A 57,671-nucleotide genomic window follows, 5' to 3' on the forward strand; every position below is an offset into this window, starting at 1 on the left:
TCTTTTTCTTCATCTATATAGCTATAGCAACTGATGAATAATAACCCACCTCAAAGGGATTCTCTTTTTCTCTTGCAAATCCCATATCTAATTCCATGTTTTTTTCTATGTATAAATGCGAATACTCTTTATACAATTTAAGTGACATTGGCTCTATTTCCTTCTCCATACATTGAATGTTCTCTTTTAACTCCAACGTAAACTCCTGTTCTGTATATTTCATTTTCGCCTCCTTAAACATAGAAAAAGAGAATACAATAATATATTCTCTTTCCTCAAATATATTTCATTATCTCACAGCCCGTCCTTTTCACAAATAACCATTTTGTTCGCACCATTTATGAAATTGTCCTACGTCTACTCCAACTAACACGATATCCTTTAGCTCTACATCAATAATTTGTTCTCCAATTACAATAGCAAAATGCGATGCTAATTTTGTCTCGTTTTTCTTTACAATTCCAATTCGGTTCCGATGCGGTCCATCTTTTATATATGCTTTTTGTCCTACAATATCAAAGTTCAAGATTTTCACCTCTTTTACTGCGCTCAAATTGGAAATACGATCTCCAACTCGGAAAATTTCCTTTCATTGCACTATTTCTCTATATATATGACGAAACAATAAAAGAGTCCTTCCTTCTTTACAATTATTTTTTCTTTGTTTCATTTTTGTGATTGAAACGTAAAGTTTATAATAAAATACACTTGGAAGCGCTTTCTATGTAATTTTTTATGGTATAATGTATAAGTAGAACTTCGTAAAGAGGGTTAAAAAAATGAATACAAAAATGATAAAAAAAGTAATTGAAGCATTAAAAGTATATGGCTTTCAGGATGTATCATTCTGTGACAAAACGAAGCAATTTTTATTTCATAACGAAACCGATATTATGAGCGGCTATGCAGAAATAACATATAGTAGTCAATTTGAAAAATTCAACGTACAAATTCATCCGATTGAAACACATCACCAAGCAGAGTTACAAGAGGTTGAAAGACATATACAAGCCTGTATAAGAAAAGTGGAATATTTAAACGCACTTCTTAGCGGACAAACAAAACTAGATGACAAAATTATTATAATGTAAAAAAAGAACGTGATCCAATCACGTTCTTTTTTCATTATACGTTCATCTTTTCCTTTAGTTGTAATCCTGTAACAGATTCTAATACATCCATAGATTCTCCAAATGTCATATCAAAAATTGTCTTGTCCTCTATGTATGGAAACTGGCTGAAACGCTTTTCTAACACCTTCACAGCATCTGATGTAAAGTTTGCACTATCAATTCCAAATTCTGTTTCAAGAAGAACGATCCAATCTAATACATGAAAACCTAATCCATTGACGAATGAAATAAGTTTTTCTTCTGGGTTTGAAGATAAGAATACTTGTCGTTCCATCTCACTAAAAAGTTCTTCTCCTAAAATTTCAGCTAACTCATCATCATGTTCGCGTTCAACAAGCTCTTCGTAGCCGTAATCATCCACAAGCTCTTCTACTTCTTCACTATCCTGACAAAGCAATTGACTAAGAAGTGCCTCTTTCTTAAATTCACTATTTTGTACGACTTCTAAAAAGCTCGTTTCCCATCCATTTTCTAATTTCATATTATGTACTCCTTTATATACGTTTCTTATCATCACTGTACCCAAAAGATCACTTTTATAACCTTTTAGGTAGTTACTATTATTTCACATGATTCATAACATAAGATGCAAACTCAGCTACATCTCCTTCAAAAATATTTATTTCTGGCAAGTGATAGAACGTTGTTTGGAGCGGATTTCCTGCATGATATACATATATAGTTTTCTCTAGCGCAATCGCCATTCCAAACTCTGTATGGCTCCCGTTTCCGCCATCTAATATAAGTAAAAACACATCCGCTTCTTTTACAGCATTTTTTTCTGCCTGACCAATTTCTCTTAATTGTTCTTGATTCACTGCTCTTTCGTTTTTGGCCCAATCATATGTATGGTGCCATCCTGCATGTTTCAGTTCATTTGCTACGGAACATACAAGATGTTTATTTTGGAAACCTGAGGCGATATAAAAATTCATTTATATACACTCCTTCATTATGTATGGGGAAACTCCTTTTTAGCGTTATTTGTTATAGCTATAATAAATAACAACTTCAAAAAAAATCCCCATCTTTAAAACTTATTTGCGTTTAAATGATGGGATGCTTCATGGTCTTCTTTTATTTTTTGTTTTTTATAACTTTCATCAGCTAACATTTCTAGTTCAGCTGTTATCTCTGACTTTTCAAGCTCTCTTTCTTGCGAAAATTTCCTTGAAATATAAACAATAACACTACCAACGTACAACACAAAGCATATAATAAGTGCAGTATTTTCATAGAGACTTAGCTCCAACACAGTCACTCCTAATCCATTCGTATTTTCACGCCTCATTAATTGGAATTTCTCTATTAACCCAGTTGTTATCCCGCTATTTGAGGGCAGTAAGACTCCCTCCTCAAATTTCAGTAAAAGTAAAGAAGTTAGATGTGGGATGCACCCAACTGATTAAAGTTTCACTTTATTGTAACATAAAAATATCAATTCTTGGAATCTTTCACCCTACTAAAAGAGGCATGATTGTTTCATCATGCCTCTGAAATATTTTGAATGATTGTTTGAATTGCTTCTTTTCCATTATATTTTTTTAGTGCTGTTTTATACTTCTCATTATTTTGATTCAATTCTTCGACATACTTTATCAGAGATTTTACAGTTACATCTTCTTCATATAATACGGAGGCATACCCTTGCCTTTCAAAGGACTCTGCATTTAATATTTGATCTCCACGGCTTGCAAATTTCGATAATGGAATTAAAACCATCGGCTTTTGTAATGTTAAAAATTCAAAAATTGCGTTGGAGCCCGCGCGTGAAATAACAAAATCTGTTACCGCTAATATATCCGGCAGTTCTCCATGTACATATTCAAATTGTCTATATCCTTCTTTATTTTGTAAACTTTCATCAAGGTTACCTTTTCCGCAAAGGTGAACAATTTGATACTTTTTAAGAAGTTCTGGTAATGCTTCTCGAGCCGTATCATTAATTTTCTTCGCGCCCAAGCTGCCTCCCATAATCGTAATAACTGGCTTTTTACGTGAAAAACCTAAAAATGCTAAACCTGTTTCAGGATTTCCCTTCAGCACTTCTTCACGTACAGGAGATCCCGTATATATTACTTTTTCTTTCGGTAAATGCTTCGCTGCTTCTTCAAATGTAACAAATATTTTCGAAGCAAAACGAAGCGCAATTTTATTTGCTAGTCCTGGCGTCATATCAGATTCATGTAATAAAACTGGTACTCTATTTAGCCATCCTCCAATTACGACTGGTACAGATACGAAACCGCCTTTTGAAAAAATCACATCTGGTTTTAGTTTTCGAATCCTTACATACGCATCCATAACACCCTTCATTACAAGAAAAGGATCTTTTATATTTTTCAAATCAAAATAACGACGTAGCTTTCCACTCGAAATACTATAGTAGGGAATGCCTTCCTTTTCTATAATCGTTTTCTCAATACCTTGATGAGAACCAATATAAGAGATATCCCAGTTGTCTTCCTGTAAATGTGGGATAATGGCTAAATTAGGTGTTACATGTCCTGCCGAACCGCCACCTGTAAAGACTATTTTCTTCATACGTCTCCCCCTTCTAGACTATAATACACTAAAATATCTTGCCTCAGGGTGAGAAAATACCATAGCCGTTACGGACGCTTCTGGCTCCATCATGAATCCTTCTGTTAATGAAATACCTATTTCCTCTGGATGAATTAAGCGAAATAGCTTTTCTTGATCTGCAAGTTCTGGACACGCCGGATAACCAAATGACACGCGTATTCCTCTATATTTCGTACGGAAACGTTCTTCCATCGTCAGTTCAGGTGAGTCTGGAATGCCCCAGCGGTCACGAATGAGCATATGTGTTTTTTCAGCAAGTCCTTCTGCTAATTCAAGCGCTAACGATTGAATGGCATGACTACGTAAGTAATCACCTTTCGCCTTCCACTCTTCAGCAATGTCCCGAACTCCTTCCCCAACCGTAACAGATAAGAAAGCAACATAGTCCATCTCATCTCCAATTGGGCGCAAATAATCGCCTAAAGTACGATAGGGGGCCTTTCCTTGTCTAGGGAACGTGAAACGCTCTATAACACGCGTATGATCTTCTGGATCATATATTACAATGTTTTGTCCATCGCTTTGCGCTGGGAAAAATTGATACACTGCTTTTGGCTTTAACCAAGATTGTCCTTCTTGCAATAATTCATCTATTAAATCATTTAATTCATGCGCTCTCTTATCTCCCTTTTTCAAAAGCTTCTTCACATTTCCTTTTAATCCAAGGTGATGCCCAAGTAGCATTTGTCTATTTAAAAATGGAGCGAGATGAAGGGCGGGAATATCGCGTAATACAATTCGTTTTGTTGAATCAGGCACGATAACCTCAGCCTTTGGTAATGGCTCAATTACTGCTGGAATTTCTACTTTCTTCTCCTCTTTTTTTACGATATGAAGATGCCGTTCTTTCTTATCCTGTTTCATCTTCTCACGCTCTTCTTCTTTTTGAAGCTTATTAATAATATCGAGCCCCGTCATCGCATCACTCGCATAACAAACGAGCCCTTTATATGATGGTGAAATCCGATTATCTGTAAACTTTCTCGTTAACGCTGCACCACCTACAACAATGGGAACATCAATATTTGCTGCTTTTAAATCTTCAGCAGTCGTTACCATTTGTTGCGCTGATTTTACTAATAAACCTGAAAGTCCTATAATGTCCGGATTCTTTTCTTGTACTTCTTGAACAATTCGATCTGAACGTACATTAATTCCTAAATTAATAATCTCATATCCGTTATTCGCTAAAATAATTTCAACGAGATTTTTCCCAATATCATGCACGTCACCTTTTACAGTTGCTAATAATACTTTCCCTTTTTTCGCACTATCACTAGATTCCATATATGGCTCTAAATAACTTACAGCAGCTTTCATACTTTCGGCACTTTGCAATACTTCAGCAACAATAAGTTCATTATTATTAAATAGTCGTCCTACCTCGTCCATCCCTGTCATAAGCGGACCGTTAATAATATCAAGAGGTTTTCTTCCTTCTTCAAGTGCAAGACTTAAATCCTCGTGTAATCCTTGTTTCGTACCTTCTACAATATAATTTGCTAGTCTTTCATTAAGCGTTAACGTTTCTTGCACAACGACATCTTTCTTTTTAGCGACTCGGTAAAAGTTTGTAAATTCTTCTAACGTCTCTTTAGTCGTTTCAAACAGTAATGCATCTGCAAGGTGTTTTTCTTCCTCTGGAATCGACGCATAGCGTTCTAATTTTTCCGTATTAACAATCGCGTAATCTAATCCAGCCTTCGTAGCATGATATAAAAAGACGGAATTCAATACTTCACGTCCAGCTGGTGGTAAACCAAATGATATGTTACTTACACCTAAAATCGTTAAACACTCTGGTAACGCTTCTTTAATAAGACGAATTCCTTCTATAGTCGCTGCCGCTGAACCAATATATTCTTCATCACCTGTCCCTACTGGAAACACAAGTGCATCAAAAATAATATCTGACGGACGTATTCCATATTTCGTCGTTAATAATTCGTAACTTCTTTTTGCAATTTCTAATTTTCTTTCAGCACTTACTGCCATACCATCTTCATCGATTGTACCAACTACAATTGCAGCACCATACTTACGAAGAAGCGGTGTTACCTTTTCAAAACGCTCTTCTCCATCTTCTAAATTAATAGAGTTGATAACAGCTTTTCCTTGAATATAAGTAAGTGCTCTTGCCATAACATTTTCATCCGTTGAATCAATCATAATCGGTACTTTTAACACTTTCGTAACTTCTGTCAAAAATTTCTCCATATCTTCTATTTCATCACGATCAGGATCTGCCATACAAATATCAATAATATGAGCATTTTTCTTCACTTGCGCCCTTGCCACTTCAGCAGCCTCTTCAAATTTCCCTTCTGCTACTAATCGTTTAAATTTACGTGATCCAATAACATTCGTTCTTTCACCTACAAATAACGGTCTCATAGACTCATCGTATTGCAGTGCCTCCAATCCACTAATTCCATGTCCTTCTCTCTCATGATGGTCACGAGGCTTAAGAGATGCTAGCGCGGATTTCATTGCTTTTATATGTTCTGGTGTCGTGCCACAACAACCACCGATAATATTAACCCATCCTTCTTCAGCAAATCGCTTCACCTTTTCAGCAAGAGAAGATGGAGATTCATGGTAATGTCCATCTTCATCAGGAAGACCTGCATTTGGATAACAAGAAATGTAACACTCCGATAAATCAGATAGTGAACGAATATGGTCCCTCATAAACTCCGGACCAGTCGCACAGTTTAATCCAACAGATAATGGTTTCATATGTTCTACTGATAAATAAAAAGCTTCAATTGTTTGCCCAGCCAGAGTCGTTCCCATTGGCTCAATCGTTCCTGAAATCATAATAGGAACCGTTTTTTTCATTTCTTCAAAAGCAGCTTGAATTCCAATATAAGCTGCTTTCACGTTACGCATATCTTGACTCGTCTCAACGAGTAATACATCAACTTCTCCTTTTAACAATCCTCGTGCCTGCCTTGTATAAGCCTCAATCAATTCTTCAAAAGTCACACCACCTGTAACACTAATTGCTTTCGTTGTTGGTCCCATTGCTCCCGCAACATATACTTCCTTCCCGCTTTCTTTAACAGCTTGCTTCGCCAAAAGTGCTGCCTTTTCATTTAGTTCTTCATCTAAATGAGACAGCTCATAATCACTTAGTACAATATTCGTTGCCCCAAATGTATTTGTTTCAATAATATCCGCTCCAGCTTCAATATAAGCTTTATGAATTTTTAAAATAACGTCTGGTCTTGTTTCTACTAAATATTCATTACAGCCCTCGTACTCTTCTCCTCCGAAATCTTCAGCAGTTAAATCCTCTTGCTGAATCATTGTCCCCATTGCCCCATCTAATATTAAAATGCTATTCTGTAATTTTTCTTCTATACACTTCATCAATTAATACCTTCTTTCACTTCTTGCTTTTCTCTTACATATTTAACAAGATGTTCTGTAATTTCATACTTTAAAAATGGTGTAATAAGATAAATACCATTAAAATATTTCATCGCTATGTCGATTAATTCTTGCGAAATGCGAATCCCTTCCTCAATTGCTGCCTCTTTCGTTTCGTGTCCATCCATTCTCTCTCTTATTTCTTCAGGAAGAGTAATACCCGGCACCTCAAAATGAAGAAAATCTGCATTCCGCTTACTTACTAACGGCATAATTCCAATAAAAATAGGTTGTTCCAAATGCTTTGTCGCTTCATACACTTCTTCAATTAGCGCGATATCGTAAATTGGCTGAGTTAAAAAATACTCCGCTCCAGCATCTATTTTTCGTTCCATTCGCTTAACCGCTGCTTTTAAGTGCCTCACGTGAGGATTAAATGCGCCGCCTACAGAAAACCTTGTCGCCGGTCCAATTGATTTCCCTAAAATTGAACGTCCATCGTTCATTTCTTTAATCATTTTAATGAGCTCAATAGAGGATAAATCATATACAGAAGTTGCACCGGGAAAATCACCAACGCGCGCTGGATCACCAGTTAAAGCTAGCACTTCTTCCATCCCTAACGCCGATAAACCTAACAAATGAGATTGTAGTCCAATGACGTTATGATCTCTACACGTTAAATGTGTCAATACTGGGATATCATGCTTGGTTAATAACGCACCCATTGCCATATTCGAGATGCGAGGCGATGCTAATGAATTATCTGCTAGAGTAATAGCATCTGCTCCCGCTCTTTTTAACGCTCTTGCCCCTTCAAAAAAACGCTGTGTATCTAACGTTTTCGGTGGATCTAATTCCACTACAACTGTCGTTTGTTTTTTCGCTTTCTCTGCTAGAGTGACGTGAGCCTTCGAACGTTTCTCATGCGTATGAACGACTTTCGGCCTTTGAATCGTGTCTTTTTCTATTACAGGGGTAATATTCGCAACAGCGCGCTTCATACTTTGAATATGTTCTGGAGTCGTACCACAACAACCACCCAATAATCGAATACCTTGCTCAATAAATCTCGGTGTCATCGCTTCAAAATAAGCTGGGCTTCCCTCATATACATAACGTCCCTCCACATAATTCGGGAGACCTGCATTTGGGTATGCTGATAAATAGCCATTTTGCGGAATCGATATCATTTTGAAAGCTTCCGTCATATGAAGCGGCCCTAGTTGACAATTCAATCCAACAACATTTGCACCGCAATCTATAAGTTGCTTTAATATTTCATTGACATCATTTCCATTTTGAGTCGTACCTGCTTCATGTAACGCTAATTGAGCAACAATTGGAATATTCGTTTGCTTACGCAATACTTTAACGGCATGAAGTAATTCAAATTCATCGTAAAAAGTTTCTAATAGTAATCCATCAACCTGTTCTTCTAGTAAAGCCCCTGCCTGTTCAAGTAGCATAAACTCCCTTTCCATATCAGTCGTTGTAACGGCTCCGATGTGTTTCATACCACCAATTGTTCCTAAAATTGCATTTCTGTCTGTAACAGATGCTTTCGCCAGTTTTACTGCCGCTCTATTAATTTCTGTAACTTGATTTTCTAAACCATACATACGTAATTTCGTCTCATTTGCCCCATACGTATTCGTTTGAATTACATCTGCTCCAGCAGCTACATATTGTTTATGAATCGATATAATTAAGTCTGGATCAGATACATTCAATTCTTCAAAGCTACTTTGCAAACCATGTGAATGCAATAACGTCCCAACCGCACCATCACCTATTACAATTCCTTTTGATAATAAATCTAGTAATTTCACGAATCTCCCTCATTTCTATCAATATAAAAACCCCCTCTTCACTTTGAAGAGGGGGACATAATCGTTCCTCCTCTTATTATGCAAAACATTCGTTTTGCAGGTATTAGCACCGTTTCAAACATTTCGTTTGAAGGTTGCCGGGTTTCACAGGGCCTTTCCCTCCACCGCTCTCAATAAGAGTTGTCTTTATTATTTTATTTATGTAGCTAAAAGGAAATGCGTTCCCCTTTTAACAATGTTTGTTAATTTTTTAATAAATTTAGCATGCACAAAAGTAAAAGTCAATGATACTTGCGGAAAAATAAAAATTATTTAAAATAAACTTGCAATTCAATTATCTTTTGTTGTAAAGTTAAAAACATAATAAAAATTTCATACGAACATTCTTATCTAGAGAGGTAGAGGGACTGGCCCTATGACGCCTCAGCAACCATTAACAGTTTGTTAATAAGGTGCTAATTCCAGCAAATTGTGAAAGATTTGACAGATGAGAAGAAGACTCTATTCAAACCGAAAGCCTTCTTCTTAGAAGGCTTTTTTTATTTTATATTCACTTAATGTTTCAATTTAAAAAGGAGGAATTTTCACATGTCAACAATCGAAACGAAACTAGCACAAATCGGAAATCGCAGTGAAACTACAACAGGAACGGTTAATCCACCGGTTTATTTCTCAACCGCTTATCGTCACGAAGGAATTGGTAAATCTACTGGCTTTGACTATTCACGAACTGGCAATCCAACTCGCGGTCTTTTAGAACAGGCGATCGCAGACTTAGAATATGGCGAACAAGGTTATGCCTGTAGTTCAGGGATGGCGGCTGTTCTCCTCGTCCTTTCTCTATTCCGCTCTGGAGACGAACTTATTGTATCTGAAGATTTATACGGAGGAACGTATCGATTATTTTCTGAGCACGAAAAAAAGTGGAATGTTCGATGTAGATACGTAAATACACAATCTATTAAACAAATTGAGCAAGCTATCACAACTGAAACGAAGGCTATTTTCATAGAAACTCCAACTAATCCATTAATGCAAGTTACTGATATTGCTGCTGTCGCAACTGTAGCGAAAAGGCACGGACTACTTCTTATTGTAGACAACACATTCTACACACCTTATATACAGCAACCATTAACAGAAGGTGCTGACATTGTACTCCATAGCGCAACGAAATATTTAGGGGGACATAACGATGTACTAAGCGGACTTGTCGTTGCAAAAGGAATGGAACTTTGCGAGGAAATCGCTCATTATCATAATGCATCAGGCGCGGTTTTAAGCCCATTTGACTCATGGTTATTAATTCGCGGTATGAAAACGTTAGCGCTTCGCATGAGACAACATGAAGAAAATGCGAAAGCAGTTGTTGCATATTTAAATGATGAAAACGGGGTGACAGATGTATTTTATCCAGGAAGAGGCGGCATGATTTCATTCCGCCTTAAAGATGAAGCTTGGATTAATCCATTCTTACAATCTTTATCCTTAATTACATTTGCAGAAAGTCTTGGTGGTGTAGAAAGTTTAATGACTTATCCAGCAACGCAAACACATGCTGATATTCCTGAAGATATTAGAACAGCAAACGGTGTATGCAATCGTCTTCTTCGATTCTCCGTTGGCATTGAAAATAGTAACGATTTAATTCAAGACTTAAAGCAAGCCATTAAACTCGTAAAAGAAGGTGTAAAAATATGAGCTATTCTATAGATACACTCTTACTACACAACCAATATAAACATGACTCACAAACGGGCGCTGTGAACGTTCCCATTTATAACACATCAACTTTTCACCAGTTTGATGTAGATACGTTCGGAAAATATGACTATAGCAGGTCAGGAAATCCAACTCGTGAAGCTCTTGAAGATATCATTGCTTTATTAGAAGGTGGAACAAAGGGATTCGCCTTTGCATCAGGCATTGCAGCGATTTCCACTGCATTCCTCCTTCTTTCACAAGGTGATCACGTACTCATTTCAGAAGATGTATACGGAGGCACTTACAGAGTGATAACTGAGGTACTCTCCCGTTACGGTGTTTCACATACATTTGTTGATATGACCAATTTAGAAGAAATAAAACAAAACATTAAACCAAATACAAAGCTCTTTTATGTAGAAACACCTTCTAACCCACTTTTAAAAGTGACAGATATCCGCGAAGTTTCTAAACTTGCAAAATCTATTGGCGCTCTTACTTTTGTTGATAATACTTTTTTGACACCACTATTCCAGAAACCACTTGAACTTGGAGCTGATGTCGTTCTTCATAGTGCTACAAAATTTATTGCTGGTCATAGTGATGTTACTGCCGGATTAGCAGTAGTAAAAGATGCAGAACTCGCTCAAAAGCTTGGATTTTTACAAAATGCATTCGGTGCTATTTTAGGGCCTCAAGATTGTTCTCTCGTACTTCGTGGCCTAAAAACATTGCATGTACGCCTCGAGCATTCAGCTAAAAATGCCAATAAAATTGCACATTATTTACAAGAGCACGCTAAAGTACAAAATGTCTATTATCCTGGATTACAAACGCATCTCGGATTTGATATTCAACAATCTCAAGCAACATCAGCTGGAGCGGTCTTATCGTTTACTTTGCAGTCAGAAGATGCACTCCGCCAATTTTTGTCAAAAGTAAAATTACCCGTTTTTGCAGTTAGTTTAGGAGCGGTAGAGTCAATTCTTTCTTACCCAGCAAAAATGTCACATGCAGCACTGTCGCAAGAAGCTCGTGATGAAAGAGGGATCTCTAATTCATTACTTCGGTTATCAGTTGGCCTTGAAAATGTTGACGATTTAATATCCGATTTTGAAAATGCCCTTTCTTATGTAGAAGAACCTGTAAATGTATAGAATGAATAGAAGATATGAAATTAAGTTTTCATATCTTTTTTTATGCTGTCTACCATACTCGTTTTAGTGCTTTTCTGTCTATATAGTTCATTAAAAAATAAAATTTTTATCTATTTCCAAGTAATGGATTAATTGATATATTAAGAAATAAAAAGGAGCAAAAATAATGGATACTTGTACAGATATTTTAATCGTTATCGATTTACAAAATGGAGTATGTTATAGCGGAGAGCATCTATTTGATTTACAGAACTTACTAACAAAAGTAAATCAAAGAATTTCTTCATACAGAAAATTAAATAAACCAATCCTTTTTGTTCAACATTGTGATGATGATTTAGTACCCGAGAAAGAAAATTGGGCTATTCATACCGATCTAGATGTTCAAGAACAAGATTTTTTTGTAAGAAAAACACATGCAAATTCATTTTATAAAACAAACTTAAAAGAAATTTTAGATCAATTATCTGTAAAGCGCATTGAATTTTGTGGTGCCCAAACAGAGTACTGTATGGATGCTACGATTAAGTTTGCCCACGGACTGGGATACGAAAACTTTATGGCACAGAAAACAACCTCTACGTTGAAGAATCCTTTTATGTCCGCAAAAGAGACGATTGATTTTTACGAGAACATATGGAATCACAGGTTTTTAACGTTGCTAAAAGATGAATTTTAGAATAAATGACTAATGACTTGATTATCCTAAGATTTATCAGCTGTAATCAAATATTTCGTTATCATCATAAAGAAGCGAATTACATTCAGCTTCTTTTCTTTTAAACTGTTTTATATTCTATATATATCATTACAATTCCTTTGTCATATTATTTTAAAAATTTTGTATATTCATTTGAAAGAATAAGAAAATCATGATAAAATTGTGTTACAAATATATCTATATCTTTCAATTTTTAAAACGCATCGAAATTTTCACCCAAAAATTTTATTTTACAAAAACGTGCTAATTTACCTATTTTATTTACATCAGGGTCTCTTTTCTTACAATTTCTTTACTTTAGGACTTTTTTTCTGCAACAACTATTTTCTTTTCTTTAAATTTTTGGTATGTATAGTATGGTATAATAGCTCACACGGAGGTGGAAAAGAACATGTTAGAAACCTTTCAAAAAGAATTAGAACTATATGAAAGTAATGCAGAATTATTAAAAGTACTAGCTCATCCTGTTCGTTTATGTATCGTAAAAGGATTAATTGAGCGCGGTCCAAGCAACGTTTCTACAATGTATACTGGCTTAAACATGCCACAATCTACAATTTCACAGCATTTAGCAAAATTAAAAAGCGCTAAAATCGTTTCTAGTGAAAGAAAAGGATTGGAAATTTATTACAAAGTAGAGAACGAAACAATAATTCAACTCGTTCGCGTATTATTAGGTTAGGGACTAATAATCGAAGAAAAAGAACGTATTCTATATTTTTCATCTCATATCTTTAATATAAATATATATCATGAGAGGAAATATATAATACTACATAAGTCGTATTAAAAAACAAGACACAGTATATACTGTGTCTTGTTTTTTTATATTGTTACATACTGCTCCAAATGCAAATGTTGCATATCTTTTGTATGTATAACAACATCAAACGCACTCCCTACTCCTCCATTCAAAATCATAGAACGAACTGCTCGATTTTTTTTTTGCGTTTCAGAAAAAGGATTCGTATCTTGATGGCTCGTAAGCTGTTCTAATATTCCTGCAGCTAACAAGAACTCAGATTGTTTCTTATGCCATACTGCACTCATTCCCTGCAGACTAAACATCTCAGTTAGCTCGTCCCAATGAATATGAGTAGTAAGATCCATTTCACCTGGATACGCTAGTGGGTTTCGTATTAGCTTATGCTGATAATACCCTCGCAAACTTCCTTCACGGTGTGCTGGATGCATCCATTCTTCTTTTGTGTATCCGTAATCAACTGTAATACATATACCTTTTTGAAACCATTTCGCAATTTCTTTTATATACTCCTCCATCACAATTGGTACTTCAAAACGTTGCCCTTCAGCAATATGAATATTATATTTCAATAAATATCGACCAATTCTTTTATCTAACGGCCTACATACTTCTGAAAGGTTTCCTTCCTCTGTATATGTAATACGTACTTCATACAACATACCATTTCTTTTCTCAATTATTTCAACAGGAAATGCATCAAACAACTCATTCGAAAAAAGAATTCCCTCGAAAGAATCTCCCATTTCACTATAGGAGGTATAGTACGATACATTAGAAAATGAGCCAAGTTGCTCCTGCTGTAATTTCCTATGAAAAGGGCTCACTTCAATCATTGAATAGTTTAAATCAATAAAGGTTTTTGGAGATAATTGCTTCCATTCTTGTAAAACATCATAGGCAAACTTTCCAGTTCCCCCACCAACCTCACAAATATTCGAAGCAACTTCACCATTTTCAACAAGACGAATAAAAAGTTTAGCAAAAGTTTTTGCAAAAACAGAGGATACATTGCTACTTGTAAAAAAATCCCCTTTTCTTCCAATCTTTTCACGTTCTTTCATATAATATCCATGACCTTCTGTATACAATACAAGGTTCATATACGTACTATATGAAATTGAATAATCCTTTTCTTTCCCCATCCATTCTCTTAAAATGAGCTCCATTCCCATAATGACTCCTTATTGTAAAAACGGATTATTTTCTTTTTCAAAGCCAATGCTTGTTTCTGGACCATGTCCACATAACACCGCTGTTTCATCTGGTAATACAAATAATTTCTCTTCAATACTTCCAATTAATTCAGCAAAACTTCCACCAGGCAAATCTGTTCTTCCAATGCTCATTTGGAACAATACATCTCCTGAGAATACAGCATTCGCCTCTTTACTATAATAAGAAATACTTCCTGGAGAATGTCCCGGCGTCTCAAAAATTTCAAAATTAAATGATCCAATTGTTAATGTACCTTCTGCATCAATAATATGATCCGCTGGTTTTGCTGTAATACTGCGGTTCATCATAAAAATTTGAGAGCCGTTTACAGTTGCATCTCCTAACCAATCTGCTTCTTCTTTATGTACGTATACAGGAATATAAAAAGCGTCTCTTACCGCATCAACAGCACCGATATGATCAAAGTGAGCATGTGTTAATAAAACCGCCAATGGTTTTAATTGTTCTTCTTGTAAATATGTAACGAGCTTTTCACCTTCATGACCAGGGTCAAAGATAATGCACTCTTTTTGATCGTTCATTAAAATATAAGCATTGGTTTGCAATGGGCCTAACGGCATTTGTATCCATTTCATATGAAATCTCCTCCAATTATTAAACTTACTTTTAATGATACAACATTTCTTTCTCTGAGGAAAAGAAAGGATGCTATCTCGACAATCATTTTTAAAACATGTACAATATAAAAGAGTAAATATTCCAAAAACTCATAATAAGAAATGGGTAGACAGAGGAGGATATTGTATGGGCCTTGTTATTATTTTTACACTTGTCACTCTGTTAGCTGTATTTGCTACGCTTAGAACACTTCGTGAAAAAAACTTTTTCGCGAGCGGCTTTGCAATTGCAACTGTACTCGTTTTCGGATGGTTTACGATCATGACTGTTCTATATAACGGGTATCCACCAGCAGCTTAATTCGTTTACACTTTATTCTTCATCGAGATTTCACACAAAAAGAGGAAGGGTTCCCCCTTCCTCTTTTCATATTTCACATCTTATATCATCTTCGCTTCGTATTTGTGCTTTTTTACAAGCCAAGCTCCTCCGATAACACCTGCATCATTACCAAGTGTTGCAATAGCTAACTTCGTGCTCTTTACAGCACGTGAGAAAGCGTATTGCTCGAAATAGCGTTGAATTGGTTCTAATAGCGCATCTCCAGCTTTAGACACGCCTCCACCAATAACAATTTTCTCTGGGTTCAACGTACTAGAAAGGTTCGCTACAGCTAATCCTAAATAAGAAGCTACTTTTTCTACTACTTCGCCTGCTAATTCATCACCTTGTCCAAGTGCTTCAAAGACATCTTTTGATGTAATACGTCCTTCTTCAGCTAACATAGAACGCAACATGCTTTCTTTATTAGTCTCTTGTATTTTTTGCATAGCAACACGTACAATACCTGTTGCAGATGCTACTGTTTCTAAGCAACCAGACTTCCCGCAATTACATGGGAAAGCATTTTCTGTAACTACTGTAATATGTCCAATCTCACCAGCAGCACCACTCACGCCGTGTACAATCTCACCATTGGCGATTACACCACCACCAACGCCCGTACCAAGTGTCATGCAGATTAAATCTTTTGCACCTTCACCAGCACCTTTCCACATTTCACCAAGCGCTGCTAAGTTTGCATCATTATCAATAACAACAGGTAATCCTGTTTCTACTTCTAATAAATCTTTTAGCGGATAGTTTTTCCACCCTAAATTAACCGCTTCATAAATCATTCCAGATGCCACATGTACAGGGCCAGGAGCTCCCATACCAATACCAATTAACTTGCTCTTCAATTCGCCTAATTCTTCTAGCTTTTTATCAATTGCTTTCGCAACATCAAGTGTAATATGTTTTCCTTGCTCACCTGTATTCGTAGGGATTTCCCACTTATGTAAAATTTCACCGTATACATTAATAAATGCTAATTTAATCGTTGTACCACCAAGGTCAACACCAACTAACCATTTCTCTTCCATGTTGCTTACCTACCTTTATCTAATTCTTATTTAGCTCTTTTTGAATTTCTTGCTTCAATAAAAATAAAGCTGTTTGATAGTCTTGTGGATCGATTAGCTGTGATTGATTTAATTCACGCAATTCATCTTGCATTAATTGTAAATCTGCAATTCGATCTCCCGTATAAATAATCGTACCAAATTTCTTTAGCAATTGCTGAATATCATAAATAGATACCATTTCATCACCCTCTATGCTTGCTTACTATAAAAAATTATAATAAGAAAACGTTCACATATTTTATTATAATCAAGAAGAAAAAGTCTCGTCAATTTTTATTTGTCTAGACAAGCTCATTTATAAGCATTGTTCCTTTTTCTGTAATAATTTTTTCTATATTTTTATCAAATGGCTCTACCGGAATGTGTTTTACCATTTGAAAACCATACGCTAATGATAGCGTTTTCCCTTTATAATGCACGAGATAACGATCATAATAGCCACCGCCGTACCCAATTCGCTCTCCTCGTTCTGTATAAGCTACGCCCGGCACAATTTGAAGATCAATTCCATCCACATTCACTTCTTCCGTAAGCCCGGGAATCGGTTCACGTAAATTCATATACACCGTTTCTAATTGATCAAAATTATTAATTTGCCGGAAGGACATCGTTCTTGTTCCTTTATTACACTTAGGAACTACAACTTTCTTTCCTTCTTCCCAAGCTTTTTCAATAATAGGATATGTATTCACTTCATTTTCCATTGAAAGAGTAATTCCAATTGTTTTAGCTTCAACCCACTCTTTTTGCGCATACAGCAAAAATGCAATCTGTTCTGATAAAGTTGTATACTGTTCTTCTGATAAAGAATTCATGTGTTCTATTATTTGTTTACGCAAACGCACTTTCTCTTCTTTCACACATTTCCCCCCTACAGTGACACTTTTCTCTATGATGATAGTGTATCACTTTTAACATAGGAATCGAATAAAAAAAGAAACAGTAGGAAAATATTCCTACTGCTTACTTTGTTTCACGGTGTAACGTAGACTTCTTGTCACGCTTGCAATACTTTTTAAGCTCGATACGCTCAGCGTTGTTACGTTTATTTTTCTTTGAGATATAGTTACGATCTCCGCATTCTGTACATGCTAGAGTAATATTCACACGCATTCTTATTTCCCTCCAGTACTAATAACTTAAATCAGACTATACTATAATACCACTTTTAAAATAAAAATTCTACACCTTTTGATATTGTCTAATTTTTTCTATAAGATTTTTCATGTTTTCCCTTGCTATTACTGGGTTTCTAGCATGTGAATACACTAAAAATTTTGGTTGTTTTGTGTCAGAAACGATATAAGACCACTCTTTTTCAGTATATTTGAACTGTACTCCTTCAAATATACCTTCTCCCTTCCTTTCTATATCATCCAATAATTTCCTCATAATTTCCCCTTTTTCATTCCATGAACATACCACTTCATCATAAAGTAAATAGAGCGGCGGTGATTGCTCTACTATGCTGAGAAACGTTTTTCCTTGCAATGCTATTAGCTCGAATAATTTTCCAATTCGATATAAAATATCTCGCTTCCACCTTACTTGAAACGACTTTCTTTCATCCTGCGTATAAAATAGAAGATAACATTCTCCTAACTTCAAAGACATCGGGTAAATATTTCCTGTCGATTCGAGTAAGAAATCCGGAATATCTACCTCTTCCAAATCTGTACCCTGGTAAATATTACTATGTTTATCGTATAACTCGAAATGATTTCCTTGCTCAGAAAACATAAGAGCCATATTCGCTTTACTTGATTTCATCAAAGCTTTCACATGATCTTTTTGTTCGCTTGCATAAATCCATGTAACTGTACAACCAAGTCTTTGCAGAAAGAGCATAAGTAAATGTTGCAACGTATCATTTCTCTTATTAATAAGAAGATGAAACTTCTGCATCTGTATTTTCTCGATATCAATATGCTCCAATATAACTTCTATATACTCATTCATAGAAACATGAACCAGCTCATTACGCCCCATTTCTTTCTCATGTACGTAATAAAACAATTCGGACATATATACTTGTTCTATCTCTTTTTGCTGCTTATACGTTAACGGTATGCCAGCTTGACTGTATAACTTTATAACAATCTCATTCTCATTCTCCACTTGAATGAAAACACCACCTGCACATTGCAAATGATGAACACTATATTGAAAAAGTGACTCGTTCATTTCTTTACATTCCATCGTATGAATCCCTATACCATGAATAGCATGTAAAAATAAATTTTTATAAGAGGTTGTTTCTATATTTTCTTGACTTCCAATTAATATACTCTCTCCTTTTGTAAAAAGAGATCCATACGCCATCGCAATCTTCACGATAAACTGGGGAGTAATTTCAACATTCCCTCTTCCTACAATGCGGCTTTTTTGTAACCAACCTGCACTCATTTCACTCTCTTGAATACCAGCTGCTCCTACTATCGAATGACTATCAATGGCCTTATAAGGCCATAGTTTTCCTTTTTGCTTAATTACCGTGCTTCTCCCAATATGACAGTGATCCGCTACAACGCTTTTTTGAAACAGTGTAACGTCATCTTCAACTATTGTACGCTCTCCTATTGTCGTTTCTAATAGTTCACAATACTTCCCAATGTGGGCATTTGCAAAAACAATACTTTTTTGAAGATGAGAATAATTTGAAACGATACTATTTTTCCCAATAATAGAATATGGCTCAATTACAGCTCCTGTACCAATCTTTGCTCCTTCTCCAATAAAAGAGGGGCCATGAATTTTCGTCCCTTTGCCAATCGTCACCCCTTCTCCCATCCATACCATCGGTAATACTTCCGTATAAGGAATAGGTACTTGTAACTTTTTCGTTAACAAATCAAATTGTGCTTGTCGATATTGATTAAATGTGCCGATATCTAACCAATAACCTTCTGACAAATATGCGAATAACACATTTTTATTTGCCAATAACGGAAACACATCATGACTAAAATCAAAAAATTGCCTAGGCGGTATGTAAGAAAAGATTTCTGGCTCCATAATATATATGCCTGTATTCACAACATTAGAGACTACCTCATTCCAGCCCGGCTTTTCTATATATCGTGTAACCTCCTGGTCTTTATTCATTACAACCAATCCAAATGAGAGTGGATTTTCTACTTCTTTCACAAACATTGTTACTATTCTTTTCTTTTGTTCATGAAACCTAATTCCTTCTGATAATTGAAAGTCAGTTAATGCATCCCCACTTATCACAACAAATGTTTCATCTAAAAATTGTTCTGCTTGTTTAATACTCCCTGCTGTACCAAGCGGAGGAGAGTCTTCAAAATAATACAAGTTAACTCCCCATTTACTACCATCACCAAAATATTGCTTAATGGTCGTACTCATATATTGAACAGTAATTGCAATTTCACGAATACCATGCTGGCGTAATAACTCAATATTGTATTCTAAAACTGGTTTTTCTAATAACGGTAACATCGGCTTTGGAGTATTACATGTTAATGGTCTAAGGCGTCTTCCTTTTCCTCCAGCTAAAATAACCCCCTTCATATACTTCAGCCTCCACTTATATAATGTTCAGTAGCTCCATATACCATATGTATATTCTCTATCCCACATGAACTAGCAGCATAAACTTGATTAGTTAAACGAATCCTCATTTAAAAGACCCTATAATTAAATGTCCCACCTATAAAAACGTACGGTTCAAACTCAAAGAAAGCGTTTACTATTAATTGATAAATAATACTTATTAACGAACAACATATATACTAATTTTCCCATTACATTATGATACATCTTATCATCATAAACTAAAGGAAACAACGAGCTTTTTTTGTCATGTTTTGACTAAAAAAAGCAGGTGATTTCTCATCACCTGCTTTAATTCCTACTCATTCAATAAATAATGCTTTCCTTTTACTAAATAAAAGACATTTTCAGCAATATTTGTAATATGATCTGCTACACGCTCAATATATCTCGCCACAAATGATAATTGTGTAATTTGCGTAATTGCTTCTGGTTGTTCCGGAACTGAAGATATAAACTCACGAATTGATTTTCCATATATTTCATCAACAGAATCATCCATTTCAGCGATTTGTTTCGCAAAAGTTAAATTTTCTTGTTCATATGCTTCTAACGCTAAATGCAACATCTCATTTGCAATCGCAAACATTTCATCCAGGTTGTGCAAACTAACAGCCACTTCTTTTTCCCCAAGACGAATTGTAGCCTTTGCAATATTAACAGCATGATCTGCAATACGCTCTAAATCTGTCGCTGTTTTAATTGAAATAAAGATCCTTCTTAAGTCACTTGCTACAGGTTGCTGCTTCGTAATAAGCATAAGTGCAAGATCGTTTATTTCCTCTTCTAAATTATCCATGCGGTAATCACCATCAATGACCTCTAACGCTTTCTCTACATCCCTTGTATGCAGACCTTCCATAGCAATCAATAAAGCCGCATTTGCTAATTCTCCAAGCTCGATTACCTTTTGCTGTAACACTTTTAAATCACCTTGAAACTGTTCTCTTACCATTTTTTCTTCCCCCTCAATATTATGTGCCATTATATATAAAGTGAAACTTTAATCAACCCTCATCAATCGGGCTTTTACAGGCGGCCCGCCATCTAACTTCTTTGCTTTTGTTGAATTTTGAAATCCGGTCTTACTGCCCGCAAATAGCGGGATAAATCTCCTACATAGCCTCTTACACTTGTAATAAAACTTAAAATAAAGGAAGTATTACTTCCCTATTAAAGTGAGATAAAAATAAGAAATGCCCTCTGTTAAGAGGGCATTTTCTCTTAGCTTTGCGACGATATCAGCCAAAGCGACCTGTAATATAATCTTCTGTACGCTTATCTGAAGGAGTCGTAAATAATTTGTTTGTATCTGTATACTCCACAACTTCCCCGCTTAAGAAGAAAGCAGTTTTGTCTGAAATACGCGCTGCTTGTTGCATATTATGCGTTACGATAACAATACTAAAGTCTTTCTTTAACTCTTGAATTAATTCTTCTACTTTTAATGTTGAAATTGGATCTAATGCCGATGTTGGCTCATCCATTAAAATAACGTCTGGCTCAATAGCTAAGCAGCGTGCGATGCATAGACGCTGTTGCTGTCCACCAGATAAACCGTATGCATTATCGTGCAAACGATCTTTTAATTCATCCCAAATCGCTGCTCCACGTAAACTTTTTTCAACAATTTCATCTAATGTCTTTTTGTCACGAATACCATGGATTTTTGGACCGTATGCTACATTCTCATAAATAGATTTTGGAAATGGATTTGGCTTTTGGAACACCATTCCTACATGTGTTCTTAATTCTTCAACTGGATATGATTTATCAAATATATTGCGTTCTCTATATTCAATTACACCTGTAGTTCGAACGATCGGTACTAACTCTACCATGCGATTTAACGTTTTTAAGTACGTTGATTTACCACAGCCACTTGGACCGATAATGGCTGTAACTTCATTCTCATGAATACTTAAATTAATATCTTTTAAAGCATGGTCTTCCCCGTACCATAAATTTAAGTTTTTCGTATCAAATACTACTTTCTTTGGCGCAGTCTCGATTTTCTCTTCGTTTTTCACCTGTACATTTACTACTGTTGCTACCATTTGAATTCCCCTTTCATCCACTTCCAACTTATTTTCGATTTCGTAACCATAAAACAAATATATTGATAAATAGCAACAAACCTAACAAAACAATCATCCCAGCTGCTGCTACATACTGAAATTCTTCTTGTGGCCTACTCATCCAATTAAAAATTTGGATTGGTAAAACTGTAAATCTATCAAACATACTAAATGGAACATAATTCGCAAACGCAAGTGCCCCGATCACTAATAGTGGTGCTGCTTCTCCAATTGCTCTTGATATCGCTAACGTACAGCCCGTTATAATCCCTGGAAAAGCATATGGCAATACAATTTGATACATCGTTTGCCACTTCGTAGCACCTAATCCGTAAGAACCCTCTAATAATACACTTGGTACTGATCGGATTGCTTCTTGACTCGCCACAACAACTGTTGGTAAGACGAGTAAACTCATCGTCAGTGCTGCTGCAACTATACTCTCTCCTAAATGAAGAGCATATACAAAAATAGTTAAACCAAGCAATCCAAATACAACGGATGGTACTCCTGCTAACGTTTGATTATTAATCTCTACTATTTTTTTAAATAGAGATTCCTTCGCATATTGCTCTAAATAAAGAGCTGTTCCAACTCCAAATATAAAAGAAACAGGTATAACAATACTCATAAATAATATTGTCCCTGACAAAGCTGCAGCAATACCAGCTTCTTTCGGATTACGTGAAGCGAAATTTGTAAAGAAATCTATTGAAAGATAACTTATGCCTTTTTCAACAATTTGAAACAGTAACACAGACAAAATTGCGATTGAAAATAAAATTGCTATATAAAATAACAATTTGTAAATTCGATCTTTTAAAAAGCGTGATGCCATGTTTTTTTGTATTTTATTATGATTCAACATTCGCATATTATGTCATCCTCCTAAAACGGCGCATAATAGACTGCGAAATGATGTTCATAATAAAAGTAAACATAAATAAAGTTGCACCTACAGCATACATGCTGTAATACGTAACCGTTCCATGCGGAGCATCACCTAAACTTACTTGCACAATATAGGCTGTTAACGTTTGAATAGAATGTGTCGGATCAAGCGATACATTTGGTGTGGATCCTGCTGCAATTACAACGATCATCGTTTCACCAATTGCACGAGAAGCCGCTAATATAATTGCTGCCATAATCCCTGTAAAAGCGGACGGAAACACCACTTGTTTTACCATTTCAAACCGCGTCGCTCCGAGTGCTAATGAAGCTTCTTTCGTCCCTTTCGCCACAGATCTCATCGCGTCTTCAGATAGAGATGCAACTGTAGGCATCATCATAAATCCGATAACGATTCCTGGACTAATCGCATTAAAAAACTGTAAATCTGGTATAATCCTTTGTAAAAGCGGTGTAACAATTGTTAATGCAAAAAAACCGTATACAATTGTCGGGATACCTGCTAATAGCTCTAACATCGGCTTTAATATTTTCCGTGCACTATTTGAAGCATATTCGCTTAAAAATACAGCACACGCTAAACCGATAGGAATTGCCACAAACATAGCAAGCGCTGTTACAAGGAACGTTCCACATATAAGTGGTACTATACCAAATTTAGGATCTTCAAAAAATGGTAACCATTCTTTCTCCGTCAAAAAGGAGTATAGTGATATTTTTTGAAAAAACATGATTGTTTCATTAGAGAGCGTAAAAACAATTCCAAGTGTCGTCACAATAGAAACGCTAGCAATTATTTTTAGTAATAAAGGTACTATTCGATTGATTCGCTGCGTTTTTTTTCTTTGCTTTTTATTTCTTTCAATCAAATGTTGTACAGAAAATGTAATTTGATTTTTGTCATTATGAGCCAAAGATGAAAACCCCTTTCCACCCTGACATTACCTTTTTATTTCTGTTAACATACGCAGCTGTTCATTGTATTTTTCTTTTCGCAATTTTACATAACCGACCTCTTCAGCGAGGTTACCAACATGCTGAATCATAAACTCAACATAGTTTGCTACATTCATTTTATTTCGGATAGATGCATTATTCACATAAGTAAGTAGCGGCCTAGATAACGGCTTATATTTACCTGATTGAATGGTCTCTTTCGTCGGAAATACACCATTTACTTTTATTGCTTTCACCTTATCTCGATTAGCCATATAATAAGCATATCCTACAAAAGCAATGGCATGTTTATCATTCATTACCCCTTGCATAATAACTTGATCGTCTTCAGACAAAGAGACTTTTTTTACAATGCGATGATTTTGTAAGATGACATTTTGAAAATAATCATACGTACCAGAGTCTACGCCTGGTGCATAAAAGTTCACTTGTTCACGTGGCCATGTTGAATGAATTTGTGACCATCGCTTCTCACTTCCATCTTCACTCCACAGTAGACGTAACTCGTCTACTGACATATCGTCTACCCATGTATTGTGCCAATTCACAACAATTGTAAGACCATCGTTAGCCACCTCAAAAGGTGTGAATTGAATAGAATTTTTCTTCATTTCATTTTTCTCGACTTGTTTCATTACTCTCGAAGCATTATTTATATCTACTTCTCCTTTACCGAAACGATTAAATCCTCCCCCAGTTCCAGAAATACTGATGGAAATTTTCACGTCTGGATGCACCTTTGTATATTCCTCCGCTACTGCTTCTATAATAGGAAAAACCGTTGAGGATCCATCAACTCTCACTTCTCCCGTATCATTTAAAGCAAATGCAGTAGACATTTCAAAACAGAGGAACCATATTGATAGTACGAAAATTTTAATCGGTGTACGCATCCATTTCACGTGTTCTTCCTCCTAGAAGTAACCGGAAATAACAGGATTACAGATATAAGAATACTGCTAAACTATTAATTCGGTTTTAATTGTTTGTAAAAGTTTTGTAAAGTTCCACAAAGATCAACATACGATACAATTTTAATCAGTAGTAGCTATTCATTTTCTCTGATGATTTCCCTATAAAACAGTTATCCCCTATCTCATCATATACAAGTATCATTTATACGGCCGCGTGTTTTTCAGTGTTGTATACTTGTCCACATTTATTACACGATATGCATAAACCATAAAAAAAGCACACTATCTTTTCAGATAGTGTGCTTTTTTACAATTTTTTTATTCATCATCTTGATCTTTATTTTTATTGTCTTTGTCATCTTTTGGAGTTTCACCATTTACTTCTTTGTTTTTCAAATCAAAGTAAGCGTCCATAATTTCACGACCAATATATCCATTAATACCAGTCTTATCATCATGTACCCACGGAACGACAACAGAGAATGCTACTTCTGGATCTTCAAGTGGCGCATAACCTACTAATGTTAGGTTATATGTTTCCACACGTTCACCGTTTGCCTTTCTACCAATCTCTTTATCTCCGCCATACACAGTTTGCGCGGTACCTGTCTTCCCTGCCGCTTTATATTTTGCACCTGTAAAGTATTTTGTAGCTGTACCACCTGAATCATTATACACTTGTCTAAATCCTTCTTGAACACGTTTAATTTGCGATTCTGGCATATCAACACGATTTAATACTTTCGGTTCCATAGATTGAACAACTTTCCCAACTTCATCTGGTTTCACTGCTGGTTGACGAATTTCTTTTACAACTTGTGGTTGCATACGATATCCGCCATTGGCAATCGTCGAAATATATTGCGCTAATTGAAGCGGTGTATACGTATCATACTGTCCAATTGATAAATCTAGTAAGAAACCTGGTTGACTACTTCTACCCATCTGACCAGCAGATTCATTGGGTAAATCAATTCCTGTTTTTACACCCAGTCCAAACTGTCCGAAATAATAACGCATCGTATCAAATGCTTTTTGAGGTATATCTAACGTACCACCTCTCACATATGGAACACCGGCGATATTCATCGCTGTTTTAAACATATAAACGTTAGAAGACATTTTTAAAGCTGTAAGGTCATTAATGTATCCCATCGTTTTCCAAGACGATTTCGTAGGTGTACCTTTTAATTTAATTGGTTCATCCAATTGCACCGACCCTGGTTGAATCGCACCAGTTTGATATCCAGTAAGTACTGTTGCACCTTTTACAGTTGACCCCATCGGATAAGAACTTGTCATGGTACCTAATGCAAAGTCATTTACTTTCGTTTGACCATCTTCGTTAACTAATTGTTTCCCCGCCATAGATAAAACTTCACCATTTTTTGGATTCATCATTACAACGAATGCGCGATCTAAAAGAGGTTCGCTTCCTTTAAATCTCATTAAATTCTTCGCAAGAATATCTTCCACACGCTTTTGTAATTCCATATCAATTGTTAAGTTCAAGTCATTACCACTTTGTCCTTTTGATACATTAATCGTTTCTAAAATATTACCGTTTTTATCTGTAACATTTCTAACTTCTGCTTTCGTACCGTGCAGGCTATCTTCATACTGTTGTTCAAGATAACTTTTTCCTACTCGGTCATTTCGATTATAATCACGAACAAGATAGTAATCTAGTCTTTCTCTCGGTAAGCCTTCATCAGATGTCGACACCCCACCAAGTACACTTCGGAATAAATCATCGTACGTATATTTTCGATCCCAATCAACATTCGTATCTACACCTGGTAATGCTGCTAGGTTTTCACTAATAATCGAATATTCCTTTTCTGTAGCATCCTTTTTAATAACTTGAGGTGTCATTGCATATCCGCCGTCCATCTTACTTTTAATCGCTAATATTTCTAGATCTTTTGCGGATAATTGATTAATCTCTTCTTCTGTTACACGACTTCGCTGACGCTCGTCTAATTCTTTATCATCAATTTTTTTATCTTTAAACTCTTGACGATCTTTATTCGTAATTTTTTCTTTAGCTTCCTCTTTATGCATAGCAAGCCAATAATCTTTTTTATCGCGATCTGTTAATTTATCTGTCGGTACTTCAATCAAATCTGCTAGCTTTTTCGCTGTTTCTAAGCGATCCTCTGCCGTTGATCCTTTCATTTTTGTAAATGTAATAGTACGAATGGCTGCATTATCTACTACAGGTCGCCCATAACGGTCAAATATTTTCCCACGCGGTACAGGATTACTTATCGTTGAGTTTTCTTTCTTCTCCACTTCATTCTTATATTCTTCACCGCGAACAATTTGTACATATCCGAGCCTTACAATAACCGCGGAGAACATTAAAAACACGCAGAAAAACAGCACGTTTAACCGAAAAGGAACGTGGGTCTTTTTCTTATTTTGCTTCTGCTTCTTGCTCATACAAACCCCCTCTACCAACAGCTATGTAATGTGAAAGGGACACCTTCATACAGGTGTCCTCACTGCTGTTTTACATCTTTTTCTATTCTAGCATAAAACAAACGAGAAGTTAACCTTCTGGTTCAGTTTGATTCTGCGTAGTTCCTTGCGTTACAACACTTGTTTTATCTGCATTTTCCCCATCATATTTGACATTTTTAACTGCAAAATAAATAAGAAAATGTCCAGCACCTAAAATACATAATAAGTAAGGTAAACTTTTTTCAGGTGGAAAGAATAGTACAGCACATAAAAAACTTAAAATGGAACAGATTCTTCCGGCATTTAACCATAACTCCCGGACAACGACATATTCCACACGCCATTCTCTCGCATTTTTAGCTCTACCAATTACGTCATATGTCATTGACCCGTATGGAACAAGTAAAATAGGATATGCAACCGCAATACATGCCGCATAAATAAGTAATTTCGTGTATGTAACATTGAAAATAACTAAAAAGACGACAGCATATAAAATAATGCCCCCAAGTAAAATTGCTTTTTTTCGCCACTCTTTCTTTAACATGCGAGCGACCAAGTAATAACATACAAAGGATACAGCAGAGTTCACTAAACTATATTTCCCTAATGCGAACTCACTATTAGTTGCTAAATACACATATACTGAAATGACAAAAATAAACGTTCCTTCTCTCAATCCTTGGAAAAAATGAGCTCGTGTAATCTTTCCCCAATTTTTATCAACTCTTCGTTCTTTCAATACTTGTACAATTTCATAACGCCCTTCACATTCTCTTTTAGATAAAAAGAAACTTAAGACGACAGCAATTGCAAATAAAACTAATGAAAGAAAGAATATAACAGTATAACCACTCCATTTCTCCATGCGTGAAATTGTGTATCCTGCTGCTATTGGTCCAATCATCCCAGAGAAAGATGTAAGAAGTCCAAGAAATCCATTAAAGAAATCTCTTGTTTCTGGTTCTGTAATTTCAAATGTCAATAAGTTAAAAGCCAACCAGTAAAAACCGTATCCTACTCCTAAAAGAGCCCCCATTAATAAAATATACTGAGAAGCACTTTTTCCAGCCACTAAAACAACGATAAAAAAAATTGCGAGCGTTCCTACTCCTATTCGTAATAAAATCGAGCGATCGATACGTTTCGCTAATTTCCCCCCTACAAGAAATGTGAGAGGCTGTAATACAACGCTGGCCAAATTATACAAGCCAAGATTCACATAATTTTGTGTTTGCTTCCATAAATAAATATTTACAAACGTATTCGATAAAGAAATTGCGAGCGTGTATAAACCTCCTATAAGGAGCAATAACACTAAATCCCGATTCACTTCAACGTCACCAATTATATGTTTCCACTTCATACACAACTCTCCTTTACTTCATGTTCTAGTCTTCCAAAGACAAGCCCAATTATGTAAAAGGAAAGCATAGAAAAAAGCTAGGGGCTCTCCCCTAGCTTTTTCTATATTTATTACGATTATTTTGCTTCTTGGTAACGTTTTTCAGCAGCGTTCCAATCTACAACGTTCCAAAATGCGCCGATGTAGTCTGGACGACGGTTTTGGTAGTTTAAGTAGTAAGCGTGCTCCCAAACATCTAAACCGATAACTGGAGTTTTACCTTCAGTTAAAGGAGAATCTTGGTTTGGAGTGCTTGTTACTTCTAACTCACCATTGTTTACTACTAACCAAGCCCAACCAGAACCGAAGCGAGTTGCGCCAGCTTTTGCGAATTCTTCTTTGAATGCATCGAAGCTACCGAATTTCGCTTCAATTGCAGTTGCAAGTTCACCTACAGGTTGTCCTCCGCCGTTTGGAGATAAGATTGTCCAGAAGAATGTATGGTTAGCGTGTCCGCCACCATTGTTACGTACTGCTGTACGGATCGCTTCTGGTACTTCGTTTAAGTTTGCAACTAATTCTTCTACGCTTTTGTCAGCTAATTCTGCATGACCTTCTAAAGCAGCGTTTAAGTTTGTAATATACGTGTTGTGATGTTTTGTATGATGGATGTTCATTGTTTCTTTGTCAAAGTGAGGCTCTAAAGCATCATACGCATAAGGTAAATTTGGTAATTCGTGTTTTGCCATTGTTATATTCCTCCCAGTTTATGTATTGCCACTTAGTGACATACAACTTCATTCTACCCTAATTGCCATAGGGTGCAAACAAATAAATCACATTGTCTTGCTATCATTAAAGTAGCAAAATTCCCACTTCTTTTCAATTAAAATGCTCATATATTCCGTAAAAAAAGCTTCCTTCTACAAGGAAGCTTCCTGCTAACATAATAAACATGCGAAATGGATATGGACCCTGTAGGACTCGAACCTACGACCGGACGGTTATGAGCCGTCTGCTCTAACCAGCTGAGCTAAGGGTCCACAATTATGTATGTAACAACATATCAAATAAAGGAATTCCTATCGGATATGCCCTTTAAGAAAGGTAAGATAAATTTACCATATAGAAAAGAAAAGTGTCAATTGTATTTTTCTTATTTAAAAGAAGAAAGTTAATAAAAAGAAATTTAGTTATCTCCACTATATGTAAATATAATATATCTTGAGATTCTCTAGATTCCTACGTTACAATGATTTTATACATACATAAAGGAAGTGAATCTATGTCCATATTTACCCAATTCGTAAAAAGCATATACTCGCCTAAAGATATGGCGCTATTCCGTTTTCAAAAAATCGGTAAAACCATTTTGTATATTATGCTACTTTGCTTAATTACTACTATTCCAAGAACTTTTTTGTACGGTAGTTTTATCCAAGATGGTGTAGGCATGGTAAATCAAGTCATCGATAAAGATTTACCTGACTTTAAGATTGAAAATGGCGAACTAAAAGCCGATATTGATCAACCCATTGAAAAAGAAGAAGGAAATGCACTTTTCGTATTTGATCCAAATTCAACAGACCTAGAAAAATATCAAAATAAAACAGGTTTATTTGTTTTAAAAGATAAAGTAGTCTCTATGGGAAATGGTCAAACACAAACGTATTCTTATAACGATTTGTTAGGTGCATCTCTTGAGAAAAAAGATCTACAAGAATTTATTTCTTTATTCGATAATATTTATCCAATTTTATTATTCGTTATCGGATTCTTAGTGTACCTATTCCAATTATTCATCACTTTTGTAGGCGTGACTTTACTTGCGTTCATCGGTTCTGCTATGAGCGGTCAACGTAAACTATCCTATAAACAAGTTTGGACACTAACTGCATACAGCTACACAATCCCAACCATTTTCTTCATGATTATGGATTTATTCAAAATCGTCGTACCTGGGGCAACATTCATTTATATCGCTGTTGTTTTAATCGTTCTATACTTAACGATTAAAGAGGTACCCCAACCGAAAGAAAAATAAAAAAATGCCTAAATAGGCATTTTTTTTTTGGACAAGCATATATTCCTAGCAAAGGAGTGAAGAATATGAAGAGGTTAGGTATATTCCTATTCGTGCTTGTTCTCGGTTATGTATTTTATTACGATATAAAAATCGGTACTTTACCGATGTTAAGTTCATATAAAAAAACAACCTCTGCCCAAACGATTAAAAAAGAGAACGCAGACAACCAACAAAATAAAGAGAATAAAACAGAAAAAGAAACGGATACATCTTATAAAACAATTGAAGTAAAAACTGGTGAGACAGTTCTTTCTATTACAGAACAAATTAACAAGAAAAAAATTCCTTCCATAGAAAAAGTCATTGACGACTTTAAACTATTAAACAAAAGTACATCTGCTACAAAAATCCAAATTGGAAAGTCTTATAAATTCCCGTTATATCAATAAGCTATCACTTAATCCTTGTCAATTACATAAAGGCGCTGATACAATAGTAAAAGTGAAACCGAGCACTTCGGTTTCTATAGCCCTATATCACGTATACTATCATTGATATGAGGGACTAAATAAGAAACTTCTTTTATAAGGAGAGCGATCTATTCGTGAATGAAATGACTCATCGTACAAAAACACGTCCAGTTAAAGTCGGTAATTTAACAATCGGCGGTAATAATGAATTAATTATACAAAGTATGACAACAACAAAAACACATGATGTTGAAGCAACAGTTGCTGAAATCAAGCGTTTAGAAGAAGCCGGCTGTCAAGTCGTCCGCGTTGCCGTTCCAGATGAACGCGCAGCAGATGCTATTGCTGATATAAAAAAACAAATCAACATTCCACTTGTTGCTGATATTCATTTTGATTATCGCCTTGCTTTAAAAGCAATTGAAGGTGGCATTGATAAAGTACGTATCAATCCAGGTAATATTGGTCGTCGCCATAAAGTAGAAGCTGTTGTAAATGCAGCAAAAGAGCGCGGTATTCCAATCCGTATTGGTGTAAACGCCGGTTCATTAGAGCGTCACATTTTAGAAAAGTACGGGTACCCAACTGCAGATGGTATGGTTGAGAGCGCGCTACATCATATTAAAATTTTAGAGGACTTAGATTTCCACGATATTATCGTATCTATGAAAGCCTCTGATGTTAACTTAGCAATCGAAGCATACGAGAAAGCTGCTCGCGCTTTTGATTACCCATTACATTTAGGTATTACAGAATCTGGAACATTGTTTGCTGGAACTGTAAAAAGTGCCGCTGGTCTTGGAGCAATCTTAAGTAAAGGCATCGGAAATACACTACGTATTTCATTAAGTGCTGATCCAGTTGAAGAAGTAAAAGTTGCTCGTGAATTATTAAAATCATTCGGTCTTGCGTCTAACGCAGCGACACTTATCTCTTGTCCAACTTGTGGTCGTATTGAAATCGATTTAATTAGCATCGCTAACGAAGTGGAAGAATACATCTCTACACTTCAAGTACCAATTAAAGTTGCAGTACTTGGTTGCGCTGTAAATGGCCCTGGTGAAGCTCGTGAAGCTGATATCGGTATTGCTGGTGCACGTGGAGAGGGATTATTATTCCGTAAAGGGCAAGTCGTTCGTAAAGTACCAGAAGAAACAATGGTAGAAGAACTGAAAAAAGAAATCGACGTAATTGCTGCTGAAATGGCTGCTGAACGAGAAAAAGAAAAAGAGACACAAGAACAATAAAAAGAAGGTTGCCACAATATTTGTGAGCAACCTTCTTTTCTACGTAAAAAAGCTCGTCAGTTATATAACCGACGAGCTTTTACTTTGCACATTTTGGACAACGACCATATATTTCAAACTTATGACCCGTTACTTCATAACCAGTAAAATCTTTATTCATAAAATCCATTGGGCAGGAAGTAATCTCTTTCGTCCCCCCACAATCCAAACAAATAAAATGATGATGATGTTCCATAATAGAACAAGTAAAACGAAAATGTTTTTCACCATTTAATTCCGTTTGTTCTAAAACACCAATCTCAGCAAAAACTGTTAAGTTACGATAAATCGTATCAAAACTAAGCCCTGGATAGTCGTCTTTCATATGCTCTAAAACGTCTTTCGCAGTTAAATAACGATTATGTGCTGCAAATAATCTGAGCATCTCTTCTCTTTTTCCAGTATGTTTGTATCCTTTTTCTTTCATTAGGCGTAAAGCTTCCGTTAGATTCATACCTATCCCTACTTTATGCAGTTTTTTTCTTCTTCCATAAAATCGCACCGATTAAAATAAGAACTGCTATCATAACAATTGTACCACCTGGCGCTAAATCAAGTTGATACGAAGCAAACATTCCACCAATAACTGCAATTTCACCAAATAAAATGGAAAAGAAAATTGTTTGTTTAAATCCTTTAGCAATACGAATACTCGCTGCAACTGGCAACGTCATTAATGATGATACGAGAAGAACCCCTACTACACGCATTGATACTGCAATGACAAGAGCAACTAATATAATGAAAATAAAGTGAATCCATTTCGCTCTTAAACCAGTTGATACTGCGTATTCCTCATCAAATGATAGTAGAAACAGCTCTTTATATAATAAAATAATTGTCGCAACAACAACAATTGCTACAATCCCAATAATAATTAAATCCGTACTTGTTACAGCACTAACACTACCAAATAAATAACTAAATAAGTCTGTGTTAAATCCATTTGCAAGTGAAATGAAAATAACTCCAACTCCCATCCCTGCCGAAAGGATAATCGGAATTGCTAATTCTTGATAGTGCTTATATACAGTTCTTAACTTTTCGATTAGTAGCGCTCCACCAATTGAAAAAATCATCCCCATATATAAGGGGTTTAAAAATCCACCTGTAAAAATGGTTTTTTCAAGTAATAAACTTGCTGCAATACCTGATAACGTCACGTGACTTAATGCATCCGCAATAAGAGATAAACGACGAATAACAACAAACACACCAATTAGCGGTGCAACAAGTCCAATTAAAATACCTGCGTATAAAGAATTACGTAAAAAGTCATATTGTAAAAAATCTTGTATCATTATATCCTCCCGTGATGCTCATGTTCGTGTTCTAAACGATGAACATGATGTCCATATAAGACCGACATTTCTGCATCTTCTAACTCTCGGAACTTCTCTACATTTCCATGGAAATGTAGATGTTGGTTTAGGCATGCAACATGTGTTACTTTTTCGGTAACAGCTCCCATATCATGAGTAACAAGAATTAATGTGATTCCCAATCTTTTGTTTAAATCCTCTAATATTTCGTAAAAACTTTCCACATTTTTTACATCAATTCCAACAGTAGGCTCGTCTAAAATAAGCAATTCAGGATCACTAACGAGCGCACGAGCAATAAATACACGCTGTTGCTGTCCACCAGAAAGCTCTCCAATGTTACGACCTTGAAACTCACTCATCCCTACATCAGCAATTGCTTTTTCTACCTTTTTCTTATCTTCTTTTGTGAAAAAGCGAAAAAGCCCTTTTTTCGAAACAAGTCCCATTGACACAACTTCAGAAACAGTTGCTGGAAAACCAGAATTGAAACTATTTGCCTTTTGGGATACATAACCAACTTTGTTCCATTCCTTAAACTTCTTACTATCAACGCCAAACACGCGAATGCTTCCTTCTTTTGGCTTTAAAACGCCTAATAAACACTTAAGTAAAGTTGATTTACCTGAACCATTCGGTCCCACTAAACCTAAAAAAGCTCCCTTCGGAACTTGCAAATTAATATTTTCTAACACATTCCGATCTTCGTATCGGAATGTTAAACCTTCAATCTCTAATATATTATTCATAGCATCTCACCTATTTTAATTCAGAATGATTCCGATTTATATCTATTTGAATTATAGTACAGCTTATTATAGTTGTAAACCAATCTGCCTAAAATATATCTATTTTTTCAAGAAACCTTACTATTATAACAAAAAGCAGAGAAAAATTCTCTGCTTTCGAAAAATATTCCTATAAATTTTTAGTGAATAGCCGATTTAAACTTACCACCATTTGTCTCTTGCGTGTTCATAATCGTCACAAACGCATTTTCATCAATTTCATGCACAATTGATTTTAACTTCGTCACTTCTAGACGCGTTACAACTGCATAAATAACTTCTTTTTCTTTATCCGTGTAACCACCTTTTGCTACCAGCTTTGTAGTTCCACGGCCAAGACGATGCAAAATCGCGTTTGATACTTCCTCGTATTGATCAGATACAATTAAAACCGCCTTCGTTTCATCTAGCCCTTGAATTACTGTATCGATCGTTTTAAATGCAATATAGTAGGTCATAACAGAATACATCGCTTGTTCCACACCAAACACAAATGCTGCCCATGCAAAAATAAATAAGTTCACAAACATTACGAATTCACCAACAGAGAACGGTAATTTCTTCGTTAATAAAATCCCCATAATTTCAGTTCCATCTAACGACCCACCATGACGAATTACAAGTCCTACACCAAGACCTAAAATAAGCCCACCAAACACTGTCGCTAAAATAGGTTCTGTTGTAAATGGTGGCACCGCATGTAACGTTGACTCAATGAAAGCTAACGCTACAATACCAAATGTCGAAGATAACATAAATGTTTTTCCAATTTGCTTATAACCCGAATACATAAATGGGATATTGAGAACAACGACTAAAGTAGAAAAACTTAACCACCAAATGTTAGGAGTAAGATAATCTAATATAAGAGAAATACCAATAATTCCACCATCAATAATTTTATTTGGCATTAAAAATAGTTCAATCGCTACCGCCGCGCATGCTGCTCCAAAAATAATCATAACTAAACGATAAATGAGATGAATAACACTTTCTTTTCGATGTTGCTTTTGCTCCATAGGTCCTCCCTTTACTCTTTTTCTGTAGTTTTGTCCTTATATTATAACATACGCTTCTTTTCCTCATGAAAAAAGAAACTCCATACGAATATGTACAAGCTATATGCTCATATATTTCGATAGAAGAACGCGTGAAGGAGGATAACAAGATGAACCTCATAAAACAAATTGTTAATAAAAAATTAAATCATATTTCTACAAAAGAGTTATTAAAATATAGCAAAGAATATGAAGTTTCTATTACGACTGCACAAGCTGACCAAATCGTTTTACTTATGAAAGGTAAAAATATTAATATTTACGATAACAACGAGCGACTAGAGCTCTTAAAACAGATCGCAAGAGTAACTTCCCCTGCCACTGCCCAACAAGTAAATACATTATTTCAGCAACTACTAAAATAAGGAGGGGATTTCCCCTCCTTATTGTGCTTTAATTTTTTCAAGAATCCCTTCATCAAAATTACCGTTTTTCAGCATTTCGATTTCCAATTTGTATGGTGGTTTCTTATCTTTTTTATCTTCCCCTACATACGGTGTTTCAAGAATTTTTGGTACATGCATTAACTGTGGATGATGTACAATGTGATGCAATGCTTTATACCCAATGTGACCAAATCCAATATTTTCATGACGGTCTTTTCCTGCTCCGCGTACATTTTTACTATCGTTAATATGAAGTACTTGTAAACGATCTATACCAACGATCTTATCAAATTCGTTTAACACGCCGTCAAAGTCATTTACAATATCATATCCTGCATCGTGCGTATGGCACGTATCAAAGCATACAGATAGCTTTTCATTATATTTTACACCATCAATAATCTTTGCAATTTCTTCAAAGCTACGACCGCATTCTGTTCCTTTTCCTGCCATCGTCTCTAATGCAATGTTAACCGTCTGTTCTGGCGTTAATACTTCATTAAGCCCTTTAATAATTTGTTGAATACCAGCATCTGCTCCAGCACCAACGTGCGCTCCTGGGTGAAGAACAATTTGTTTCGCTACACCTAATGCCGATGTTCTTTCAATTTCCATACGAAGGAAGTCTACACCTAATTGGAATGTTTCTGGCTTTGTCGTATTCCCAACATTAATAATATACGGTGCATGGACGATAATCTCCTCAATTCCATTCAGCTCCATATGTTTTCTTCCTGCTTCTATGTTCAATTCTTCAATTGGTTTTCTTCGTGTATTTTGCGGTGCACCTGTATAAATCATAAACGTCGTTGCACCATATGAAACAGCCTCTTCACTTGCTGCTAATAACATTTTCTTACCACTCATGGAAACATGAGATCCAATCTTTAACATACAATCACCTCTTCAATATACAATAGATATAATGATAGCATAATTTGTAGAAATATGTAGTGAATTGTTTGTTCACAAAAGACGCACTACACAAATTTATTTGACTATTTAAACAGACTATACTCTTCATTTAAATTAGCGGGATTAAAAAAAGATAAGGGAAACCCCTTATCTTTTTTTATTGCTATATTTTCTCTTCACTTTGTCACGTTCTGTTGCAAGTTTACGTTTATAGTTTGGTTTTACTTTTTTCGGTTTTTTAATAACTTTCGTTGCCATAACATCAAGTTCGTCATTTGGTTTTTTACGGCTCTTACGACGACGACGCTCACCTAAATCCGCCCACTCATCTCCACGTAAATCTACATGTTTAAACTCGATATGACGTTGTTTTTCTAAGCTATCTAACGCTTCTTCGTTTGCTGGATCATAAATCGTCACTGCAATACCAGAATGCCCCGCACGTGCTGTTCTTCCAACGCGGTGAACGAAGAAATCTAAATCTGATGGTAGCTCATAGTTAATAACATGGCTAATCCCTTCAATATCAATACCACGTGCTGCTAAATCAGTCGCAACAATATATTGGAATTCAAGGTCACGAATTTGTTTCATCATTTTTTTACGATCACGTGGTGATAAATCCCCGTGAATTCGTCCAACTTTTAAGCCGCGTTCCATTAATCCATCAGCAACTTGATCCGCCATCTTTTTCGTATTCGTGAAAACAACTGCTAAATACGGTTTAAATTGAAGTAGCATTTTATTCACTAAATCAATTTTATTACGATGTTTAGAAGGCACTAAATAGTGTTCAATGTTTCCAGCTGCAACTTGTTTTGGATTGATATGAATATGCTCTGGATTCTCCATATATTTCTTCAGAAACGGTTTTAGTTTTTGAGGAATTGTTGCAGAGAAAACTAGCATTTGCAAGTTTTTAGGCATACGTGCTGCAATTTTATCTACATCATGAATAAATCCCATATCAAGCATTAAGTCTGCTTCATCGACAATAATCGTATTTGCTTTATGAACAAATAATGCTTGTTCTTCAACTAAGTCTTTAATACGCCCTGGTGTCCCAACTACGATATGAGGTTGTTTTTTCAATTTTTCAATTGAACGTTGTTTATCAGTTCCACCAATTAAACAACGCGCTGTAATCATTTGATCTTCCGCACAGAATTTTGTTAATTTCACAATCTCTTCGTAAATTTGTTGTGCTAACTCACGAGTAGGTGCTGTAATAACAAGTTGTACTTCTTCACGGCTTGCATTAATTCTGTTTAATGTAGGAAGTAAGTATGCATGTGTTTTCCCAGAACCTGTTTGGGATTGCCCAATTACACTTACACCTTTTTTCACGACCGGGAAAATTTTCTGCTGAATTCCTGTCGGCTCTGTAAAGCGTAGTTCACGAACTGCATCTATTAAAAATGGTTTAAAATCATACTGTGTAAAAGTTTTTTGTGTCATAAGTTACACCTTCTTTCTAAAATTTCTACTGCGCGCACAAATCAGTCAAGTCTACATTATATCGAAATCTACAAGTAAAATCCATCTTTAGTTTAGGTTTTCACTTCAAAAACTAACCTTCTTCCCTTTTATTGCATATTGTATGTGTATATACCTAACTGAAGAAAGGAGGATTTCTCACATGTTTCCGAAATCCCCTACAAGGCAAATGTATCCGAATCAAGGACAACAACCTTATACACCATATCCCATTCCACAACTACCACCAATGGCGCAAAAAAAGAAAGGTTTTCTTGCTAAGCTTTTTAAAAAACACGATCCAACCGAGCCTTTTATGCAAATGGTTCCGCCTTACCGACAAATGGAAGGCCCATCGATGATGCATCAGCAACCACCGCCGCAGCAATATCAACAGCAATATCAGCAGCAATACCAGCAACAATATCCTCAGCAACATCCACAATATCACCCATACATGCAGCAACATCCTGAGCAAATGATACCGCCTCAAATGTATGAATCAAATGAAACGCGCGGCGGGGCAGCAACTACAGCTGCAGCAAGCAGTGGCATCGGCAGTTTTTTTTCGAATTTAATTTCGAATCCAACTAATATGATAAATAACATCGAAAAAGTATCCCAAGTCGTTCAATCTGTAGGTCCTGTCGTCGAACAGTACGGTCCTATTATGCGTAGTCTACCAAGCATTGTTAAAATCCTCACCTCTGGAAAAAGTACGGAAGAAAATCAAACGGAAAATGTAACAGAGCCAGTTGAGGTAAAAAGTCCGCCTCCTACACCTCAAAAAAAGAAACGAAAACGAAAGAAAATAGTGATTGAACCTGTAATAGAAAAAGAGTTACCGAAAGAACCAGTTCAACAAACAGCAACAAAACCAAAACTATATGTGTAACAATCCTTTGTTTTCTATCCACTCCTCCTTTATAATGTAAAAGACTATGCACAAAAGTATCCCTTGTTTAGAAGGAGAGGATTACTCATATGAAAATTGTTAAAATTTCCCCTCGTGGTTATTGCTACGGTGTTGTCGATGCAATGGTAATTGCACGTAACGCCGCATTAGATAAATCATTGCCGAGACCCATTTATATTTTAGGTATGATTGTTCACAATAAACATGTTACAGACGCTTTTGAAGAAGATGGAATCATCACATTAGACGGTCCAAGTCGCTTAGAAATTTTAGATAAAATTGATTCTGGTACTGTTATTTTCACTGCACACGGTGTTTCTCCAGAAGTTAAACAACGCGCAAAAGAAAAAGGTTTAACAACAATCGATGCCACTTGTCCAGATGTTACCAAGACGCATGACCTTATCGAAGCTAAGAAAGCGGAAGGGTATCATGTCATTTATATCGGTAAAAAAAATCATCCAGAGCCAGAAGGCGCAGTCGGTATTGCACCTGACATCGTTCACCTTATCGAAAGAGCCGATGATTTAAAAACATTAGAAATCCCAACAGATAAAATTTTAGTAACGAATCAAACAACAATGAGTCAATGGGATGTTCAACATTTGATGGAGGACATTCAAAAAAAATTCCCAACAGCAGAATTCCATAAAGAAATTTGTTTAGCAACCCAAGTTCGCCAAGAAGCTGTCGCTAAACAAGCTGATGTTGCAGACTTAACAATTGTTGTTGGTGATCCGAAAAGTAACAATTCAAATCGCTTAGCACAAGTATCACAAGAAATCGCAGGTACAAAAGCATATCGAGTTGCTGATGTAAGCGAAATCCAATTAGAGTGGCTACAAGGTGTAGAAAACGTAGCTGTTACAGCAGGTGCTTCTACTCCAACTCCAATTACAAAAGAAGTTATCGCTTTCTTAGATCAATATGACCCAATGAATCCCGCTACATGGGAGAGAGTTCGAAAAGTACCGTTACAAAAAATATTACCTCGTGTAAAAGTGAAAAAAGAACAATAATAAAAACCGTTGCCTATATGAGCAACGGTTTTTATTTTTCTTATACAAATGTAAATGGATCTGTATGTAATTGCGAAGCATGAATGTGTACATTGAGTTTCTTTGCATCCACTTTTTCTTGTAATTGCTTTCGCACACCTTGCTTCATTACTTTTTCAACGTTATGTCCTGGGTCAACTATATTTAAACCGAGCATCATCGCATCATGAGCAACATGATAATACATGTCACCTGTTACATATACATCCGCTCCTTTAAATTTAGCTTGATTGATGTATTTGTTACCATCACCACCAAGTACAGCTACTTTGCGCACTTTATCATCTAATTTCCCAACAACTCGTGCACCCTTTACATCTAATGATTGCTTTACATGTTCTGCAAACTGTCCAAGTGTCATTTCTTCTTTTAAGTATCCTATTTTCCCAAGCCCTAATGTTTCGCCTTTGTTATCAAGTGGATACACATCATACGCTACTTCTTCATATGGATGTGCCGTTACCATCGCTTTAATCACTTTTCGTTGTAGTGAAACTGGAATAATCGTTTCGATCCGCACTTCTTCTACGCGCTCTAACTGTCCAGTTTCCCCTACATAAGGATTTGTCCCCTCTTGAGGTACAAACGTACCTGTACCCTTGCTACTAAACGTACAGTGGCTATAATTGCCGATATGACCAGCACCTGCGTCTCCTAATGCTTTTCGTACTTCTTCTGCATGAGTTACTGGCACAAACACAACAACTTTTTTCATTTCTTCCGCATATGTTGGTGCTAGAACTTCTGTATTTTGCAACCCTAACGCCTCAGCAAGTAAATCATTTACTCCGCCCTTGGCAACATCCACATTTGTATGCGCTGCATAAATGGCAATATCATTTTTAATACACGTTTCAATAATTCTTCCGTACGCTTTATCTGTATGAATCGCTTTTAACGGATTAAAAATTAAAGGATGATGCGCGATAATGACATTCGCTCCTAATTGAATCGCTTCCTCCACAACTTCCTTCGTTACATCTAACGCAATCAATACGTGTTGTACAGATTTATTAAGCGCTCCAATCTGCAGACCAATTTTATCTCCTTCCATCGCCAAATGCTTCGGATACATACTTTCAAATAAAGAAATAATTTCATGGCCGTTTGGAATTTTACTCATGATAAAATCTCCCCTATCATTTTCATTTTCGCTTCTACTTCTGCACGTTTCGCTTTTGTTTCTTCAGAATTAGCCGCACGTTCTAACTGTTTTAAAATATTTTGGAAGTTTTTCAATTCCCCTTCCCATTTCTCACCAAAAGCTTCATTTTTCTCTTTTATTAGAAATGGCCCCATAAACAATCCCGCTTGTTTATTTTCCGAGTAAGGTGCTTCGACATTTCCTCGCTCTCCTACTAAAATCTCGTAAATTTTCCCATCTTCTTTTACGATTTTTTCATGGATAAGCTCCCAACCATTTTCAACAAACCATTCACGAATATGATGCGCTGCAATATTCGGCTGTAAAATTAAACGTGTTACACCTTCTAATTTTTCTTTACCACTTTCTAAAATGTCACGAATTAACGCTCCGCCCATTCCAGCAACCGTAATAACATCTACTTCTCCTGGTGCGATAACAGCTAATCCATTCCCTTTACGTACATCTACTTTATCTTGTAAGCCACTTTCAGCTACAGTTGCTTGTGCAGAACGAAATGGTCCATCTACAACTTCTCCTGCAACTGCTTTTGTAGCAATATTATTTATAATTGTATAACACGGTAAATACGCATGATCCGATCCAATATCAGCAACTGTAGATCCTACTGGTATTTCACGCACAACTTCTTCTAATCGTTTTGAAAGCTTTACTTCATTCATGTATTTCCATTACTCCTTCTCTTGTCAGTCTGTCTCCATGATAATGAATTTATAGTAGTTGTTGCAAGCCCATAACAACAATTCATTTCTCTATCATTCATCGTATTTTAGAAAATATAGAAAAACAAGCCCTTTGCATAAGCAAAAGGCTTGTCATACGGGACTTTATTTCTTCTTCGATAACCAATCAGCTACTTTAGTGGCTTGATCAGCTGGAACTATATTGGCAGGCATATTGCCCTTTCCTTTCGAAAGAATTTCTTTAATTTCATCCTTTGAAAGTTTCCCACCAATTTTTTGTAAGTTAGGTCCTACCGCCCCTTGTAACTGATCACCGTGGCAGCTCGTACAGCTTTGCTTCACAATATCCTCTGGTTTTGATGCTGTTTGTGCTGGCTTCCCGCCATTTTTTGCATCAGCTAACTCTTTAGATTTATTTAGCCCCTGAAATGAAAATACAAACATAACGATAATACCTAATGCTGCAATAAGAGCGAACGGAATCAGCGGATTACGTTTCATATCTCTTCTCCCCCCTCTATACCCCTAAATAGTTAGATGATTCAGTCATTTCCATTGTACTTGAAAACGCTCTATCAGAAAAGAGTAAACTACTACTTGTTAAAAATATTCCATAAATTCAGTTTATTGTTTTTTATTGTCATATAGCTTATTATTTCGATAATTATTAACGTTTCTCATCATATTTTTCGCTTTTCTACATATATTTTTGTATAGAATAAACAAAATTAATCGAAAAATCGAAAAATGAGCATTTGCAAATCAAAAGACAATTCTGTAAAATAAATTACAAGAAATTGTAATCGTTGCCGATAGCTAAATTTTAACAAAAATTAACAAAATAAAAAAGTTTACTTCACAAAGGTGAAGTAAACTTAAAAAATAACCTATTCTAAGAAATCCTTAAGACGCTTACTACGACTTGGATGTCTTAATTTGCGAAGTGCTTTTGCTTCAATTTGACGGATACGCTCTCTCGTTACGCCGAATACTTTCCCAACTTCTTCAAGCGTACGAGTTCGTCCATCATCTAAACCGAAACGAAGACGCAGAACATTTTCTTCACGATCTGTTAGTGTATCTAACACATCTTCTAATTGTTCTTTTAGCAATTCATAGGCTGCATGGTCCGCAGGCGATGTTGCTTCTTGGTCTTCAATAAAGTCACCTAAATGGGAGTCATCTTCTTCACCAATTGGTGTTTCAAGAGAAACTGGCTCCTGTGCAATTTTTAAGATTTCACGTACTTTTTCTGGAGCAAGATCCATTTCTTCACCAATCTCTTCAGGAGACGGTTCGCGACCTAAATCTTGTAATAATTGACGTTGTACACGAATTAACTTATTAATCGTTTCAACCATATGAACTGGAATACGAATTGTTCGCGCTTGGTCTGCAATGGCACGTGTAATAGCTTGGCGAATCCACCAAGTTGCATACGTACTAAATTTGAAACCTTTACGATAATCGAACTTTTCAACAGCTTTAATTAGACCCATATTACCTTCTTGAATTAAGTCTAAGAAAAGCATACCACGGCCTACGTAGCGCTTTGCAATACTTACTACAAGACGTAAGTTTGCTTCTGCAAGACGACGTTTCGCTTCTTCATCGCCTTCTTCAATACGCGTTGCAAGTCGAATTTCTTCTTCTGCAGATAGTAAGTCTACACGACCAATTTCTTTTAAATACATACGAACAGGATCGTTGATTTTAACCCCAGGTGGTACACTTAAATCATTGAGGTCAAACTCTTCTTCTGTTTTTGTAATTTGGCGATTATTAGGGCCTTCTTCGTTGTCATTATCACCAACTAAGTCAATGCCTTGTTCACCTAAATATTCATAGTATTCATCCATTTGATCGGATTCAATTTCAAATCCATTCATGCGTTCTGCAATCTCTTCATATGTAAGAACGCCACGTTTTTTTCCGAGCTCAGTGAGTTGCTCTTTCACTTGCTCAAGGGTCATTTCAGTTTCAATTTGTTTAGAACGAGCTGGTTTGTCAGCCATCTGTTCCCCTCCTTACGCGAGATACAAACATTCATTATACTAAAACTTTATCAAAAAAGCTATTTTCTCGCTTTTTGATTTTGTAAATATGCTACATAATATTTAGCAGCCTCTACAGGATCTGTTTTTTCCATTTGTTTCACTTTAAAGATGATCTCCATCTTTTCAAGTTTTTCCTGATGGCGTCTAAGCGTCTCCAAATGGCCTTGCAACACTTCTTCTGTGTATTCTGGATTAATAAATTCATCCGTCGAAATATCAGTGATAATATTTTTCAACTTTTCATCAGAGAGCCAACTTAAAAATGTTCCGACTGAAGGTTCATTTCCCTTTTCATAATATGCGTATAGTTCATATAAAATCCCTTTATGTTCTTCTGTATGAAAATCTTCTATATGGGATTCCATACGAACAGCTACTTCTGCACTTTGCAACATATGGTAAATAATTTCTCTTTCCGCTCTTTCAAAACCTGTTAACTTCGGTTTTGTTTGAACGACTTGAGACGGTTTAGCAACCTGCTTTATTTGTTTTTGCTGTACCTTTTGTTCTTTGCGATATTGGTGCAATTGATTCAAAAGTGTTTCCATTGAATACGAAAATTCTTGCGATAATGACTTCAAATATGACTCTGCCTGCATCGCATCTTGTAACAACGATAACTCTTTTAAAACACTTTTCACATATTCTTCTTTGCCAGACTCATCTTGCAAATTTTTCCCTAAACGCAAATAATTTATTTTAAAACCAACAAAACTCACACTTGATTTCACAAGATTTTCAAAAGCGGTAGTCCCATATTGTTGCACATATTCATCAGGATCAAGCTTATCTGGCAAGGATGTGACTTTCACTTGGCAACCAACTTTTAGCAATAATTGCCCTGCTTTCATCGTCGCTTCTCGCCCTGCTTTATCACCATCATAGCAAAGAACAACAGTTTCAACGTTACGTCGCAGAAGTTTTGCTTGTTCTTCAGTTAAAGCCGTTCCCATTGTCGCAACGGCTTCTTCCACGCCACTTTTTACCGCAGCTAGTACATCGGCATATCCTTCAAAAAGAACCACTTGCCCACGCTTTCTAATAAACGGTCTTGCTTGGTGGAAGTTATACAACAATTTACTTTTGTGAAAAATTGGCGTTTCCGGGCTATTTAAATATTTTGGAGTGTCATCTCCTAACGCCCTTCCACTAAACGCTATCACCTTACCTTGTAACGTATAGATCGGGAACATAACTCTTCCACGGAAGCGATCGTAATGACTACCATCCTTCTCACTTCTTATTAGAAGGCCAGCTTGTTCCATACTAGACAGCGATAAACCTCTTTTTTGTAAAATTTTCGTCGCTGCATCCCAAGCAGGTGATGCATAACCAATTTCAAACTTCTCAATCATCTCTTTCGTAATACCACGGTTTAATAAATATGAAAGTGCTTCATTTCCCTCTTCCGTATTTACTAATAAATGATGATAATACTTTTTCAATAATTCATGAGCTTGTTGCATGATGACAGTGTCATCAGATATGTCTTCTTGTTGTCCTTGCCCTGATGTGTACTCTGCAACCGCAATTCCATTTCTTTCGCCTAGCTTTTGAACAGCCTCGGTAAAAGCCAGTCCTTCCATTTTCATTAGAAATGAAAATACATTTCCGCCTTCTCCACATCCGAAGCAATGAAAAATTTGCTTATCAGATGAAACAGAGAATGAAGGAGAATTCTCACCATGAAATGGACAAAGGCCGAAATAGTTACGCCCCTGTTTTCTAAGTTGAACGTATTCACCAATTACTTCTACAATATCGGATGATGTCCGAATCTGTTCAACAACTTCTTCGGGAATTCTGTTCCCCATAACTCCATCTCCGTGTCGTATTTTGTATTCGATATAAATTAAAAAATTCCTTTATAATTCGACAATATTTTTCTAAACTTGTTAGAAAGTGTTGCCGATTACATTGTATAAACGGTTTTGAACCTTTCCTATAGGTCCTTTATCTGCATAAATCGCAGATACATACCTGCTATATAAAATTGTATACATTTGCTCATCTGTTACAAATGTACCTCTTAGAAACAATACATATACACCTTTTTACAAGAAGAGTAGCAAGTCACATATACTGTTTGATCTTGAGATCTGTAGCTTTTTCATGTTGATCCATATAACAATCAACTCCATTTTGTTCAGTATCTACAAAGATCCAATTGCCTTGCTATTTCCTTAAAGGATGAGCATATGATGCGACAAACAAAATTCCGACATGAAATTCCGCTCCAACTTGCACAATTTCATTCTTCACGGGACATGCATCTATACCAACTAATATGTTGTTGATGTTTTGCATATTTCTGTATTCTACATCCCTTCTGTGAATCCTTCCATAATGTGCGTTTTCTTGTATATATTTTGTCGATTTAACGTAATTACATGTCTTTTTCGTAAATCCTATCCCTAGTTTATTCTGAAAAATTAAAGTCTAAACGTAAAATATAGGTTTTTATCACAATTTTTTATTATAATATATTTTCTTCAACTACGCTACATATCCCTTTATTTTTTCATCTTACATTTCAGGATGACAAACTCACACCTTGAATATACTAAAAGACAAAGGAGTATAAGTATAACCATTACACTACAATCTATTACAAAATCCATAGATATCATATTTCACCAGAGCGAAAAAAGCACATTCACCTTTGGTAAATGTGCTAAAACATTTTTTGGTTTTGCACTGCATTCACAATAATATTTGCTGTTTCTTCAATCGCTTTATTGGATACATCGATTACTTGGCAATTTATTTTACTAATTACTTCCTCAAAGTGATCAATTTCTTCTTGAATACGATTAATATTTGCATACGTTGCTCCATCACTTAATCCAAGTGATTTTAATCGTTCTTTTCGAATATGATTTAACTTATCTGGCGTAATTTTCAAACCGAAACATTTTTCTTTTGCCACTTGATATAGTTCTTCAGGTGGGTCAACTTCTGGTACGAGTGGTACATTCGCAACTTTCAAGCGTTTGTTATGAGCTAAATATTGAGAAAGTGGTGTTTTTGATGTACGCGAAACACCAATCAACACGATATCTGCTTTTAAAATACCTCTTGCATCTCTGCCGTCATCATACTTCACAGCAAACTCAATCGCTTCAATTTTTTTAAAGTATTCTTCATCTAACCTACGGACAACACCTGGCTCATACCTCGGCACTTGCCCCGTAATTTCTTCAATTTGATCAATAAGAGGGCCGATAATATCGTATGCCTCTACCCCTTCTCTTGCAGCCTCCGTCACTAAATACTGGCGCATATCAGGCTTAACTAACGTAAAACATATAAGTGCTTGATTACTCTTAGCAATCGAAATCACTTCTTTTAATGTCCCTGTATCTTCTACATACGGTACACGTCTAATATCAGGAGCAAACGGGAATTGCCCCATTGCTGCTCGAACAACCAAATCAGCCGTTTCCCCTACAGAGTCAGATACGACATATACGATTTTATTATCCATTACATTACCTCACTTTAAACAAATTACACTTATTCGTTATTTACTAAATTTACAAACGCACGTGTAATATTTGTTTTTGTAATTCGCCCAATCACTTCTAAACCTTGTTTCGTATCTTTTACAACTGGCATTGCATCAATCTGTCTTTCTATTAATTCCATCGCAATATCATATAAAGAATCCTCTCTACGACACATCGCAATGTTTGGCATCCTTGTCATGATAATATTAACCGGAAGAGAGGTTAAATCCTGCTTTCCTAAGCTCGCTCTTAATAAATCTTTACGAGACACAACCCCAACTAATAGAGTCATCTGATCTACAACGAACAATGTACCAACGTCCTCTAAAAACATCGTACAAATTGCATCGTATACGGAAACATTTTTATCAATTACAACCGGTCTAGATTGATAATCTTGTACTTTAATTTTCTTAACAGCTTCAGATAATAGCTGTCCCCCAGTTTTACCCGTATAAAAATAACCTACACGTGGACGTGCTTCTAAATAACCAGCCATCGTTAAAATTGCTAAGTCTGGTCTTAGCGTCGCACGTGTTAGACCCAATTGCGCTGCAATTGATTCCCCTGTAATAGGACCGTGATCTTTTACAATCTGAATGATATGTTCTTGCCGTTTATTCAGCTCTATGATAATCACCACCTTTAATGCACAACGAAAAAAGTTATACTATCTCTTAAATATTATATACTAAATATGCTATTCGAAAAAGAAAGTATGTAAAAAGGACCGTATACGGCCCAAAATTATATTTGAAACTTATCAAGTTGTTCTAAGAAACGTCTTGATTTCAAATAAATTCCGCAATATTCATCATAATATGTATTCAATACTAAACGCATTTGTTTTTTTGTGCTATCCTTTACCGATACATTTCCGAGCCTATGTAAATCGAAATGGAAGAAAAGACGTAATAATTTATGAACAGCTTCTCCTACCGGTATACGATATGGGTCTTGCTCTGCATGACGTGAGCACAGAAAACCGCCTTCCCTGACGGAGAAGGCGACAAAGTCTGTTTCTTGATGACAAATCGCACATATATCAAAGTACGGGCGCATCCCTAATACCGGAAGCATTTTCGTTTGATAAATTAATGATAATACTTCTGAATCAACACCCTCACACATATAATGCAACGTTTGATATAACATTTCAAATAAATACGGATTATGTTTTTTATCTTCTGTTGCTTTATCAGTTAACTCAACAATAAATGATGCATAAGCAGTTAAAAATATATCCTCGCGAATTTCTTTCATAGTTGAAATAATCTCGCCTTGTTGCAATGTTCCAAGCCCTGATCCCATTTGAATAAGAAAATGGCCATGTGTCATTAATTGCGACACAGATGCTAACCGGCTTTTCGGTTTTTTTGCCCCTCTTGCCATTGCACTTATCTTACCAAGTTCTCTTGAGAATATTGTAACAATCTTGTTCGTTTCTCCGTAATCTGTCGTACGGATAACGATGCCCTCAACTTTTTGAAACATGTTCGTCACCATCCAAGGTTTGAACAAAACGGGTCAAGAAATTGGAGAGTCTAGATGTGCTAGCTCCTCTTCATGTTGATCCATCTCATCGTTTACGTCTTTTTCCATTTCTTTCAAAAGCAAGTACGTTTCAATGCTTCCTGTTTTGGAGAAAAACTTCCAGGTAAAATCTAGCATAAGAATCCACCTTTCTCAATAAGCGTAGCCTATAAACCAATTTCCTTTGTTGTTATTAAATTGACCCATTTTGTCCATTTTCATGTGAGAAAAATTTTTCCTAATTTATCAAAGTTCATAAAAACCAATAATCAGCGGATGAACAAACCATCCACTGATTACAGCTTTACTATATTTTAATACTCGTCTTCACGGAAACCAAGGTCTCGAAGCTGTGACAGCTTGTTACGCCAATCTTTTTGCACTTTTACCCATACTTCTAAAAATACTTTAGAACCAAGTAGCGCTTCAATATCAAAACGAGCTCGCTTACCAACTTCTTTTAACATTTTCCCTTGTTTTCCGATGATGATTCCTTTTTGCGATGCACGTTCAACAACAATCGTTGCATTTATATAAACTGCGCCGCCCTCACGCTTTTGAATCGCATCGATAACAACAGCCACAGAATGCGGCACTTCTTCACGTGTTAAATGTAGTACTTTCTCACGAATAAGCTCCGCAATAATAAATCTCTCCGGATGATCCGTTACTTGATTATCTGGATAGTATTGTGGTCCTTCTGGTAAATACTTTTTAATTGTTCCAATTAAAGCATCCACATTATTACCGTCTAACGCAGAAATTGGTACAATCTCTGCAAACTCATGTAGTTTACGATATTGATCAATTAACTCTAGTAATTGTTCTGGATGAAGTTGGTCAATTTTATTAATTACTAAAAATACTGGTTGTTTCGTTTCTTTTAATTTCTCAATGATGAATTCCTCACCACGACCAAATCCTTCAACTGCATTGACCATAAACAGAACAATATCAACTTCTTTCAATGTCGTTTGAGCCATCTTTACCATGAAGTCGCCTAATTTATGTTTAGGTTTATGTATTCCTGGTGTATCAATGAAAATAACTTGTGAATCATTTTCTGTATATACACCTTGAATTTTATTACGAGTCGTTTGTGGCTTATCACTCATAATAGCAATTTTCTGGCCGATAATACGGTTTAAAAATGTAGATTTTCCAACATTCGGTCTGCCAATAATAGAGACAAAACCTGATTTATAACCTTTTCTATTCATGTAAATCCTCCGCTAAAAATGCTCCTGGTAACAATTCTCCGACTGTCGTCTCTTGAACGTCACCATGTAAATTTGATAAGTATACTTTCGTATCCTGTTTACATAATTCTACCATAACTTGTCGACATGCTCCACAAGGAGGTACTGGACGCTTTGTATCTGCTACAACCGCAATGGCTACAAATTCTTTATCTCCTTCAGAAACCGCCTTAAATAAAGCTGTTCTTTCAGCACAATTACATAAGCCATATGATGCATTCTCAACATTACATCCACGATATACTTTTCCATCGCTCGTTAATAATGCTGCACCTACTTGAAATTTAGAATATGGTACGTACGCTTGTTTACGCGCTTCGATTGCTTCTAAAATTAATTGTTTACTATTCATATTCCCGCATCCTTCCTGTTCACAGCTATGAAGAGATACACTCTCTCATTAAAGGCCCTTACGGCACTTCCAAAGCTTAATAAAAGCTTCGGAATGCAACTATACCATATACGGTAAAAAGATAATAGCACCAATTATAACAGCTATAATTGCAAACAATAAAACCGCTCCTGCTGCAACATCCTTTGCAATTTTTGCAAACGGATGAATATCAGCAGTCGCTAAATCTACTGTTTTTTCTACAGCCGTATTTACCATTTCTAAACTCATTACACTCCCTATTACAATAAGTAATATCATCCACTCTATTTTCGTAATATGGAAATAAAAGCCGCAGCATATAACAATGACTGCGGCTAAATAATGAATTTTCATATTTCGTTCATGACGAAGACAAAAGAACATACCAGCTATAGCATATCCAAAACTATCTATAAGTTTTCCTTTTTTCATCGTCCTAATCCAAAAGCTTCTAAAATTTCTTTTTGTCTTCCGAACATTTCTTTTTCTTCTTCTTCTGTCATGTGATCAAAACCAAGCAAATGTAAAAAGCCATGTAACGCCAAAAATCCAAGTTCACGATCGAAAGAATGGCCGTACTCTTCAGCCTGCTCTTTCGCCCTTGGAATAGAGATAATAAGATCACCTAACATGCGCGGCATCTCTGCACCAACAATCTCCATTTCCCCTTCTCCCATCTCTTCCATGGCAAAGGATATTACATCTGTAGGTTGATCTTTATCTCGGTAATCACGATTAATTTCTCTAATGCGCTCATTATCTACAAATGTCACCGATACCTCCGCGCCATCCTCGATATTTTCCATTTGAGCTGCCTTTTCTAACACTTCACGAATTAAACTCATATACGCTTCTTTTACTTCTTCTGTTTCATCAATAAAATCAATTAACAAACTCATTCTTTCTCCTTTTCTTCCGGAATTTCCGGATATGTAATACGCGAATGGAAAATACCATTTAACGTTTCACATAACGTTTTCCCAACGATTTGTAGTTCCTTAAACGTCAAATCACATTCACTAAATTGACCGTCTTGCAATCGATCTTTAATAATGCTTTGCACTAAATTATTAATTTGTTCTGGCGTTGGGTGATTCATAGAACGTACCGCAGCTTCTACACTATCAGCAATACCAACAATTGCCGATTCCTTCGAAGTTGCTTTTGAACCCGGATAACGGAACATCTCTTCTGTATATTTTTCTTTATCTTCTTTAATCGCTTTATAATAAAAATATTTCAGTAACGTTGTACCGTGATGTTGCCCAGCGATATCAATAATTTCTTGTGGAATATGATATTCTTCGAGCATTCTTACTCCATCCGTTACGTGAGCAATTATAATATCTTTACTCGTTACAGGATCTAATTTATCATGCGGGTTTTCAATCCCCATTTGGTTTTCAATAAAGAATTGTGGTTGTACTGTTTTTCCTACATCATGATAATATGCCCCTACACGCGCTAATACACCATTTGCCCCGACTGCTTCGCAAGCAGCTTCAGAAAGATTCGCTACCATTACACTATGATGATATGTCCCTGGCGCTTCTAACAAAATTCTGCGTAAAAGCGGATGATTTGGACTTGATAGTTCCATAAGCTTCATACTTGATACGATTCCAAGTCCACTTTCTAAATATGGTAAAATCCCCATAGCCAAAACGGATGATATAATCCCTGAAAGTGAAGCCATTAATAATTGCGTACCAATTTCAAGAGGCGAAAAATTCCCATTACGTAATAATAAGAGCGCCGCCAATACGACTACATTTAATACAGAAACGAGTATACCAGCTTGTAAAATCATTGTACGACGATTTTTTTCTCTCAAGAAAATACTAACCGATAATGAACTTAACAATACGTAAATCCCTACACTATAATTTAATGTACTCGTTACTCCTTCATTAAACATAATACTTCCGCATACAGAAAAAATCATACTCGTTAAAAAGACAAATCGATCACCAATCATTAATTTCACAAGTATTGTTCCCATCGCAACCGGGACAACATATGCAATCCCTGCATATTCAAGTTTTTGAAACAAACTAATGATTTTCATTAAAACGATTGTGATAGACAAAATTGTGATATACGCTAAAACATACGGTCTATCTTCTCTTTTTCTCTTTAAAAATAATTCAAATTGTTTATGCATAAAGTATAGTAACACACCAATGAGTACCGCTAATCCAACATAAGGTTGAAAACCGTTCCCTTTTTCTAACAAGCCAACTAATTTCAACTGATTATACACATCACTTGAAATTGTTTCACCTTCTCTAACGAGAACTTGTCCTTGAAGAATATAAACAGGTGGAACTAAATCTTCCTCTGCTTTTCTCTTCTCTTTCGTTAAGATCGGGTCATAAAAATAATTCGCTGAAATTGCATATCTTCCTAGCGCCTTAATTGACTCTTTTAAACCATTATCAACATTAACACTATTCATCTCACTTACATATCGTTCTTTCGCATCTTTCAATTCGTCCATTTTAATGTGCTCAGTCATGATACTATTAATCGCTGTGACCGCAGCATCTTTCGCTAATACTAATTGGCTCGAATCTGCATTAATCAAATTTAGTAAGTTTGAATCAGATAATTCTTTCGTTAAGTCAGCGGGTAGTTTCTTTTTTAACTTGTCCACTTTCTCAGCATCAGTCATCTTTTTTTGATCATCCGGTCCAACAGCTTTAATCTCTTGCACCACTTCATCCACTTTAGCAAAGACGTCATTCACAATATCAACTTTATTTTGTTTATACTCACTTTTATATGTATATTGATCTTCAACTTTTGTAGAGGCTTCTTTTTTCTTTTTATCCGTTGTAACTTTATCTTCAATTTTTATAGGAGAATGGATTGTCTTTTTCGCAATAGAATACATGTTAACATCTAATTGCTCTGGTTTTACATTATTCATAAGCGCAAAAAACAGCACTGCTCCTAATACAACGTAAGAAATCCAACTTAGTTTTTTCGAATGTTGTAAATTACGAAACCACTTAGAAATTTCTTGAGATCTTGACATGATTTCAATACCTTCTCCTCTCCAGAAATAAAGTGAAACTATTTATAGCTTTCATTTCTTCTACCCAACGATACTTTGAGGTAACATTTTATACACCAGTACCTATAGTTTATTTTCCTTATCTTTCATGATAGTAAAAAATATGCCGTTCGCCAACCTTATCATACAAAAAGAAATGATCCTGACAAATAGGATCATTCCATTTTATCATATGCCTCAATAATACGTTGCACCAATGGATGTCTGACAACGTCTGTTTGTTCTAATGTAATAAATGACAGACCTGATACACCAGATAAAATATTAGCAGCTATAGATAGCCCTGATTTTACCCCTTTTGGCAAGTCTACTTGTGAAGGGTCCCCTGTAATAACCATTTTAGAACTAAAACCTAATCTTGTTAAAAACATTTTTATTTGAGCACCCGTTGTATTTTGAGCCTCATCTAAAATAACAAATGAATCATCAAGCGTACGCCCCCTCATATAAGCAAGCGGCGCGATTTCAATTACTCCTCGTTCCATCATACGCTGCGTATATTCTTGTCCAAGAATATCATGTAAGGCATCATATAATGGGCGTAAGTATGGATCTACCTTCTCTTTCAAATCCCCTGGTAAAAAACCTAAATTTTCTCCAGCTTCTACAGCAGGTCTTGTTAGAATGATTTTCTTTACATATCCTTGTTTTAAAGCTCTCACAGCCATTACTACGGCTAAGTATGTTTTTCCAGTTCCTGCAGGCCCTATCCCAAAGACAATATCATTCTTCTTCATTGCATGAATATATCGTCTTTGCCCCATTGTTTTTACACGAATGGATTTACCTTTTGCAGTCTTGAAAATTTCTTCTTCATATAACTCTTCAAATTGAGCAACTTTCCCTTGTTGTGCGAGCTGAATTGCATACGCAACATCTCTCTCTGAAATTGATATACTTTTACGAATTACAACAAGTAATTGCTGTAAGATTTTTTCTACGAGTGTCACCGTTTCAACTGCCCCAGATACATGAACAGTTTCTCCTCTAGTTACGATCGATACATTCAGTTCTCGTTCAATTACTTTTAAATGCGCATCATTGACTCCAAAAAGAGCGATTGCTTCGTTAGTATTTTCCAATTGTTGGTTCATTTCTACTAATTGTTCTGCCATTACTCAGTCTCCTTGAATATCGGATTCGGATATTGGTTGTGGCTCTGCAATATTTTCAATCACAGTATAATGCAATGTGACTTTTAGTTGATCCGCCTCAACCTCTTTACTCAAAATCTTATCACTTACAATCATAGCATGTTCATCCAATTTTTTCTTTAGTTCTTTTTCGGCCATCTCTTTCGCTACTTTCAGCGCTTGCTTTTCTGTATATTCTCGGTTCGCTTCTTCCTCTTCTCTCACAACATCTTTTTCATATGCAATCGGCAGTGTAAAACCAAATAATTTCACATCATGCTTTACGCTTTCAGTACGAGAGCGTTTATACTTATCATGTTGAAATCCCCATATTTTTATTTTCGTACCCCCAAATTTAAGAAAATGTTCATTGTATACATTACCAGTATACACTTGGAATTGCGTCTTTAACGGGACATCCACCTTAGATGTATACCACGTTTCACCATACACAATACCTTTCGCTGAAACAATCGTTGGACTTTCCTCATTACCATATATTCCCGATACGAGAATCTGCCCTTTTTCCACATGATCATTTTTCAGTACAACCGGCTTTCCAACTTCTACAAACGTTTTTGTAATAATCGCTTCTTTTTTTGCTACTAAATTTTGCGGCATTTGTTCCTTTTCTTTTTTCGGTTCGTTTTTTTCAACAATTTTAAAATGATACGTCGTTCCTCTTACTTCTAATCCCGCCCAAGTAATGGCATTAATATTATCTGTCAAATGGCGTTGTACATCTTCTACATTCGGCATTTGAAACTGTAGTTTTCCTTTTTTAATACCCATTTTATCCAATTCTTTCATCAATATATATTCTGTTTCAGGTTTTGCTCCTGTAATTTCAATTTTCCAAACCATATTGGACATTGCAATCACGCCAAAAAAGAAAATTAAAAACCCAATTAAAAATCCACTGTTTTTAATTAAACGCTTATTCCAAAAAGGAAAACCATAACGTCCAATAAAATATAATTTACATTCATTTTTTCTATAAATTGGTTTTATTTTTTTCACATCGCGTAACAACATACAAAAAACTAACGTTTCATCAGCTATCTTCTTAACATCCCAAACTAATAAATTCCTCCGTACACATTCATTAACAAACCGTTCCGCTCCTCTACCTTCAATTCGCACTTTTACATATCCAAGCCACTTTATAAACCATTTATTTTTCATTTACCACCTTCACTACCTTTCTAAAAGTAGATTTGAAGCATTAAAATAGCTCGTACTAAAATGAAACAAAGTAAAACTGTAATCGATCTCTATCAACGAAACTTTTACAGGATAAAGAAGAAAAACTTCACTAATGGAAGTTTCACTTCAATCACCTTTTTTTTCATTTTCTAAAAATGTTACTTGCTCAATTATCCCTTCGAGCAAAAGCTCTTCTGGAAGAATCGTTTTAATAACAAAGGATTGTCCTTTAATTAGTAATTGACCGTGTTTTAAAAGCAATCGCACTTCTTTATCTGAAAACACTAATAGTCCCCGATGATTTTCTATATAAATATGTATTTGCCCAACAAGAGTAATCCGAGGTAGATCCATTAATACATCCACTGGTAGGTCTACTTGTTTTGTTAACCAATTTTTCATTTGTTCTAATTTCTTCATCTCGAAAGACCCCCCTCTCATCCCATATATGTATTTCTTCACAAGTGCCTATCGTGTTATAACGACTTCACTAACATAACTATATTCTGTAAGAGTTCATATCATGTTAATAAAACAGTCGCTATATGAAATCATATTTATCGGGACAATGATGGATCAGAGGATGTGATCCTTAATAATAGAAGTATTAATACAAGAATATGCGCCCCTAGGGGATATCAGTACAAGTTGCATGAAGAAATTGAGCCTAGTGAGAAGTTAGAAACTTGAAAAACCCTGTTACAATTTGTTCTGGGCGTGACATACTGACCATAGAATAAGTAGTTGTCATTCATTAGACAAATGAAATAAAATTCGAAAAAGAAATTGCTCCACTCTAAATTTTACGTTGTAAGTAAGAATACTTTATAGGTAGTTGTTATATGAATTTCAAAAAATATTAGGATTCACTAAAAAACAAAAAAATGAATTAATAAGCGAGGAAATACGAAAGGAAATTGGATTTAGTCAAGAAATTTTGAATGTTATAAAACAAGTCACTGACAGTAGCATCTAGCCCTTCTATGCAACTGATTCAAAATCTAAAATAGCTGGAGTCTCTGTCGTTACCTTTGAAGATTATGCTGAACAGCAAGTTATAAAACTTCAATCTGAGCTTCAGCCCCCCATACTTAGCTTTTATTTGTGAAAGAAGTTTTAGTCAAGGAAGTAAGAGTAAGTGTAGAATTGGAAGTATACAAGGAAATGGCCAATTTGATATCCTTGCAA

Annotated in this window: 59 protein-coding genes, 1 tRNA gene, 1 pseudogene and 2 riboswitches (1 of these 63 running past the window's edge); of the genes and pseudogenes, 13 read left to right on the plus strand and 48 right to left on the minus strand. The window is 35.8% G+C overall.

Going from position 1 to position 57,671, the window contains the following annotated elements:
• Nucleotides 1-13: 13 nt before the first annotated feature.
• On the minus strand, nucleotides 14-223 hold the full coding sequence (locus MR167_RS02160; RefSeq protein ID WP_002082163.1) for a hypothetical protein: 210 nt from the start codon (nucleotides 221-223) through the stop codon (nucleotides 14-16).
• Between the two features lie 87 nt (nucleotides 224-310).
• Complete coding sequence (locus tag MR167_RS02165; protein ID WP_001008325.1) at nucleotides 311-526, minus strand: DUF3912 family protein; 216 nt, start codon at nucleotides 524-526, stop codon at nucleotides 311-313.
• A gap of 253 nt (nucleotides 527-779) precedes the next feature.
• On the opposite strand from MR167_RS02165, the gene MR167_RS02170 reads away from it, so the two are divergent.
• The gene (locus tag MR167_RS02170) at nucleotides 780-1,091 is read left to right on the plus strand and encodes a hypothetical protein (RefSeq protein WP_001093238.1); all 312 of its coding nucleotides are present in this window, start codon (nucleotides 780-782) and stop codon (nucleotides 1,089-1,091) included.
• Between the two features lie 34 nt (nucleotides 1,092-1,125).
• Here MR167_RS02170 and MR167_RS02175 read toward each other — a convergent pair whose 3' ends face one another.
• From MR167_RS02175 to MR167_RS02200, 6 genes are all read right to left on the minus strand, one after another.
• Nucleotides 1,126-1,614, minus strand: a complete 489-nt coding sequence (locus MR167_RS02175; protein WP_000764268.1) for a hypothetical protein — start codon at nucleotides 1,612-1,614, stop codon at nucleotides 1,126-1,128.
• 79 nt (nucleotides 1,615-1,693) lie between these two features.
• Nucleotides 1,694-2,068 (minus strand): nucleoside 2-deoxyribosyltransferase, encoded by a 375-nt coding sequence (locus MR167_RS02180; RefSeq protein WP_001012330.1) that lies wholly within the window; start codon nucleotides 2,066-2,068, stop codon nucleotides 1,694-1,696.
• A gap of 95 nt (nucleotides 2,069-2,163) precedes the next feature.
• Complete coding sequence (locus MR167_RS02185) at nucleotides 2,164-2,424, minus strand: DUF3966 domain-containing protein (RefSeq protein ID WP_001250699.1); 261 nt, start codon at nucleotides 2,422-2,424, stop codon at nucleotides 2,164-2,166.
• Between the two features lie 194 nt (nucleotides 2,425-2,618).
• Entirely contained in the window at nucleotides 2,619-3,677 is a 1,059-nt protein-coding gene (gene murG / locus MR167_RS02190; RefSeq protein ID WP_000724741.1) for an undecaprenyldiphospho-muramoylpentapeptide beta-N-acetylglucosaminyltransferase, read from the minus strand.
• Nucleotides 3,678-3,695: 18 nt separating this feature from the next.
• On the minus strand, nucleotides 3,696-7,094 hold the full coding sequence (gene metH, locus MR167_RS02195) for a methionine synthase (RefSeq protein ID WP_000649726.1): 3,399 nt from the start codon (nucleotides 7,092-7,094) through the stop codon (nucleotides 3,696-3,698).
• A complete protein-coding gene (locus MR167_RS02200; protein ID WP_000770367.1) occupies nucleotides 7,094-8,926 on the minus strand; it encodes a bifunctional homocysteine S-methyltransferase/methylenetetrahydrofolate reductase in 1,833 nt (610 codons plus the stop codon). The genes metH and MR167_RS02200 overlap by 1 nt, the downstream gene beginning before the upstream one ends.
• A gap of 70 nt (nucleotides 8,927-8,996) precedes the next feature.
• A riboswitch (SAM riboswitch) is annotated at nucleotides 8,997-9,106 on the minus strand.
• Nucleotides 9,107-9,309: 203 nt separating this feature from the next.
• Nucleotides 9,310-9,420: riboswitch (SAM riboswitch) on the plus strand.
• 94 nt (nucleotides 9,421-9,514) lie between these two features.
• Here MR167_RS02200 and metI point away from each other — a divergent pair.
• The 4 genes from metI to MR167_RS02220 all read left to right on the plus strand — a co-directional run bounded on the left by metI (nucleotide 9,515) and on the right by MR167_RS02220 (nucleotide 13,190).
• A complete protein-coding gene (gene metI, locus MR167_RS02205) occupies nucleotides 9,515-10,627 on the plus strand; it encodes a cystathionine gamma-synthase/O-acetylhomoserine thiolyase (RefSeq protein WP_000103895.1) in 1,113 nt (370 codons plus the stop codon).
• Nucleotides 10,624-11,787 (plus strand): cystathionine beta-lyase, encoded by a 1,164-nt coding sequence (gene metC / locus MR167_RS02210; protein ID WP_000122297.1) that lies wholly within the window; start codon nucleotides 10,624-10,626, stop codon nucleotides 11,785-11,787. The genes metI and metC overlap by 4 nt, the downstream gene beginning before the upstream one ends.
• 166 nt (nucleotides 11,788-11,953) lie before the next feature.
• A complete protein-coding gene (locus tag MR167_RS02215) occupies nucleotides 11,954-12,466 on the plus strand; it encodes a cysteine hydrolase family protein (protein WP_000379186.1) in 513 nt (170 codons plus the stop codon).
• Between the two features lie 433 nt (nucleotides 12,467-12,899).
• A complete protein-coding gene (locus MR167_RS02220; protein WP_000894377.1) occupies nucleotides 12,900-13,190 on the plus strand; it encodes an ArsR/SmtB family transcription factor in 291 nt (96 codons plus the stop codon).
• A 143-nt stretch (nucleotides 13,191-13,333) separates the two neighbouring features.
• Here MR167_RS02220 and MR167_RS02225 read toward each other — a convergent pair whose 3' ends face one another.
• Together MR167_RS02225 and MR167_RS02230 are read right to left on the minus strand one after the other, a co-directional pair.
• Nucleotides 13,334-14,446 (minus strand): class I SAM-dependent methyltransferase, encoded by a 1,113-nt coding sequence (locus MR167_RS02225; RefSeq protein WP_000525134.1) that lies wholly within the window; start codon nucleotides 14,444-14,446, stop codon nucleotides 13,334-13,336.
• A 9-nt stretch (nucleotides 14,447-14,455) separates the two neighbouring features.
• Nucleotides 14,456-15,085: an MBL fold metallo-hydrolase gene (locus tag MR167_RS02230; protein ID WP_000871230.1), complete on the minus strand. Its 630-nt coding sequence runs from the start codon at nucleotides 15,083-15,085 to the stop codon at nucleotides 14,456-14,458.
• Between the two features lie 169 nt (nucleotides 15,086-15,254).
• Between MR167_RS02230 and MR167_RS02235 the strand changes: the two genes are divergently transcribed.
• Complete coding sequence (locus MR167_RS02235) at nucleotides 15,255-15,428, plus strand: DUF2759 domain-containing protein (protein WP_000524852.1); 174 nt, start codon at nucleotides 15,255-15,257, stop codon at nucleotides 15,426-15,428.
• An 80-nt stretch (nucleotides 15,429-15,508) separates the two neighbouring features.
• On the opposite strand, the gene glcK is transcribed toward MR167_RS02235, so the two are convergent.
• From glcK to MR167_RS02305, 14 genes are all read right to left on the minus strand, one after another.
• Nucleotides 15,509-16,492, minus strand: a complete 984-nt coding sequence (glcK, locus tag MR167_RS02240) for a glucokinase (RefSeq protein WP_000391701.1) — start codon at nucleotides 16,490-16,492, stop codon at nucleotides 15,509-15,511.
• 19 nt (nucleotides 16,493-16,511) lie between these two features.
• On the minus strand, nucleotides 16,512-16,712 hold the full coding sequence (locus MR167_RS02245; RefSeq protein WP_000253699.1) for a YqgQ family protein: 201 nt from the start codon (nucleotides 16,710-16,712) through the stop codon (nucleotides 16,512-16,514).
• A 103-nt stretch (nucleotides 16,713-16,815) separates the two neighbouring features.
• Entirely contained in the window at nucleotides 16,816-17,394 is a 579-nt protein-coding gene (locus MR167_RS02250) for a 5-formyltetrahydrofolate cyclo-ligase (protein ID WP_000656859.1), read from the minus strand.
• Between the two features lie 103 nt (nucleotides 17,395-17,497).
• Nucleotides 17,498-17,647: a 50S ribosomal protein L33 gene (gene rpmG, locus MR167_RS02255; protein WP_001265616.1), complete on the minus strand. Its 150-nt coding sequence runs from the start codon at nucleotides 17,645-17,647 to the stop codon at nucleotides 17,498-17,500.
• Between the two features lie 69 nt (nucleotides 17,648-17,716).
• Nucleotides 17,717-20,071, minus strand: a complete 2,355-nt coding sequence (locus tag MR167_RS02260; protein ID WP_086390479.1) for a sugar phosphate nucleotidyltransferase — start codon at nucleotides 20,069-20,071, stop codon at nucleotides 17,717-17,719.
• 340 nt (nucleotides 20,072-20,411) lie between these two features.
• Nucleotides 20,412-21,068, minus strand: a complete 657-nt coding sequence (phoU, locus tag MR167_RS02265) for a phosphate signaling complex protein PhoU (RefSeq protein WP_000251245.1) — start codon at nucleotides 21,066-21,068, stop codon at nucleotides 20,412-20,414.
• A 286-nt stretch (nucleotides 21,069-21,354) separates the two neighbouring features.
• Nucleotides 21,355-22,170, minus strand: a complete 816-nt coding sequence (gene pstB / locus MR167_RS02270; RefSeq protein ID WP_000226681.1) for a phosphate ABC transporter ATP-binding protein — start codon at nucleotides 22,168-22,170, stop codon at nucleotides 21,355-21,357.
• Nucleotides 22,171-22,198: 28 nt separating this feature from the next.
• The gene (gene pstA, locus MR167_RS02275) at nucleotides 22,199-23,065 is read right to left on the minus strand and encodes a phosphate ABC transporter permease PstA (protein WP_242313829.1); all 867 of its coding nucleotides are present in this window, start codon (nucleotides 23,063-23,065) and stop codon (nucleotides 22,199-22,201) included.
• A gap of 1 nt (nucleotide 23,066) precedes the next feature.
• Nucleotides 23,067-24,017 (minus strand): phosphate ABC transporter permease subunit PstC, encoded by a 951-nt coding sequence (gene pstC, locus MR167_RS02280; RefSeq protein ID WP_000940890.1) that lies wholly within the window; start codon nucleotides 24,015-24,017, stop codon nucleotides 23,067-23,069.
• Nucleotides 24,018-24,044: 27 nt separating this feature from the next.
• Nucleotides 24,045-24,962 carry a PstS family phosphate ABC transporter substrate-binding protein gene (locus MR167_RS02285; protein ID WP_000871820.1) on the minus strand — a complete coding sequence of 306 codons (918 nt, stop codon included), beginning with the start codon at nucleotides 24,960-24,962 and terminating at the stop codon, nucleotides 24,045-24,047.
• A gap of 330 nt (nucleotides 24,963-25,292) precedes the next feature.
• Entirely contained in the window at nucleotides 25,293-27,419 is a 2,127-nt protein-coding gene (locus tag MR167_RS02290) for a peptidoglycan D,D-transpeptidase FtsI family protein (protein ID WP_063675686.1), read from the minus strand.
• 109 nt (nucleotides 27,420-27,528) lie between these two features.
• Nucleotides 27,529-28,806, minus strand: a complete 1,278-nt coding sequence (locus tag MR167_RS02295) for an MFS transporter (protein WP_000871388.1) — start codon at nucleotides 28,804-28,806, stop codon at nucleotides 27,529-27,531.
• A 116-nt stretch (nucleotides 28,807-28,922) separates the two neighbouring features.
• The gene (gene sodA, locus MR167_RS02300) at nucleotides 28,923-29,534 is read right to left on the minus strand and encodes a superoxide dismutase [Mn] (protein WP_001052031.1); all 612 of its coding nucleotides are present in this window, start codon (nucleotides 29,532-29,534) and stop codon (nucleotides 28,923-28,925) included.
• Nucleotides 29,535-29,754: 220 nt separating this feature from the next.
• Nucleotides 29,755-29,828: transfer RNA gene (locus MR167_RS02305), tRNA-Ile, on the minus strand.
• 242 nt (nucleotides 29,829-30,070) lie between these two features.
• Here MR167_RS02305 and yqgB point away from each other — a divergent pair.
• The 3 genes from yqgB (at nucleotide 30,071) to ispG (ending at nucleotide 32,528) form a co-directional block, all read left to right on the plus strand.
• On the plus strand, nucleotides 30,071-30,829 hold the full coding sequence (gene yqgB / locus MR167_RS02310) for a protein YqgB (RefSeq protein ID WP_000021895.1): 759 nt from the start codon (nucleotides 30,071-30,073) through the stop codon (nucleotides 30,827-30,829).
• Between the two features lie 65 nt (nucleotides 30,830-30,894).
• A complete protein-coding gene (gene yqfZ, locus MR167_RS02315) occupies nucleotides 30,895-31,260 on the plus strand; it encodes a protein YqfZ (protein ID WP_098832680.1) in 366 nt (121 codons plus the stop codon).
• Nucleotides 31,261-31,424: 164 nt separating this feature from the next.
• Nucleotides 31,425-32,528: a flavodoxin-dependent (E)-4-hydroxy-3-methylbut-2-enyl-diphosphate synthase gene (gene ispG, locus MR167_RS02320; protein ID WP_153578351.1), complete on the plus strand. Its 1,104-nt coding sequence runs from the start codon at nucleotides 31,425-31,427 to the stop codon at nucleotides 32,526-32,528.
• A gap of 79 nt (nucleotides 32,529-32,607) precedes the next feature.
• On the opposite strand, the gene MR167_RS02325 is transcribed toward ispG, so the two are convergent.
• The 4 genes from MR167_RS02325 to MR167_RS02340 form a co-directional block, all read right to left on the minus strand.
• Nucleotides 32,608-33,021: a Fur family transcriptional regulator gene (locus MR167_RS02325; protein WP_001054516.1), complete on the minus strand. Its 414-nt coding sequence runs from the start codon at nucleotides 33,019-33,021 to the stop codon at nucleotides 32,608-32,610.
• A gap of 13 nt (nucleotides 33,022-33,034) precedes the next feature.
• Nucleotides 33,035-33,868 carry a metal ABC transporter permease gene (locus MR167_RS02330; RefSeq protein WP_000613815.1) on the minus strand — a complete coding sequence of 278 codons (834 nt, stop codon included), beginning with the start codon at nucleotides 33,866-33,868 and terminating at the stop codon, nucleotides 33,035-33,037.
• Entirely contained in the window at nucleotides 33,868-34,638 is a 771-nt protein-coding gene (locus MR167_RS02335) for a metal ABC transporter ATP-binding protein (RefSeq protein WP_001059662.1), read from the minus strand. The genes MR167_RS02330 and MR167_RS02335 overlap by 1 nt, the downstream gene beginning before the upstream one ends.
• A gap of 179 nt (nucleotides 34,639-34,817) precedes the next feature.
• The gene (locus tag MR167_RS02340) at nucleotides 34,818-35,696 is read right to left on the minus strand and encodes a YitT family protein (protein WP_000435962.1); all 879 of its coding nucleotides are present in this window, start codon (nucleotides 35,694-35,696) and stop codon (nucleotides 34,818-34,820) included.
• 149 nt (nucleotides 35,697-35,845) lie between these two features.
• On the opposite strand from MR167_RS02340, the gene MR167_RS02345 reads away from it, so the two are divergent.
• A complete protein-coding gene (locus MR167_RS02345; RefSeq protein WP_001048959.1) occupies nucleotides 35,846-36,100 on the plus strand; it encodes a DUF2624 domain-containing protein in 255 nt (84 codons plus the stop codon).
• Nucleotides 36,101-36,118: 18 nt separating this feature from the next.
• Here MR167_RS02345 and MR167_RS02350 read toward each other — a convergent pair whose 3' ends face one another.
• Nucleotides 36,119-37,015, minus strand: a complete 897-nt coding sequence (locus tag MR167_RS02350; protein ID WP_000912458.1) for a deoxyribonuclease IV — start codon at nucleotides 37,013-37,015, stop codon at nucleotides 36,119-36,121.
• Nucleotides 37,016-37,183: 168 nt separating this feature from the next.
• Entirely contained in the window at nucleotides 37,184-38,494 is a 1,311-nt protein-coding gene (locus tag MR167_RS02355; protein WP_000192443.1) for a DEAD/DEAH box helicase, read from the minus strand.
• A 181-nt stretch (nucleotides 38,495-38,675) separates the two neighbouring features.
• Between MR167_RS02355 and MR167_RS02360 the strand changes: the two genes are divergently transcribed.
• Together MR167_RS02360 and MR167_RS02365 are read left to right on the plus strand one after the other, a co-directional pair.
• Nucleotides 38,676-39,407, plus strand: a complete 732-nt coding sequence (locus MR167_RS02360) for a YqfQ family protein (RefSeq protein WP_242313831.1) — start codon at nucleotides 38,676-38,678, stop codon at nucleotides 39,405-39,407.
• An 89-nt stretch (nucleotides 39,408-39,496) separates the two neighbouring features.
• Nucleotides 39,497-40,447: a 4-hydroxy-3-methylbut-2-enyl diphosphate reductase gene (locus MR167_RS02365; RefSeq protein WP_000706658.1), complete on the plus strand. Its 951-nt coding sequence runs from the start codon at nucleotides 39,497-39,499 to the stop codon at nucleotides 40,445-40,447.
• A 40-nt stretch (nucleotides 40,448-40,487) separates the two neighbouring features.
• On the opposite strand, the gene MR167_RS02370 is transcribed toward MR167_RS02365, so the two are convergent.
• From MR167_RS02370 to yqfC, 18 genes are all read right to left on the minus strand, one after another.
• Nucleotides 40,488-41,609 carry a Nif3-like dinuclear metal center hexameric protein gene (locus tag MR167_RS02370; protein ID WP_242313832.1) on the minus strand — a complete coding sequence of 374 codons (1,122 nt, stop codon included), beginning with the start codon at nucleotides 41,607-41,609 and terminating at the stop codon, nucleotides 40,488-40,490.
• The gene (locus tag MR167_RS02375; protein ID WP_001006546.1) at nucleotides 41,606-42,313 is read right to left on the minus strand and encodes a tRNA (adenine(22)-N(1))-methyltransferase; all 708 of its coding nucleotides are present in this window, start codon (nucleotides 42,311-42,313) and stop codon (nucleotides 41,606-41,608) included. The genes MR167_RS02370 and MR167_RS02375 overlap by 4 nt, the downstream gene beginning before the upstream one ends.
• 165 nt (nucleotides 42,314-42,478) lie before the next feature.
• On the minus strand, nucleotides 42,479-42,835 hold the full coding sequence (gene cccA / locus MR167_RS02380) for a cytochrome c550 (RefSeq protein ID WP_000828142.1): 357 nt from the start codon (nucleotides 42,833-42,835) through the stop codon (nucleotides 42,479-42,481).
• Between the two features lie 386 nt (nucleotides 42,836-43,221).
• The gene (gene rpoD, locus MR167_RS02385) at nucleotides 43,222-44,349 is read right to left on the minus strand and encodes an RNA polymerase sigma factor RpoD (RefSeq protein WP_000764066.1); all 1,128 of its coding nucleotides are present in this window, start codon (nucleotides 44,347-44,349) and stop codon (nucleotides 43,222-43,224) included.
• A 59-nt stretch (nucleotides 44,350-44,408) separates the two neighbouring features.
• The gene (gene dnaG / locus MR167_RS02390; RefSeq protein ID WP_000528221.1) at nucleotides 44,409-46,205 is read right to left on the minus strand and encodes a DNA primase; all 1,797 of its coding nucleotides are present in this window, start codon (nucleotides 46,203-46,205) and stop codon (nucleotides 44,409-44,411) included.
• An 81-nt stretch (nucleotides 46,206-46,286) separates the two neighbouring features.
• Entirely contained in the window at nucleotides 46,287-46,430 is a 144-nt protein-coding gene (locus MR167_RS02395; RefSeq protein ID WP_000479749.1) for a hypothetical protein, read from the minus strand.
• Nucleotides 46,431-47,065: 635 nt separating this feature from the next.
• Nucleotides 47,066-47,878 carry a pyruvate, water dikinase regulatory protein gene (locus MR167_RS02400; protein ID WP_000368949.1) on the minus strand — a complete coding sequence of 271 codons (813 nt, stop codon included), beginning with the start codon at nucleotides 47,876-47,878 and terminating at the stop codon, nucleotides 47,066-47,068.
• 29 nt (nucleotides 47,879-47,907) lie between these two features.
• Nucleotides 47,908-48,540 (minus strand): transcriptional regulator CcpN, encoded by a 633-nt coding sequence (gene ccpN / locus MR167_RS02405; protein ID WP_000583756.1) that lies wholly within the window; start codon nucleotides 48,538-48,540, stop codon nucleotides 47,908-47,910.
• 107 nt (nucleotides 48,541-48,647) lie between these two features.
• The gene (gene recO, locus MR167_RS02410) at nucleotides 48,648-49,394 is read right to left on the minus strand and encodes a DNA repair protein RecO (RefSeq protein WP_242313834.1); all 747 of its coding nucleotides are present in this window, start codon (nucleotides 49,392-49,394) and stop codon (nucleotides 48,648-48,650) included.
• 33 nt (nucleotides 49,395-49,427) lie between these two features.
• A complete protein-coding gene (locus MR167_RS02415; RefSeq protein WP_000883924.1) occupies nucleotides 49,428-49,571 on the minus strand; it encodes a YqzL family protein in 144 nt (47 codons plus the stop codon).
• A gap of 176 nt (nucleotides 49,572-49,747) precedes the next feature.
• Entirely contained in the window at nucleotides 49,748-50,653 is a 906-nt protein-coding gene (gene era / locus MR167_RS02420) for a GTPase Era (protein WP_001080236.1), read from the minus strand.
• Complete coding sequence (locus MR167_RS02425; protein ID WP_001086287.1) at nucleotides 50,646-51,044, minus strand: cytidine deaminase; 399 nt, start codon at nucleotides 51,042-51,044, stop codon at nucleotides 50,646-50,648. The genes era and MR167_RS02425 overlap by 8 nt, the downstream gene beginning before the upstream one ends.
• 99 nt (nucleotides 51,045-51,143) lie before the next feature.
• Nucleotides 51,144-51,497, minus strand: a complete 354-nt coding sequence (locus MR167_RS02430) for a diacylglycerol kinase family protein (RefSeq protein ID WP_000715475.1) — start codon at nucleotides 51,495-51,497, stop codon at nucleotides 51,144-51,146.
• Nucleotides 51,494-51,964, minus strand: a complete 471-nt coding sequence (gene ybeY / locus MR167_RS02435; RefSeq protein WP_106082350.1) for an rRNA maturation RNase YbeY — start codon at nucleotides 51,962-51,964, stop codon at nucleotides 51,494-51,496. The genes MR167_RS02430 and ybeY overlap by 4 nt, the downstream gene beginning before the upstream one ends.
• Nucleotides 51,961-54,105 (minus strand): HD family phosphohydrolase, encoded by a 2,145-nt coding sequence (locus tag MR167_RS02440; RefSeq protein WP_000091515.1) that lies wholly within the window; start codon nucleotides 54,103-54,105, stop codon nucleotides 51,961-51,963. Before MR167_RS02440 ends, ybeY begins: the two co-directional genes overlap by 4 nt.
• A 194-nt stretch (nucleotides 54,106-54,299) precedes the next feature.
• Nucleotides 54,300-55,259: a PhoH family protein gene (locus MR167_RS02445; RefSeq protein ID WP_000840522.1), complete on the minus strand. Its 960-nt coding sequence runs from the start codon at nucleotides 55,257-55,259 to the stop codon at nucleotides 54,300-54,302.
• A 3-nt stretch (nucleotides 55,260-55,262) separates the two neighbouring features.
• On the minus strand, nucleotides 55,263-56,462 hold the full coding sequence (gene yqfD, locus MR167_RS02450; RefSeq protein WP_000792496.1) for a sporulation protein YqfD: 1,200 nt from the start codon (nucleotides 56,460-56,462) through the stop codon (nucleotides 55,263-55,265).
• Between the two features lie 147 nt (nucleotides 56,463-56,609).
• The gene (gene yqfC / locus MR167_RS02455; RefSeq protein ID WP_000732269.1) at nucleotides 56,610-56,903 is read right to left on the minus strand and encodes a sporulation protein YqfC; all 294 of its coding nucleotides are present in this window, start codon (nucleotides 56,901-56,903) and stop codon (nucleotides 56,610-56,612) included.
• A 415-nt stretch (nucleotides 56,904-57,318) separates the two neighbouring features.
• Here yqfC and MR167_RS33290 point away from each other — a divergent pair.
• Nucleotides 57,319-57,671 (plus strand): annotated as a pseudogene (locus tag MR167_RS33290) (DUF4253 domain-containing protein) (it continues 278 nt past the right edge of the window).

Origin of the sequence: Bacillus cereus group sp. BfR-BA-01355 (assembly GCF_022663675.1) — a bacterium.
In the GTDB taxonomy this organism is placed as follows: Bacteria; Bacillota; Bacilli; order Bacillales; family Bacillaceae_G; genus Bacillus_A; species Bacillus_A thuringiensis_S.

Coding starts and splice junctions, on each gene's coding strand:
- MR167_RS02330 (WP_000613815.1), bottom strand. CDS start 33,868: ATGATACAAGATTTTTTACAATATGACTTTTTACGTAATTCTTTATAC.
- rpoD (WP_000764066.1), bottom strand. CDS start 44,349: ATGGCTGACAAACCAGCTCGTTCTAAACAAATTGAAACTGAAATGACC.
- MR167_RS02245 (WP_000253699.1), bottom strand. CDS start 16,712: ATGGTATCTATTTATGATATTCAGCAATTGCTAAAGAAATTTGGTACG.
- yqgB (WP_000021895.1), top strand. CDS start 30,071: ATGTCCATATTTACCCAATTCGTAAAAAGCATATACTCGCCTAAAGAT.
- MR167_RS02290 (WP_063675686.1), bottom strand. CDS start 27,419: ATGAGCAAGAAGCAGAAGCAAAATAAGAAAAAGACCCACGTTCCTTTT.
- glcK (WP_000391701.1), bottom strand. CDS start 16,492: ATGGAAGAGAAATGGTTAGTTGGTGTTGACCTTGGTGGTACAACGATT.
- pstB (WP_000226681.1), bottom strand. CDS start 22,170: ATGGTAGCAACAGTAGTAAATGTACAGGTGAAAAACGAAGAGAAAATC.
- MR167_RS02170 (WP_001093238.1), top strand. CDS start 780: ATGAATACAAAAATGATAAAAAAAGTAATTGAAGCATTAAAAGTATAT.
- phoU (WP_000251245.1), bottom strand. CDS start 21,068: ATGGTAAGAGAACAGTTTCAAGGTGATTTAAAAGTGTTACAGCAAAAG.
- pstA (WP_242313829.1), bottom strand. CDS start 23,065: ATGCGAATGTTGAATCATAATAAAATACAAAAAAACATGGCATCACGC.
- murG (WP_000724741.1), bottom strand. CDS start 3,677: ATGAAGAAAATAGTCTTTACAGGTGGCGGTTCGGCAGGACATGTAACA.
- MR167_RS02230 (WP_000871230.1), bottom strand. CDS start 15,085: ATGAAATGGATACAAATGCCGTTAGGCCCATTGCAAACCAATGCTTAT.
- MR167_RS02180 (WP_001012330.1), bottom strand. CDS start 2,068: ATGAATTTTTATATCGCCTCAGGTTTCCAAAATAAACATCTTGTATGT.
- MR167_RS02445 (WP_000840522.1), bottom strand. CDS start 55,259: ATGGCAGAACAATTAGTAGAAATGAACCAACAATTGGAAAATACTAAC.
- MR167_RS02350 (WP_000912458.1), bottom strand. CDS start 37,015: ATGTTAAAGATTGGATCTCATGTTTCCATGAGTGGTAAGAAAATGTTA.
- MR167_RS02340 (WP_000435962.1), bottom strand. CDS start 35,696: ATGGAGCAAAAGCAACATCGAAAAGAAAGTGTTATTCATCTCATTTAT.
- rpmG (WP_001265616.1), bottom strand. CDS start 17,647: ATGCGTGTGAATATTACTCTAGCATGTACAGAATGCGGAGATCGTAAC.
- MR167_RS02185 (WP_001250699.1), bottom strand. CDS start 2,424: ATGAGGCGTGAAAATACGAATGGATTAGGAGTGACTGTGTTGGAGCTA.
- MR167_RS02260 (WP_086390479.1), bottom strand. CDS start 20,071: ATGAAGGGGGTTATTTTAGCTGGAGGAAAAGGAAGACGCCTTAGACCA.
- MR167_RS02375 (WP_001006546.1), bottom strand. CDS start 42,313: ATGAATGAAGTAAAGCTTTCAAAACGATTAGAAGAAGTTGTGCGTGAA.
- MR167_RS02325 (WP_001054516.1), bottom strand. CDS start 33,021: ATGAATCTAACGGAAGCTTTACGCCTAATGAAAGAAAAAGGATACAAA.
- MR167_RS02225 (WP_000525134.1), bottom strand. CDS start 14,446: ATGGGAATGGAGCTCATTTTAAGAGAATGGATGGGGAAAGAAAAGGAT.
- cccA (WP_000828142.1), bottom strand. CDS start 42,835: ATGAAACGTAATCCGCTGATTCCGTTCGCTCTTATTGCAGCATTAGGT.
- MR167_RS02215 (WP_000379186.1), top strand. CDS start 11,954: ATGGATACTTGTACAGATATTTTAATCGTTATCGATTTACAAAATGGA.
- MR167_RS02400 (WP_000368949.1), bottom strand. CDS start 47,878: ATGGATAATAAAATCGTATATGTCGTATCTGACTCTGTAGGGGAAACG.
- metC (WP_000122297.1), top strand. CDS start 10,624: ATGAGCTATTCTATAGATACACTCTTACTACACAACCAATATAAACAT.
- ybeY (WP_106082350.1), bottom strand. CDS start 51,964: ATGAGTTTGTTAATTGATTTTATTGATGAAACAGAAGAAGTAAAAGAA.
- MR167_RS02235 (WP_000524852.1), top strand. CDS start 15,255: ATGGGCCTTGTTATTATTTTTACACTTGTCACTCTGTTAGCTGTATTT.
- MR167_RS02160 (WP_002082163.1), bottom strand. CDS start 223: ATGAAATATACAGAACAGGAGTTTACGTTGGAGTTAAAAGAGAACATT.
- yqfZ (WP_098832680.1), top strand. CDS start 30,895: ATGAAGAGGTTAGGTATATTCCTATTCGTGCTTGTTCTCGGTTATGTA.
- sodA (WP_001052031.1), bottom strand. CDS start 29,534: ATGGCAAAACACGAATTACCAAATTTACCTTATGCGTATGATGCTTTA.
- MR167_RS02175 (WP_000764268.1), bottom strand. CDS start 1,614: ATGAAATTAGAAAATGGATGGGAAACGAGCTTTTTAGAAGTCGTACAA.
- MR167_RS02220 (WP_000894377.1), top strand. CDS start 12,900: ATGTTAGAAACCTTTCAAAAAGAATTAGAACTATATGAAAGTAATGCA.
- MR167_RS02440 (WP_000091515.1), bottom strand. CDS start 54,105: ATGTCAAGATCTCAAGAAATTTCTAAGTGGTTTCGTAATTTACAACAT.
- metI (WP_000103895.1), top strand. CDS start 9,515: ATGTCAACAATCGAAACGAAACTAGCACAAATCGGAAATCGCAGTGAA.
- MR167_RS02335 (WP_001059662.1), bottom strand. CDS start 34,638: ATGAATAATATATTAGAGATTGAAGGTTTAACATTCCGATACGAAGAT.
- MR167_RS02360 (WP_242313831.1), top strand. CDS start 38,676: ATGTTTCCGAAATCCCCTACAAGGCAAATGTATCCGAATCAAGGACAA.
- MR167_RS02430 (WP_000715475.1), bottom strand. CDS start 51,497: ATGAAAAAAGGAAAACTTATAGATAGTTTTGGATATGCTATAGCTGGT.
- MR167_RS02345 (WP_001048959.1), top strand. CDS start 35,846: ATGAACCTCATAAAACAAATTGTTAATAAAAAATTAAATCATATTTCT.
- MR167_RS02365 (WP_000706658.1), top strand. CDS start 39,497: ATGAAAATTGTTAAAATTTCCCCTCGTGGTTATTGCTACGGTGTTGTC.
- metH (WP_000649726.1), bottom strand. CDS start 7,094: ATGAAGTGTATAGAAGAAAAATTACAGAATAGCATTTTAATATTAGAT.
- MR167_RS02295 (WP_000871388.1), bottom strand. CDS start 28,806: ATGAAGTGGAAACATATAATTGGTGACGTTGAAGTGAATCGGGATTTA.
- MR167_RS02425 (WP_001086287.1), bottom strand. CDS start 51,044: ATGAATAGTAAACAATTAATTTTAGAAGCAATCGAAGCGCGTAAACAA.
- ispG (WP_153578351.1), top strand. CDS start 31,425: ATGACTCATCGTACAAAAACACGTCCAGTTAAAGTCGGTAATTTAACA.
- era (WP_001080236.1), bottom strand. CDS start 50,653: ATGAATAGAAAAGGTTATAAATCAGGTTTTGTCTCTATTATTGGCAGA.
- MR167_RS02415 (WP_000883924.1), bottom strand. CDS start 49,571: ATGCTAGATTTTACCTGGAAGTTTTTCTCCAAAACAGGAAGCATTGAA.
- recO (WP_242313834.1), bottom strand. CDS start 49,394: ATGTTTCAAAAAGTTGAGGGCATCGTTATCCGTACGACAGATTACGGA.
- dnaG (WP_000528221.1), bottom strand. CDS start 46,205: ATGGGGAACAGAATTCCCGAAGAAGTTGTTGAACAGATTCGGACATCA.
- yqfD (WP_000792496.1), bottom strand. CDS start 56,462: ATGAAAAATAAATGGTTTATAAAGTGGCTTGGATATGTAAAAGTGCGA.
- MR167_RS02370 (WP_242313832.1), bottom strand. CDS start 41,609: ATGAGTAAAATTCCAAACGGCCATGAAATTATTTCTTTATTTGAAAGT.
- yqfC (WP_000732269.1), bottom strand. CDS start 56,903: ATGAAGAAATTAGAACAAATGAAAAATTGGTTAACAAAACAAGTAGAC.
- MR167_RS02355 (WP_000192443.1), bottom strand. CDS start 38,494: ATGACACAAAAAACTTTTACACAGTATGATTTTAAACCATTTTTAATA.